The organism is Paenibacillus woosongensis (assembly GCF_009725165.1).
In the GTDB taxonomy this organism is placed as follows: Bacteria; Bacillota; Bacilli; order Paenibacillales; family Paenibacillaceae; genus Fontibacillus; species Fontibacillus woosongensis.
The window spans coordinates 230,686-278,015 of record NZ_WNZW01000005.1; the positions used below are offsets into that span (position 1 = coordinate 230,686).

40 protein-coding genes and 4 pseudogenes (1 of these 44 running past the window's edge) are annotated in these 47,330 nt (G+C 41.7%); 38 read left to right on the forward strand and 6 right to left on the reverse strand.

Features of this window, described 5'->3' with window-relative positions; all coding sequences use genetic code 11:
• From GNP95_RS15100 to GNP95_RS15110, 3 genes are all read left to right on the forward strand, one after another.
• Nucleotides 1-645, forward strand: partial view of a class I SAM-dependent methyltransferase gene (locus GNP95_RS15100; protein ID WP_155611696.1) — the 3' portion only. The gene continues 111 nt to the left of window position 1, outside the view; 645 of the gene's 756 nt are visible here — the last part of the coding sequence; the start codon falls outside the window, past its left edge; the stop codon is at nucleotides 643-645.
• A 257-nt stretch (nucleotides 646-902) separates the two neighbouring features.
• Entirely contained in the window at nucleotides 903-1,604 is a 702-nt protein-coding gene (locus GNP95_RS15105) for a hypothetical protein (protein ID WP_155611697.1), read from the forward strand.
• Nucleotides 1,605-2,041: 437 nt separating this feature from the next.
• Nucleotides 2,042-5,791, forward strand: coding sequence for a YobI family P-loop NTPase (locus GNP95_RS15110; protein WP_155611698.1), 3,750 nt, complete (start codon nucleotides 2,042-2,044; stop codon nucleotides 5,789-5,791).
• 61 nt (nucleotides 5,792-5,852) lie between these two features.
• On the opposite strand, the gene GNP95_RS15115 is transcribed toward GNP95_RS15110, so the two are convergent.
• On the reverse strand, nucleotides 5,853-6,125 hold the full coding sequence (locus GNP95_RS15115; protein ID WP_155611699.1) for a hypothetical protein: 273 nt from the start codon (nucleotides 6,123-6,125) through the stop codon (nucleotides 5,853-5,855).
• A 156-nt stretch (nucleotides 6,126-6,281) separates the two neighbouring features.
• Between GNP95_RS15115 and GNP95_RS15120 the strand changes: the two genes are divergently transcribed.
• From GNP95_RS15120 to GNP95_RS15225, 22 genes and pseudogenes are all read left to right on the forward strand, one after another.
• Nucleotides 6,282-6,494 (forward strand): helix-turn-helix domain-containing protein, encoded by a 213-nt coding sequence (locus GNP95_RS15120; protein ID WP_155611700.1) that lies wholly within the window; start codon nucleotides 6,282-6,284, stop codon nucleotides 6,492-6,494.
• A 214-nt stretch (nucleotides 6,495-6,708) separates the two neighbouring features.
• Nucleotides 6,709-7,527 (forward strand): HNH endonuclease, encoded by an 819-nt coding sequence (locus tag GNP95_RS15125; protein ID WP_155611701.1) that lies wholly within the window; start codon nucleotides 6,709-6,711, stop codon nucleotides 7,525-7,527.
• A gap of 548 nt (nucleotides 7,528-8,075) precedes the next feature.
• Nucleotides 8,076-8,915: a toll/interleukin-1 receptor domain-containing protein gene (locus GNP95_RS15130; protein WP_155611702.1), complete on the forward strand. Its 840-nt coding sequence runs from the start codon at nucleotides 8,076-8,078 to the stop codon at nucleotides 8,913-8,915.
• A gap of 279 nt (nucleotides 8,916-9,194) precedes the next feature.
• On the forward strand, nucleotides 9,195-10,025 hold the full coding sequence (locus GNP95_RS15135) for a hypothetical protein (RefSeq protein ID WP_155611703.1): 831 nt from the start codon (nucleotides 9,195-9,197) through the stop codon (nucleotides 10,023-10,025).
• 360 nt (nucleotides 10,026-10,385) lie between these two features.
• A complete protein-coding gene (locus GNP95_RS15140; protein WP_155611704.1) occupies nucleotides 10,386-10,922 on the forward strand; it encodes a hypothetical protein in 537 nt (178 codons plus the stop codon).
• Nucleotides 10,923-11,252: 330 nt separating this feature from the next.
• Nucleotides 11,253-11,723, forward strand: a pseudogene (locus GNP95_RS15145) (beta-ketoacyl-ACP synthase III); the annotation flags it as partial.
• A 26-nt stretch (nucleotides 11,724-11,749) separates the two neighbouring features.
• Entirely contained in the window at nucleotides 11,750-12,463 is a 714-nt protein-coding gene (locus GNP95_RS15150; RefSeq protein WP_230873832.1) for an MBL fold metallo-hydrolase, read from the forward strand.
• An 11-nt stretch (nucleotides 12,464-12,474) separates the two neighbouring features.
• The gene (locus GNP95_RS15155; protein ID WP_155611705.1) at nucleotides 12,475-13,866 is read left to right on the forward strand and encodes a F390 synthetase-related protein; all 1,392 of its coding nucleotides are present in this window, start codon (nucleotides 12,475-12,477) and stop codon (nucleotides 13,864-13,866) included.
• A complete protein-coding gene (locus GNP95_RS15160) occupies nucleotides 13,838-14,995 on the forward strand; it encodes a GNAT family N-acetyltransferase (protein ID WP_155611706.1) in 1,158 nt (385 codons plus the stop codon). Before GNP95_RS15155 ends, GNP95_RS15160 begins: the two co-directional genes overlap by 29 nt.
• 21 nt (nucleotides 14,996-15,016) lie before the next feature.
• Nucleotides 15,017-15,868, forward strand: coding sequence for an SDR family oxidoreductase (locus tag GNP95_RS15165; RefSeq protein WP_155611707.1), 852 nt, complete (start codon nucleotides 15,017-15,019; stop codon nucleotides 15,866-15,868).
• A gap of 122 nt (nucleotides 15,869-15,990) precedes the next feature.
• On the forward strand, nucleotides 15,991-16,248 hold the full coding sequence (locus GNP95_RS15170) for a hypothetical protein (RefSeq protein WP_155611708.1): 258 nt from the start codon (nucleotides 15,991-15,993) through the stop codon (nucleotides 16,246-16,248).
• The gene (locus GNP95_RS15175; RefSeq protein ID WP_155611709.1) at nucleotides 16,238-16,609 is read left to right on the forward strand and encodes a retropepsin-like aspartic protease; all 372 of its coding nucleotides are present in this window, start codon (nucleotides 16,238-16,240) and stop codon (nucleotides 16,607-16,609) included. The genes GNP95_RS15170 and GNP95_RS15175 overlap by 11 nt, the downstream gene beginning before the upstream one ends.
• Before the next feature lie 406 nt (nucleotides 16,610-17,015).
• Nucleotides 17,016-20,153 carry an Ig-like domain-containing protein gene (locus tag GNP95_RS15180; protein WP_155611710.1) on the forward strand — a complete coding sequence of 1,046 codons (3,138 nt, stop codon included), beginning with the start codon at nucleotides 17,016-17,018 and terminating at the stop codon, nucleotides 20,151-20,153.
• Between the two features lie 223 nt (nucleotides 20,154-20,376).
• Nucleotides 20,377-20,991, forward strand: coding sequence for a bis(5'-nucleosyl)-tetraphosphatase (symmetrical) YqeK (gene yqeK / locus GNP95_RS15185; RefSeq protein ID WP_155611711.1), 615 nt, complete (start codon nucleotides 20,377-20,379; stop codon nucleotides 20,989-20,991).
• Nucleotides 20,992-21,127: 136 nt separating this feature from the next.
• A complete protein-coding gene (locus GNP95_RS15190; protein ID WP_155611712.1) occupies nucleotides 21,128-21,823 on the forward strand; it encodes a hypothetical protein in 696 nt (231 codons plus the stop codon).
• Nucleotides 21,824-22,280: 457 nt separating this feature from the next.
• A complete protein-coding gene (locus GNP95_RS15195; RefSeq protein ID WP_230873833.1) occupies nucleotides 22,281-22,448 on the forward strand; it encodes a hypothetical protein in 168 nt (55 codons plus the stop codon).
• Between the two features lie 197 nt (nucleotides 22,449-22,645).
• Nucleotides 22,646-23,695 carry a hypothetical protein gene (locus tag GNP95_RS15200; RefSeq protein ID WP_155611714.1) on the forward strand — a complete coding sequence of 350 codons (1,050 nt, stop codon included), beginning with the start codon at nucleotides 22,646-22,648 and terminating at the stop codon, nucleotides 23,693-23,695.
• A 275-nt stretch (nucleotides 23,696-23,970) separates the two neighbouring features.
• Nucleotides 23,971-24,651: a hypothetical protein gene (locus GNP95_RS15205; protein ID WP_230873834.1), complete on the forward strand. Its 681-nt coding sequence runs from the start codon at nucleotides 23,971-23,973 to the stop codon at nucleotides 24,649-24,651.
• A gap of 40 nt (nucleotides 24,652-24,691) precedes the next feature.
• Nucleotides 24,692-24,991 (forward strand): NUDIX hydrolase, encoded by a 300-nt coding sequence (locus tag GNP95_RS15210; protein WP_196427197.1) that lies wholly within the window; start codon nucleotides 24,692-24,694, stop codon nucleotides 24,989-24,991.
• 273 nt (nucleotides 24,992-25,264) lie between these two features.
• A pseudogene (locus tag GNP95_RS26840) lies at nucleotides 25,265-25,333 on the forward strand (oxidoreductase); the annotation flags it as partial.
• Nucleotides 25,334-26,366: 1,033 nt separating this feature from the next.
• Nucleotides 26,367-26,957, forward strand: a complete 591-nt coding sequence (locus GNP95_RS15220; protein ID WP_155611717.1) for a TetR/AcrR family transcriptional regulator — start codon at nucleotides 26,367-26,369, stop codon at nucleotides 26,955-26,957.
• 29 nt (nucleotides 26,958-26,986) lie between these two features.
• A complete protein-coding gene (locus tag GNP95_RS15225; protein ID WP_155611718.1) occupies nucleotides 26,987-27,436 on the forward strand; it encodes a DoxX family protein in 450 nt (149 codons plus the stop codon).
• A 140-nt stretch (nucleotides 27,437-27,576) separates the two neighbouring features.
• On the opposite strand, the gene GNP95_RS15230 is transcribed toward GNP95_RS15225, so the two are convergent.
• Nucleotides 27,577-28,374, reverse strand: coding sequence for a hypothetical protein (locus GNP95_RS15230; protein WP_155611719.1), 798 nt, complete (start codon nucleotides 28,372-28,374; stop codon nucleotides 27,577-27,579).
• A gap of 218 nt (nucleotides 28,375-28,592) precedes the next feature.
• Here GNP95_RS15230 and GNP95_RS15235 point away from each other — a divergent pair, with 218 nt between their 5' ends.
• The 3 genes and pseudogenes from GNP95_RS15235 (at nucleotide 28,593) to GNP95_RS15240 (ending at nucleotide 31,217) form a co-directional block, all read left to right on the forward strand.
• Nucleotides 28,593-30,374 (forward strand): Ig-like domain-containing protein, encoded by a 1,782-nt coding sequence (locus tag GNP95_RS15235; RefSeq protein WP_196427198.1) that lies wholly within the window; start codon nucleotides 28,593-28,595, stop codon nucleotides 30,372-30,374.
• A gap of 162 nt (nucleotides 30,375-30,536) precedes the next feature.
• Nucleotides 30,537-30,587: pseudogene (locus GNP95_RS26765) on the forward strand (hypothetical protein); the annotation flags it as partial.
• A gap of 147 nt (nucleotides 30,588-30,734) precedes the next feature.
• The gene (locus GNP95_RS15240; RefSeq protein ID WP_230873836.1) at nucleotides 30,735-31,217 is read left to right on the forward strand and encodes a DUF2628 domain-containing protein; all 483 of its coding nucleotides are present in this window, start codon (nucleotides 30,735-30,737) and stop codon (nucleotides 31,215-31,217) included.
• Nucleotides 31,218-31,259: 42 nt separating this feature from the next.
• On the opposite strand, the gene GNP95_RS15245 is transcribed toward GNP95_RS15240, so the two are convergent.
• A complete protein-coding gene (locus GNP95_RS15245) occupies nucleotides 31,260-32,858 on the reverse strand; it encodes a GMC family oxidoreductase (RefSeq protein WP_155611721.1) in 1,599 nt (532 codons plus the stop codon).
• 666 nt (nucleotides 32,859-33,524) lie between these two features.
• Between GNP95_RS15245 and GNP95_RS15250 the strand changes: the two genes are divergently transcribed.
• Both GNP95_RS15250 and GNP95_RS15255 read left to right on the forward strand, forming a co-directional pair.
• A complete protein-coding gene (locus GNP95_RS15250) occupies nucleotides 33,525-34,073 on the forward strand; it encodes an NUDIX domain-containing protein (protein ID WP_155611722.1) in 549 nt (182 codons plus the stop codon).
• A gap of 1 nt (nucleotide 34,074) precedes the next feature.
• Nucleotides 34,075-35,124: a DUF1835 domain-containing protein gene (locus GNP95_RS15255; protein WP_155611723.1), complete on the forward strand. Its 1,050-nt coding sequence runs from the start codon at nucleotides 34,075-34,077 to the stop codon at nucleotides 35,122-35,124.
• Between the two features lie 229 nt (nucleotides 35,125-35,353).
• Here GNP95_RS15255 and GNP95_RS15260 read toward each other — a convergent pair whose 3' ends face one another.
• Both GNP95_RS15260 and GNP95_RS15265 read right to left on the reverse strand, forming a co-directional pair.
• A complete protein-coding gene (locus tag GNP95_RS15260; protein WP_155611724.1) occupies nucleotides 35,354-36,088 on the reverse strand; it encodes a GTP cyclohydrolase II in 735 nt (244 codons plus the stop codon).
• 56 nt (nucleotides 36,089-36,144) lie between these two features.
• Entirely contained in the window at nucleotides 36,145-37,215 is a 1,071-nt protein-coding gene (locus tag GNP95_RS15265; RefSeq protein ID WP_155611725.1) for an LLM class flavin-dependent oxidoreductase, read from the reverse strand.
• A gap of 308 nt (nucleotides 37,216-37,523) precedes the next feature.
• Between GNP95_RS15265 and GNP95_RS15270 the strand changes: the two genes are divergently transcribed.
• The 6 genes and pseudogenes from GNP95_RS15270 to GNP95_RS15295 all read left to right on the forward strand — a co-directional run bounded on the left by GNP95_RS15270 (nucleotide 37,524) and on the right by GNP95_RS15295 (nucleotide 41,529).
• Entirely contained in the window at nucleotides 37,524-38,834 is a 1,311-nt protein-coding gene (locus tag GNP95_RS15270; RefSeq protein WP_155611726.1) for an ABC transporter substrate-binding protein, read from the forward strand.
• Between the two features lie 74 nt (nucleotides 38,835-38,908).
• Nucleotides 38,909-39,034, forward strand: a pseudogene (locus GNP95_RS15275) (S-layer homology domain-containing protein); the annotation flags it as partial.
• A 246-nt stretch (nucleotides 39,035-39,280) separates the two neighbouring features.
• Nucleotides 39,281-40,273, forward strand: coding sequence for a hypothetical protein (locus tag GNP95_RS15280; RefSeq protein ID WP_155611728.1), 993 nt, complete (start codon nucleotides 39,281-39,283; stop codon nucleotides 40,271-40,273).
• A 14-nt stretch (nucleotides 40,274-40,287) separates the two neighbouring features.
• The gene (locus GNP95_RS15285) at nucleotides 40,288-40,551 is read left to right on the forward strand and encodes a helix-turn-helix domain-containing protein (RefSeq protein ID WP_155611729.1); all 264 of its coding nucleotides are present in this window, start codon (nucleotides 40,288-40,290) and stop codon (nucleotides 40,549-40,551) included.
• Between the two features lie 107 nt (nucleotides 40,552-40,658).
• Nucleotides 40,659-41,180, forward strand: a complete 522-nt coding sequence (locus GNP95_RS15290) for a GNAT family N-acetyltransferase (protein WP_230873837.1) — start codon at nucleotides 40,659-40,661, stop codon at nucleotides 41,178-41,180.
• 22 nt (nucleotides 41,181-41,202) lie between these two features.
• Entirely contained in the window at nucleotides 41,203-41,529 is a 327-nt protein-coding gene (locus GNP95_RS15295) for a hypothetical protein (RefSeq protein WP_155611731.1), read from the forward strand.
• An 81-nt stretch (nucleotides 41,530-41,610) separates the two neighbouring features.
• Here the strand turns inward: GNP95_RS15295 and GNP95_RS15300 are convergent, their stop codons facing one another.
• Complete coding sequence (locus GNP95_RS15300; RefSeq protein WP_155611732.1) at nucleotides 41,611-42,753, reverse strand: glycosyl hydrolase family 8; 1,143 nt, start codon at nucleotides 42,751-42,753, stop codon at nucleotides 41,611-41,613.
• A gap of 329 nt (nucleotides 42,754-43,082) precedes the next feature.
• Here GNP95_RS15300 and GNP95_RS15305 point away from each other — a divergent pair, with 329 nt between their 5' ends.
• Together GNP95_RS15305 and GNP95_RS15310 are read left to right on the forward strand one after the other, a co-directional pair.
• Nucleotides 43,083-45,122, forward strand: a complete 2,040-nt coding sequence (locus GNP95_RS15305) for a beta-xylosidase family glycoside hydrolase (RefSeq protein ID WP_155611733.1) — start codon at nucleotides 43,083-43,085, stop codon at nucleotides 45,120-45,122.
• Nucleotides 45,123-45,182: 60 nt separating this feature from the next.
• Entirely contained in the window at nucleotides 45,183-47,177 is a 1,995-nt protein-coding gene (locus GNP95_RS15310; protein WP_155611734.1) for a carbohydrate-binding protein, read from the forward strand.
• Nucleotides 47,178-47,330 lie beyond the last annotated feature (153 nt).

The window sequence follows — 47,330 nt, forward strand, 5'->3', positions numbered from 1 at the left end:
AAATACATACTTTTACCAGGTATTCTTTCGTTAATTCCCAATAAGAGCTTTACAAATATTATTGATGTGGGATGTGGAAGTGGACATCTCACGCAAAAACTAACATGGAGGGGGAAAAATGTTACTGGTGTTGATCTGAGTGAAAAAAACATAAGTATTGCTCAAAATAAGTATTCTGAAAATAATATTAACTTTATTCATACCTCAATTGAAAGTTATGCAGAAACGATCCCTAACGGACTCTATGATTTAGCTGTAGCTAATATGACATTAATGGATGTACCTTCATTAGAAAATGCGTTAGGAGCAGTATCTAGAATTTTATGTAAGAATGGTGAGTTTGTCTTTTCTATTACGCATCCTTGTTTTTGGCCATTCTATTGGAATTATTGGGATGAAGAATGGTTTGATTATAATAATGAGATTTTTATTGAATCCTCTTTTAAAATATCTTTGAACTCAAATGAAGATATTGCAACAACGCATATACATAGACCGCTGGAGTACTATATTAGGACTTTAAAAAAATATAATTTTCAAATTAATAAATTTGTAGAACCGTTGCCCACTCCTGACATTGAATCCTTATATCCAGAAAAGTGGAGATTCCCTCGTTTTTTATTAGTTCATTGTACTACTTTATAATGAATTTATACGAAGTATAATTAGTTACGTTCAAAGTGATTAAAAAGTTTTTCTTAGAAATTGCTGCTATCCTATACCACTGTATCTAGGCTGCGGGCTATGCTCTTGGTTTGCAAGAAGCAGAAGACAGAGAAGTGGGCTCAGCTCACACCCTGCAAGGCTAAGTCCGTCGGATACGGCGCGATTCGCCTTAAGCCTCTCGGGCTCATAGATACAAAACGTTAGACAAAATAAACACAAAAGCAAGGTGAAGATTTATGAACCAAAGATTGAAAGATAAGATTATAGAATCTATACAACGCTTAGAAGATTTTAAACCTTGTGGGCCTAGTAGTGATCCTGATGAGATCTCAAACGTAATATATGTTTTTTCCATTTTCATTAAGGAATTTAAGTATTATGCTAGTAGAATTGATGATGAATTTTTAAGAAAAAACGTGGAGGAAATAGATACAAGAGTTTCTACTATCTATGAAGTGTATGAAACTTTTTCTGATGTAAGACCAATAATACAAGATATAAAGGATTATATTTGGGAACCATCTTATGAAATCCAAATTAGCAATGATTTGTATGTATCTAAAACAATCATTACTTCTATGTTGGAAATTCAAAATGCGAACTTTGATCTCAAAAAATTAGTACAGATATGTAACGAAATTAATTCGAATTATCAGAAAGGAAATTATATATCAGTTTCACTACTAATTAGAGCATTGATTAATTATATCCCTCCTATATTTGAAAGTAAGAATTTTCAGCAAGTAGTTGCAAATAGTTCAAGAAGTGTTAAAGAAATATTAAAACAGCTAGATGAAAATTTACGAGATATTGCTGATTTTCATACCCATCAAATTATTAGGAGAAGAGAAGAATTACCGACAAAAAATCAATTGGAGCCATATAAAGGGAATCTGGAAATATTATTACACGAAATATTGATTAAGCTTAATCAATGAGGCTATCGTCCTTGGTTATTTGATGAATAATCATGGAAGACGATCTGACAACAAGCGCTCCAACCTAAGATAAAAGCTATTTAGGTTTGAAACGTTTCGTAAATACAAGAACGTTATCAAAATGCATTATGCGAACCATTCTGTGACCCCCCTAAAAAATGCCGGAGTCCTTTGTCCCATAGGGCTTTTCACACCCCACTACTTTGCTTTTCTCGCTTCGGTTTCGCATAACTTTAATTTTCTTAGCCAAGATAGCAAATGGGTTATATGCAGAAAGAGATATACAGGCCTGATTTTTACGTGATATACGAAGCTGACAATACAAGCAAATTTTAGTCAAATTTATATTAGTAACCTCGAACCGAAAGAGATCGCATGTTCGTAGGAAGTGGTATAATACTACTATCTATTAATCTCAAATAAGTGAGGATGTAAATATGGAATCAAGCAAATATATTTTTAAAAAGCTTACTCCTATTAATGATGCCGATCTGAAAATATACGAAGATGCCCTTAATTTTGTATTCCAAGAAAATGACTTGAAAAATGTAGCAATAACTGGTCCATATAGTGCTGGGAAAAGTAGTGTTTTGGAGACTTATAAAGCCAGGCAACCTGATAAAAGATTTTTAAATATATCCCTGGCTCATTTTGATTCAGGTAGTCATGAATTGGATAGTCAAGAGGATAGAGATAATAATGGAACTGTTAAAGGGATACAAAATCATGATGCAGTATTGGAGGGGAAGATACTAAATCAATTAATTCATCAGATAAATCCTAATGATATTCCCCAGACTCATTTTAAGGTGAAAAAGAAATTATCTAAGTTCAAAATGTTCTTAACTACGGTTCTATTTGCTTTTGTTATTATACTATTACTGTACATGGTTAGATTTACTGATTGGCGTCATTTTGTATTGAACTCATCCGATACATGGTTGAAAAATTTTTTAACATTTACTACTAATGATACAACAGTGGTAATCGGGGGGATTATTTGCGTTTCTATCTTTATGTATCTCTTATTCATGACAATTCAGATGATTCGATATAACAAGTTTTTGTTTAAAAAGCTGAAGATACAGGGAAATGAGATTGAAATATTTGAGGAAGCGAATGAATCTTACTTTGATAAATATCTCAATGAGGTTTTATATCTTTTTGAAAATGCTAATGCGGAAGTTATCGTATTTGAAGACATGGATCGATTCGATAGTAATCAAATCTTTCAAAAGTTACGAGAGATTAACTGGCTTATAAATAAGAAATCGAACCAGGTAATACGTTTTTTTTACCTACTTCGTGATGATACATTTTCTTCTAAAGATCGAACCAAATTTTTCGATTTTATTATTCCCATCGTACCAATTGTCGATGGTTCAAACTCGTATGATCAATTTATCAGTCATTTCAAAGAAGGCAGGATATTGGACAAATTTGATCGGCAGTTTTTGCAAGGACTGTCGTTATATATTGACGATATGCGTATTCTAAAAAATATATACAATGAGTATCTTATTTATCATGACCGTATCCAAACTACAGAATTAAACAATGATAAGCTACTTGCCATTATTGCATATAAGAATATTTTCCCAAGGGACTTTAGTCAATTACAGCTTGGTGCAGGATTTGTTCACAATCTATTTTTCAATAAATCAACTTTCATTAGTTCTGAAGTACAAAAACATGAGTTGAAAATACAAGAAAAAAAGACAAGAATTAAAGATGCGGAAAATGAACTGTGTAATGAAATAGATGAATTAGATGCAATTTACTTTACACATTCACAAGCCCTAGAAGTAAATAACAAAAGGGAAAGTCAGTTTAACTCTAGAGCAGATTTTATACGAGAAATGAAAAATAATCCTGAAAATGTATACTACAGAAACTATCATGGGCAACAATATGATCTTGATTTTCAAAAAGAATATGAAAAGTTGTCCCAAAGTCCTGATTACGCTCGTAGAAAATCAAACATTGAAAATAAATCTTCAACCGTAATTGAAGAATTGAAAAGTGAGATTAGCCGATTAATAGAGATAAAATCTAAATTAGAAAGTAAAAAGTTGCATGAGATAATCAACAAAAGAAACATAGATGAAATTTTTAGTATAACTTTCACTAATGAAATCGGAGAAAAGTTTTTATTTAACGATGTGAAATCAAGCCCATACTTCTTTTTAATTAAGTTTTTAATTAGAAATGGGTATATCGACGAAACCTATTCGGATTACATGACATATTTCTATGAACATAGTCTAAGTAGGGTGGATAAGATATTTCTTCGTAGTGTTACTGATGAGGACGCCAAAGAATTTTCATATAAATTAAAGGATCATGCTCTAGTCGTTTCGCGATTAAGGGAAATTGACTATGATCGCGAGGAAATACTAAATTTTGGGTTATTGGGCTATTTGTTAAAAACTCAAAATCCCCACCTAACCAGAATATTAACTCAGCTTAAAAAGAAAAAACGATTAGATTTTATTTCACAGTTTTGGGCTACAAGTGAAGAAAAACGCTCATTTGTAGTTGAATTAAATAAAACTTGGCCAGGTATTTTCAAGGAAATACTAAATAGTGATTACTTTTCTGAATATCAAAAACAGCAGTACGCGCTCGACACAATACATTATTCCTCAATGGAAATTATAGACGAATTGAATAATGAGGAATGTATGACGAGGTATATATCGAATAATAAAGAGTTTCTTAACGTTCCGGAACCTGAAATAGATAAAATAATTTCAAGTCTACAACTACTAAATGTCAAATTTAACCAGATCAATTTTTCAAAAGCAAATTCATTACTATTTATGGAAGCTTATAAAGCTGATCTATATGAAATAAACATATTTATGGTCTCGCTCATTCTAAACAAAGTGTATGCGCTCCAAGAAAATGATGACTATATACATAAAAATTATACTCTATTAGTATCACGACCACAGGAGAGCATTGTGAAATATGTGAAAGCCAATATCAGTGATTATTTGGAGTTGATTCTTAAAAACTGCAATTTAAAAATAACAGATGAACTTTTTGCAGCACTTGAAATTATTAATAACCCAGAAATTAATATAGAATATCGAATCACGTACATTAAGTATCTCCAAACAGAAATTGAAAAACTTGATAGCATAAATGATGAGGAATTATGGCCTGCACTATTACAATTTGGAAATCTTAGATATTCAGAGTTTAATATTCTGCAATACTATTATAAATCAGGTAATGGATTGGATGATATTTTAATCAATTTTATCAATTCCAATCCAACTGATTTACGCATTAATTATGAGATCTTGTGTGAGGACTTTGGTCAAGAAAAGGCCGATGCTTTCATAGATGATATTATACAATGTGACAAACTAATAAACGAAAAATATGAGTCATTAGTCAAAGAATTTGGCACATATTACGAATCATTCACATTTGAAAGTATTCCAGATAACATGATCAGGCTTTTAATAATGCATGGATTAATTATGATGAATGAAACGAACTTACAATTCTTTAGAGAGAACTACATAGGTTCGCAGGTTGAGCACTTTATACTTATTAACATTGAAACGTATACTAATGAAGTAATCAATCAAGACAACTTTATAGTATCAGAAATTATTAGTTTGATAGATAAAGAAATTTCTGATACACATAAGATTAAATTAATTGAATTGATATCTGATCCGATATCAATAAGTGGAAAACGGTATTCAGAAGCAGTTAAGTCACATATTTTAAAGCACAATTTTAATATCGAAGATCTAAATGATTTGATAATGAATTATGATATAAGTAGTCCTAGCTTGAAAAGACTAATTATCTCTATATTTTCAGATCATGTTGATCAAATCACAACAAAAGGATTTGATGTTTCATTTAGTCTTTTAAAAGAGCTTCTCCAAATGGACGAAATGGTTCGAGGGGACAAGTCCAAATTATTTATTTCCCTTCTTAGCAAGCTCAATGAGAGACAAGTTTATGACTGTTTAGAAATTTTGGAAAGGGCAGACCTTTTAGGATTGTTCTCCGGTAAGAGACCTAAACTAGAACAAACAGAGGAAAATTATAAGATTCTAACAATTTTCCAAAATAAAAAGTGGATATCGGGGTTTGATGTTGAAAAGACTGATCCAAACTATTACCGAGCTATTGGTCGAAAAACCGCAATTAAGTAATAGACAGTTTTTATGATCCGATTTTATATTTTTAAGATACAAAGAAGAGGGCCACTGGCCCTTATTTCATTTGAATATGTAATTCATTAAAAAGATATAGTGCATCTTTAAAACCTTGTAGATATATTTTACTTTCCAAAACAGTTTGCAATGAAGTTAGGGTATCTTCATAAAGAAATAGGGTATGTCGAAGGTTATCGGGAAGCGATTCTCGAATTAATTCTAGATACTGTTCACAATCAGAAGAAAATTGTTTAATATCCGAATTTGAGTATAGCGTCTCTATACGGTTTCGAATTAAAGGATCAGCTAAAACTTCTAAGGATTCAATCAATGATTTACCTCCTCTCATTAACTCTATGAGGTTATTATATATCTTTATATGGTTAATTACAAGGGCGATTATTAACTCTGTAAGGTGAAAATAATGAATCTTAATTGAAAAAAATGATTGTGAAAGATAATATATTTAGTATAGGAGGGATTCCTTTTGATAAAGTGTAATATTAGAGTCCTAATGGCAGAGCACCGGATCGATGATATAACAGAGTTGATGGAAAGATCAGGACTGAGTAGAAATTCGATTAACAAACTATATAAAGAAATAAATATTGAGACGACAAAATTAGAAACATTATTCAAACTGTGCGATACATTTGGTTGCAAACTATCAGATTTAATTGAATACACACCTGATAATTAAGAACATTAAACGATGTGGGGGATACTCATAGAAGAACATCGTTGTATAACAATGCATCTACACAGTGGAGCGTTCGTCCCTTGGTTGTCAGGACAAAGTAGAATATTCAGACATCACACGACCCGGCCTAAGATAACTGTCTAAGGCCGGGTCGTGTCGTAGATGTGGGAAAGTTATGCGGAATATCGATGAGAATAAAAGAGGGATGATAATCATGGAGACTGTAACGACTTGGGAGGAAATAGTAGATAATATTTTTCGATTGGAATCATATAGACATTCGAGTGAGTATTCTGAATATTATCTCGATAGATTAAAGAGAGGTATATGCTTTGTTGTATTTGAACGTGGGGGACGACTATTTTTTGGTCCAAGTCGTTTTATTGGATATAAAAATAATAATATTGATGTTCACACAAATAATGAGGATAAGCACGGAGGAATAACTAATAAGGCCATTACAAAAATTATCGGATATAGCCCTCGTTATGATAACGATATAGAAAATGAATACTTAAAATTTTGTTTGTCCAATGGAGTAACACCAACAGGATCCTTTGGGGGTAAGCGTAAATACTGGTTCTATGGAAATAGAGAAATCAAAAACTCACTCGAATCAGATATTCAGAATATTCTAGGTTTCAATATTAAAACTGAAGAAGAGCGTCAAATACTAATCCGAATAGGCCAGGGAAATTTTCGTGCATCTTTGATTAATTTATGGAATGGTTGCTCCGTTACTTCGTGTAAGCTAATTGATATATTACGTGCTTCTCATATTAAGCCATGGAGCGTTTCAAATGATCAAGAGAGAATGGATAAATATAATGGTTTGTTATTAGTGCCGAATTTGGATATCGTATTCGATAAAGGAATAATATCTTTTGATAATAATGGTGAAATTCTTATTTCAAATAGATACAATCACTCTGAACTTAAACAATTGGGGATTCATAAAAACATGAAGATAGATATTAAAAATGAGAATAGAATATACCTGGATTATCATCGAAATAATATATTTGTAGGATAATTCGTGTGTCGGTAACTTCACTGTTAAATGGACGAAAATACGACCTAAAGACATGGAAAATTAACAACAGACTTAGTCGCAGTTTCTCCACACAAGATTCAAATTGAAAATATGAATATTTTATCCGTATGGGGAGGCTCTCAAAGAGTTCCCTAGAACTTTTGGGGACTTTAACTTATAAAACGGTTGGGTACGATGGTAACAGGCTCTACTTACTATTCCATTGCAAGGTAATGGCGCTGAGCTGGATAGTATCCAGTAAGAAGTTTTTAATGTATTAACATTAATTAGAGACTCTGTGGAGTCTCTTTTTTGTCGTTTCCTCTATTTTACAAATGGGCTATAATCTTGGGTAAAGAAAGTATATGGTAGTAGGAAAATAGTTGTGCCTGTGTCGTTTTGGAAAATGGAGGGAGAGGTTCGCGAATCCCACGCAAATATGGGAATAGGTGAAGTTCGACAAATATACATCGTGAAAAGGAGCTCATGAAGTTCGCAAAAAAGAAGTTAGGTAAAATTGTTTATAAATTTCAAGAAGGAGAATCAAGATGACAAAACAACTTGAAAGAAATTATGTATGGGAATGTGATTTTGGTGAGAGAACACATTTGAAACCTATTATTAAAAAATTGTTGGATGAGCAAGACGCTTCTTCACTTCAAATGGTCAGTTTAATGGTTAATCATAATGTTTATAATCTAGAGTTTTTTATAGTATTTAGTTATGATAATCCAATAATTGGACAAATAGACCGAATGAAAGATATGATGATCGGCTCAGGAGTTCGATATAGACCAGATATTACATATGATGAGTTATTTTCAGAATTAGAGCATAGTCGCTTTAATCTCATGACACTAATTGATTCTCAACAAGTTGATGTTATGTACGATCAAAACTTTCAATATATAGAAAGAAGAGAGGTTGCAAAGATTATTTCAATGAGACCACTTGGTAAGAAGCTGCCGGTTTTTATTAGCCACACGTCTAAGAATAAACCATTTGTTGAAGAGATTATAGCTTACTTAAATGCTGCAAACTTACCAGTTTGGTATGACGATATTAATATCGATTTTGGTGAATCTATCGTAAATAAAGTGCAAGAAGGTATTAAAGATTCTGGTGCGGTGATTTTTTGGGTTACTAACGATTTCCTTAAATCTAATTGGTGTCAGATCGAAATGGAATCATTTTTGGCAAGATTAGCAGGGAAAAACGATATATTGATCTTAACTATTGTATTTGAAGATGTAAACATAGATGAATTGCCTTTGTTTATCGTAGGGAGAAAGTTTTTGAAAGTTTCTTCTACTGATACAATTAATCAAATTGCCATGAAGTTAATTCCAACGCTACAGAAATATTTTAAAGAAAAAATGATAAATTGAAGTAAATTGAGGGTGAGGCATCTATATATAACACCGTATCTACATTGCGGGCTACGACCTTGATTCGCAAGAAGCAGTAAGCAGAAGCTCACAACCCTAAGAGGCTAGTCTGTCGGATCCGGTTGCTATCGCTCTTTAAGCATCTCGGGTTCGTGAATACAAGACATTAGATAAAATCGCCAATATTTTCAGGAATGTTCAAGGAGGTAATTAATAATAATCAGGTGAATTTTTATTTACAACAAAATAAAAGTCGATCAGGAGGACAAGTGAATTACTATGAGATTTGATTTGAGAACTATTGATGGAACAAAAAAATTCTTAATAGATTGGCTTGGCGTTGATGAAAATATATTGATGAATTATGTAATATGTAATTGTAATGAAATTGATGTGAATGATTTTTGTGAAGTGCATGGTATAAATCTAAATGAGGTAGAGACAGATCACTTAACATATGTCGCATCTCACGTTACAACTTGTACAGACGAACTGGAATCAATTAAGAAACATGGTTTGATGAACTTACAGTTAGCTTTAACATTATCAACACCTCTAAATATCTATTTAAGGAGTCATGGAATTGAATTCGACATAGGAAACCAAATTATGAGGGTAGGAAGCGAAAGCTATGATGTTAGTTATAATAGCGACTCATACAATGGTTTTCTAGATAGTGAATCTTTTAAAAGCAAGCTAAAAGATATTGGGCATAAGCTATTCTATGATAATCAAATATCGGCTTTCCTAGCAATGGAAGGTGATAAAGAATATGGTGGGTACGTTCATCAACGACCAGAGTTCCTATTTAATGTTTCTAAAGTAAGTAAAAGAAATTTGGAATATGATTGGACGAAAAAATCTAAAGCTTTTGTTTTAGAGTATGAAGAGAAGTTTGAGAATTTTGAATGGTTTACATTCTATGAAAATGAGGATGAATATCACGATGACTATTTTAGAAATGAACATAAAAAGTGGCTTATTTCAAAATCATTATACAGATTATGGAATGACTTTTTCTATAATGATGTGAAAGAAGAGTATGCATATATGAAATCTTCATATGTAATACCTTGGAAGAACATAATTAATATAAGAGAGATTGTTTAAAATATCCGTAATACATACTTTAAGCATGATCAATGAACTGAAAAGATATTTTGGGCTAAATCGAGAGAAGCAGTAACATCATCTAGCACCGTATTCTGGCATCAAATCTACCACTCCTTGGTTGTCAAATGTATAATCATGGAAGAAGCTGAGAGAACAAATGACCTTGCCTAAGATAAGATCTATCTAAGGCCGGGTTGCGTCGTAAATATGGGAGAGTGTTTCAGAATTTATGGACTTGGTATATAACTGAAAGAGCTTCGATGGCAGATACATTCCCTAAGATAAAGCTATCCAAAGGAAATGGACATCTCTGAGTACATTGAGGTTAGGCGAAAGTCCTTAATAAGGAGTTATTCAATGAAGATAGAACCTAACAAAGAATTTGCTTGTAAATTAAGTATCATGCTTGATAGTAAATTAATCTGGTATAAGCACTTCCAGTTGTTTTGTGATGATATAATTCTTGAATATACAAAACCACCGTATTGGATAATTGAATTAGCAACAGTGCGCTTTCAAGGAAGTGCTATCGAAATAGTCAACAAATATATCAATTCAGAACCATTTATTGATTTTTATAATAGTAATTTGTTTGATCAATACATTGCTTGTTTGTACATAAAGTACGATCGAAGAGAAATATCTTGGGCTAGTTTTCTACTTACGTCTGGACAATATGCTGACAATTGCCAAAGTGTGAAAGAACCATGTGAATACTTTTTTGATTTATTAACTGAGTATGAGGACTCTGACTTCAATATTGACCTCGAATATAAACAAAAAGCAGAGATACAAAATAAATTCTCTCAGGAAATCAAAGAAATACAAGCTGTTTATGATGTATTTAGGGGTTATTACAAACAGTTCATTAATAAGGAAAGAAATACACCTTAGTAGGGATTACGAAGAAGAAGGGCCTGCGCCTAACCGAATCTTATTTGGGATGCTACTAAGATAAACAGAGAAGTTGTTTCAGCTATTCTTTTAAAAGCTTCTAATAAATAACTTAAATCCGAGACTCCACTTTCGTGGAGTCTCCTTTTTTGGTTTCCGCTATTTTACAAATAGGCTATAATCTTGGGGAAAGGTGTAGAAAGTTGTAGAAAATAGTAGGAATATAGCTGCGCCTGAGTCTCAGCCATTTGTTTATGAATTGTTTCTAATTAAAGAAGGTCTAGTTTGAATTACATAACTTACAAGTTCTAGCAACAGGAGGTTGATGTGATGCAGGTTCGGAAGATTAAGATAGTAGGAACGGGTAAATGTTTGCCGGAGCAAGTGATCACAGCAGAAGACTTAGATAAGAAACTAGGGGTACCCAGTGGATGGGTGCTGAAGAAAACAGACGTTAGAGTTAGACTTGTTGTAAAAGACGAAACCGCTTCCTTCATGGGGGCAAGGGCAGCGGAAGCTGCGTTAGAGGATGCGGGGCTTACTTTTTCGGATATCGACTGTATTGTATCTACGAGCGGCACGGTGGAGCAGTCCATTCCATGTACGGCTTCTTTAATCCAAAAGGCATTGGGGCAAGAGTATTCTGGGGTTCCTGCGTTTGATATCAATTCGACTTGTTTAAGTTTTTTAACTGGATTGGATGTTATGTCTTATATGGTAGCGGCAGGGCGTTATCGTCGTGTTTTGCTCGTAGCGACGGAAGTGGCTTCGGTTGGGTTGGATTGGTCTCATAAAGAAAGTGGCAAATTCCTGCTCTGTTTGCCTGCATGGAGCATCCGAGGTTAGGCCCGATCTTATTTGATACGGGGTATTCGGAACGATTCTTCCAAGCAGCAAGTCGTTTTCCTTATTCGCTCTATCGAAAGGCGACCCCTGTTTCTATCCCAGAAAGGGAGACGGCGGTCTATCAATTAAAAGAGGCAGGGATTAAATTAAGCGACATTAAATATGTCGTTCTATCCCACCTTCATGCAGATCATATTGCCGGGGTTTGTGATTTTCCTGAAGCTTCGTTTATTTATTTAAAAGCAGCTTACGATAAAATGAAGCACCGCAGAGGGCTAGCGGCGGTTCGAGCAGGCTTCCTGCCGGACTTATTACCGAGTGATTTTGAGGAGCGTTCTCTACCAATAGATGAACAACAAGGGATCTCGCTGCCCTCTAGTTATCCATTTGAGCGGGGCTTGGATCTTTTTGGCGATGGAAGTGTGATTGCCGTGGACTTGCCAGGACACGCTGTCGGTCAAATTGGCGTTCTACTTCATACTGAGGATCAGCCGTATTTTTTATGTGCGGATGCTGTATGGTCCAGTCGAGCGTATCGGGAATCCCGGCCTCCCCATTGGCTTGCTGGCCTGATTATGGATGATCGTCGGCAGTATCAAGAAAGCTTCCAGCGCATATGCGAATTTCACAAGCAGCATCCGGAATATCGAATTATTCCATCCCATTGCAGCGAAGTTGGGGAGTCTCTTAAATAGGGGAGGAAGTCATGTTGATTGACAAAGGAGCTATTGTATACCACTATTTGCGGACAAAGCTTCATCAAAGGCTAGCCAATCGTCAAGAGGTTGAACAGTGGCAGGAGGAGAGAGTACGAAGCCATGTTCGTTTTGTCCGCAAGCATTCTGCTTTTTATCGCGAGCTTTGGAAGGATTATACGGATGCCCAGTGGCGGCAATTTCCGATCATGGATAAAGAGCTGATGATGGAGCATTTCGACCAATTAAATACGGTTGGAATCACGAAAGAAGAAGCTTTTGCCGTGGCGTATCAAGCGGAGAACAGCCGGGATTTTGCCCCTACCATCGGTCCGATTACGTTCGGACTCTCATCGGGGACATCTGGAAATCGCGGTATTTTCCTCGTCAGTCCTCAAGAAAGAAGGGCATGGTCGGGAACAGTCATCGCTAAAATGCTGCCTCATTCATTGCTGCAAAAGGAGAGTATTGCTTTTTTCCTTCGGGCGAATAGCAATTTATATGGCAGTGTCGGCAGCCATCGGCTTCAATTTCATTATTATGATTTGCTGAATCCGGTTAAGGAGCATATTGAACGATTGAACGAGCAGCGTCCTGGATTATTAGTCGCTCCGCCATCGATGCTCCGGATTTTGGCTCAAGCTAAACAACAGGGGCATTTGCAAATCCATCCCCATAAAATCATTTCTGTTGCTGAAGTGCTGGATCCGTTGGTTCGGAAGGCCATAGAGACACAGTTCGAACAAAGGGTTCATCAAGTCTATCAATGCACGGAAGGCTTTCTGGCTTGTACTTGCTCCCATGGCACCCTTCACCTGAACGAAGATATTGTTATCATTGAAAAAGAATATTTAGATCAGAAGCTTGGCCGATTTGTTCCGATTATTACGGACTTTTCGAGAAGGACTCAACCGATTGTGCGATACCGTCTGAATGATATCCTAACCGAACGTGCTGAGCCATGTCCGTGCGGTTCTCCTTATCTAGCAATAGAATCCATAGAAGGGCGCTGTGATGATATATTTTATGGCTACAGCTTGCATGACGACAGGCTAAGGCCGATATTTCCTGACTTTATTAGCCGGGCAATTATTCAAGCCTCCGAGAAAGTGGTTGAGTATTTAGCGATTCAACATACGCCTGATCGAATTGAAATTTGCCTGAGGGTAGATGAGGCTGATGAGGCTGGCTCCAGGTCTGCACAAATTGAAGAGCACATCACTCATGCCATGAATGATTTATTTCTTAAAATAAATTGCAAGCCGCCAGCCATTGAATTTAATGTATACGAACAGGATATTTACGCTAGATACGATAAGCAGGGAGAGCTAACCGAACTGAAAAAACTGCGCCGAGTGGAAAGGAGATTTCAGCTTGGAGAGGATACAGATCCGTTTATATGATGCAGATACCATAGACGATCTGCCATGGCCGGACACCCAAGATGGGCAGTACGCTAAACAGTTTCTTTTGCCGTTCGTGAAGCGCCAGCCATCGCATTATATCAACAATGTTCAAGCTAGATATTTGGCGGTATCAGTTGATGGTATCGTGCTTCCTATTTCAATCACTGAAACACAATATGACAATTCCTATGTATGCTCTCCTTATACGCATTATGTAAGCTATGCCAAGCAAGAGCTCGTATTGCTCCAAAATGCACTGCTGCGTAAAGGCTTGTCAGCCCTGCTCGGCGGATTAGGGCAATTTTTTAAAGCGAGCCAGATCAATAAGGCGGTTCATGTAAACAACTGGTTCGTCTCAACGAATTTATATCCCGAATTAACACCTGATCAACTAAGGGCGCTGCACTCTTTTTTAACCAAGCAGTTTCCTGACTATGCGATCATCTATCGATCCCTTAATGAAGCGAACCATGAGAAGCTTATTCAGGAGTTACGCCGATTAAATTATAAAATGGTAGCCTCCCGCCAAATCTATCTCGTGCATTCCAGCCAGTCTGCCTCGTTAAGTTCCAAATCACGCAAGCTGTTAAAGAAGGACTATGCATTAATCGCTCGCCATGGCTATGAGATGTTAGATAATGATCAATTGTCAGATCAAGATATTTCGCGAATATTGGAGCTGTACAGTGCTTTGTATTTGCAAAAATATTCGATGTACAATCCGCAATTTAACGAAGATTTTATCGCTCTCGCGATTAAGAATAAGATTCTTCACCTTAAAGCGCTTCGGAAAAATGGGCGTATTGATGCCGTGATAGGTTATTTTTGCCGCAACGGAGTCATGACGACCCCATTGCTCGGTTACGATCTTTCTTTGCCGAGAGAAGTGGGTTTGTACCGGATGTTGTCTGCGCTTTTATTCTATATAGCGCTGGACAACGGTCATTTATTAAACAGAAGCTCTGGTGCTGCTCATTTCAAAAGGAAGCGGGGTGCTGCGGCTGAGATGGAGTACTCGGCTGTTTACGATAGACACTTACCGTTTCGAAGGCGGCTTTGCTGGTCATTTTTGCAAACCGTCCTTAACAAAATTGGAATTCCTATCATCCGAAAGTATAAGCTCTAACTATAAAGGAGGCTGCAGGGCATGATGCAAAACAGACCGATTGCTTTGGTCACGGGAACATCCAGCGGCTTTGGGTTACTGATCACGCTGGCATTAGCCGGAAGCGGCTATCATGTCATTGCCACGATGCGCAATATCACGAAGCAGGATGCGTTGATGCAAGCTGCGGAGCAAAAGGGTCTAAGCCAGCATATCGAGTGCTGTTCCCTTGATGTGAGCGATCAGCAAGCAATTGGCAAGACCGTGGATGAACTTATGAAGCGTTATGGGCGCATTGATGTGCTTGTGAATAATGCCGGCATCTCACTTGGCGGCTTTGTGGAGGAGATTCCACTAGAGGACTGGATCCACGCCATGGACACGAATTTTTTCGGTCTTGTTGCTCTAACCCAAGAAGTATTGCCACATATGCGATCGAGAAAATACGGGAAAATTATTAACATCAGCAGCATCAGCGGCAGACTTGGCTTTCCCGGGTACGGGCCTTATGCGGCTTCAAAGTTTGCGGTGGAAGGATTCAGTGAATCGCTTCGTTTGGAAATGCTGCCATACGGCGTTTACGTTTCTTTAGTTGAACCAGGCGCATACAAAACCGCGATTTGGTCCAAAGGCTTCGATTATATTTCGATGAGAGCAAGGAAAGAATCACCCTATCAGGAGCCTCTTGCAGCTATTCTGGCCTACAGCAACAACGTAGCTAACAACGCCAGCGATCCGCAGGATGTGGCCAGGACGGTGGTGCGAATCGCTCAAGCTCGCTATCCCAAATTGCGTTACGTGTTAGGAAAGGGAGCATGGACTGCGATATGGGGGAAGGCGCTTCTCCCTTGGAAGTGGTTCGAACAAATTGTATTGCGCCAGCTCCGCAAATAAGAAATTAAGAATATCGGCAGAATAGTTAATATAAATAAAGTATACTGAGAACGTTCGGCTATAAGTATGGTAAAATCAAAATAGAATGAAGAATTAGAGCGAATTTGTAGGAGGTAGAACGAATGAAATGGCAAGAGGTAAGAGAACTGTTTCCTGATCAATTTGTTCTGGTTTCCATACTTAATTATCACGAGGAAGGCAACAAAAAAGTAGTAGATGAAGTTGCACCAATTCGCACGGTACCTGATGAAGATGCTAATAAAGAGTTTTTTCAAGTAAAGCCAGGGAATGTAGTGTACCATACTTCAAATCAAGACTTTGTAATTCATCTCCGACGTGATCCACTAATAAGAGTGAGACGTAATAGCAATGAAAATTAACTATGACGGACAGTTAATTACAACGTCACTTTCCGTGACGTTTAGAGGACGGACATTGAGAATAGAAGATGTAGTTATAGATACCGGATCTTCACATACTATAATCAGTCCCGATATTTTAGAGGAAATTGGTGTGACCTACGAAACAGGGGATTCTATTTATGAAGCATACGGGATTGGCGGAAGCACTCCTTTCTATACAAAAATTATGGACAAGATCGAAATAGGTACACGAAGCATTGAAAATATAGAGATAGATGTAGGCATTCTGCCTAGAGATCATAGAGGGCTGCTTGGGTTGGATATTCTGAAGCAACAAAATTTTATTATTGACTTGAAAACACTAGAATTGCGTATTTGATATTTAAAAGTTGGTTGAATAGGGAGTAAGTAGGCAGGGTCCATTTGGACCCTGCCTATTTTAAATCAATCATGTTATTGGTGGTCGGGAAGCTTCTGTATGATATCAGAATAGATATTCAGTTTTGTATCAATATCCACTCGTTTTTTATTATCATCGGTGTAGCCTGCTCTACCCGGTCTCCGATTTTGAATTCGGTAACGTAAGGGCGAATATCCCCTTTAGTTATTCTCTCCGCAGCTGGGAACAAGCAGTCCTAATAGCGATAGTCCTTTTCCCCTAATTTGTAACTGTAAAATTTATGCAATTGGTTGGATATCTTATCCTTTCAACTTAATAAATAATCAGGGTAGAGCTTACTATCACGACATCCTCATCACCTAAACATTGGAGGGAGTGTCCAAGCTTGTTAAGTTCCATTATTCGTAAAACCAGTTTTGCTCTTCTCAGCCTGACCCTAGTATCGGGAATCGCGTCTAGTCACGGGTATGCATCATCTGAAGCCGGGAAGCCTGTGATTGAATGGTCCCGCCAGTACGGCGTGGATGAAAAGGTAACCGGGCAAAATATTACCTCTACCTCGGATGGAGGCTATGTTGTTACAGGCACTGTCATTGAAAAGGAGTCAGGAATTAGAAAGGCGAACATTTTGAAGCTCAATTCATCCGGGACACTACAATGGGAACAAAAAATTCAGCATAATAACACTAGCAGAACTGAAGTTGATGTGACAATTGAAACGAAAGACGGCGGATATCTTTCCTGTGGAAGCATTCTAAAAGAAAACGGAAAATATGACATCTTACTCATCAAATTAAATGCTCAGGGCGCTGTGGAATGGATGAAGGAATACGACTATGACTTTACTATGTATTCGTTGTCCGTGGCAGAAACCAAGGATAATGGCTTTGTGATTACGGGTAGAAGCTTTGGGGGGTCAGATATTTACTACGCTTATGTATTAAAAATAAATGCTCAGGGACAGGAACTTTGGCTGAAAAAGCTAAAATTTAGTTATGATCAGGACTTTGAGGATATCATTGCAACTCCGGATGGCGGCTCGATCGCGGTAGGCAGCCAGGTTGACCGATTTTTCAACGATCCGAATAGAGGAGCTGTAATCAGTAAATTAAATGCGGACGGGGAGGAAGTTTGGACCCGAAAACTGTCCGCAGCCCCCAAATTAAGGACAGCATATTCAATCGCTCCCTCCGATGATGGGTACGTGATCTTCGGTGTAGATTCGGATTGGGAAGATGCCTATTTTTTAACCAAAATAGATACGAATGGCAAAGTACTATGGGAAAAGAAGTTCAAACTACCAATCGACCGGAGATATTTCAAGAAAGTCGTACGTACTAACGAAGGATATACCCTCTTAGCGGAAATTGATAAAAATTCCCATAATGATAAGGAAAGAAGATATGAATTATCGAAATTTGATAACCATGGAGAGCTCTTGAACCAGAACGAATTTACAGTCAAAGATTTCGATTCTATGACGGGATTAACCGCATCGTCGGATGGTGGTTACGCGTTGCTCGGTCAAGTATCAGACATAAAAAGTTACTGCATGCAGGTGACTAAGCTGGCAGGACCTAACAGCCAGCCTGGAGAACGTACGTTGGAGAGAATCAGCTTTACGGATAACGGGAAAAAGATGGCTGTCGGGGAACATACACCTACTGCAGTAACTGCGTATTATTCGGATGGCTCCAAAGAAACACTCAAGGACTCCTTATCCTTTTCCTCTGATGATGCGGAGATCGCCAACGTTGATTTCAAAGGAATTATTAAAGGAATCAAGGCCGGCAGAACCACCATTCATGCGTTCTACCAAAATCATCAGGCACAGTTAGAAGTCGAGGTATTTGAAGTTCCGAATCTTGGAGATGCTGACCATTGGTCCTACCAATATGGAATAGATCATTCCTACATTTATGTACGAAGCATAGTCCCTGCGTCTGACGGAGGATATATTATAACTGGTGACATGCGGTATGAAATGTACGGGATTAGAGACGCGTATGTTCTAAAGCTGAATGCTTCAGGCATAATCGAATGGCAGCAAGTGATTAGACATGGCTTGTCTGGTCATGCTGAGGCTCATAAGGCTATCGAGACGAAGGATGGCGGAATTCTCATCAGCGGAACCACTAGTAACCATGACTACAGTCGTAATACACGTGATGTCGTCTTCATGGCCAAGCTCAATGCTCAAGGTATTCTAGAATGGGAGAAGGAGTTTCCCGGGGTCGATCGTGCGGGGAACGCTGTTGACGAAACGGATGATGGTGGATTCGTTGTGACAGGTGCTAACCCTGAAGCTGGCCCGGCTTATGTACTGAAGACAGATTCCCAGGGACAAGTCATGTGGAATAGAACGTACAGCTTTGGCTACTATCAGAACTATAATGATATTTTAGCTACACCGGATGGCGGCTCCATTGCTGTCGGTGTCGTCGATACCTACGAAGGCAATAATGACGAGGCTATAGTGACAAAATTGGGTCCTAACGGAGATGTAGTGTGGAACAAGAAATTACTCCCGATTGGACGCATCGCATACTCGATCATTTCAACGGATGAAGGCGATTATTTGATTGCCAGCAATACGAAAGATGGTGTTAACTACCTGACCAGAATTAATGATCGTGGTGAAGTGATTTGGGAAAGAACTTACGAGGCTCAAAAGGATCAAGAATTTTATAAAATCGTTCGGGATAGCCAAGGATACGTATTGTTAGGAAGAAATGCAGCAGGCGGATACGCTAATAGTGAATCCCAGTTCGTAGCGCTACAGCTTGGCAGAGACGGTCAGATTATAGGCAAACACCATTTCAATGAACCGAATTTGACAGGACTATATCATGGAACCGTAACATCGGATGGCAAATTTGTACTTACTGGAACCGTTAAAGTAAACGGGAAGTCCTTCCTGCAAGTCACCAAAACCGCAGGAGCAGAAAACCCTTCGGTAGATCCGGTCTTAGACGGAATCTCGTTCAAGGATTCGAGCGTTAAGATTGCTGCCGGTGAGAAAAAAACAGTTCTTGTTCAGGCACATTACCTCGATGGGACGGAACAAGTACTCACGGACACGGATTCCATATCCTTTACCTCGGAAGATGAGAATACGGCTACTGTGGACTCCAAGGGTTTGATAACCGGTGTTAATCCGGGCATCACCGTCATCCAGGCCGTTTATCAAAATCAATCGGCACAGCTTCAAGTTGAAGTCACGATGCCTGGCAGCGAGAATCCTGATCCAGTTGAAGGCATTTTCTATCTGGATTCCGAGGAATACTCCTTAACAGAGGGAACTTCGATTGACACCGTTGCTTTCTTCAAGGATAAAGACGGGAACATTCATAATGTCACCAAGACGTCCACCTTCAAAAGCGACAACCCGGCGATCGTCGATTATGATCAAGATGGGAACATTAACGGCGTTCGTGCAGGTATAACCTATATCACCGCCGAGTATCAGGGCAAGACCTATAGAGCGTTCGTGCAGGTTGTTCGCGCATCTGTTCCCAAATAACACCCTAGAGGCTCATTCACCACGCGGTAAAAATATGAAAGAACAAATTTGAGTACGGAATTTAGATTGGAGACGACACTACGGTGGAGTCTCCTTTTGTTATTTCCTCTATTTTACAAATGAACTATAATCTTTGATAACGATAGAAGAAATAAAGGTTGAAGGTTTAAAGAGTGAACACGATACCACGTGAACAGAAATTAATGCGAAGGAATGGTGAAACATGAATGATATTTTCAGCTGTTATACAGAGAATCTCATACTGACCGGTAATATAAGGGAGGATATTCATGCCTTCTTTAGTCAGAATAAGGATCTCAGGACATTAAATCATACATTGGAGGTGGCTAACGAAGCTATTCGAATAGCTAAATTATTCGAGCTTGATCCTCAGAAAGTCGAATGTGCGGCTCTATTACATGATATAAGCAATGTAGTTCCAATCTCTAGAATGCTCGAGGTAGCAGAACAGTTATCTATTGAAGTGCTCGAGGAAGAGTACAAATACGATAGAAGTGTCCATCAGAAACTATCCAGATATATGGCTCAAGATATCTTTGGGATACAGGATGAAGAGATACTAAGTGCAATAGAAAGTCATACGACTCATAAACCAAGCTCTAGTATGACGGATAAAATTTTGTTTGTTTCAGATAAGATCTCATGGAATTTACCTGGAGAACATCCTTACTTGCACAAGATGAGAGAAGCAGTAGGCCGTCTTGAAATTGATAAAGCAGTATTCATATATCTTGACCATATTTGGGATCAGCGGGATATTTTAAAGCTTGTACATCCATGGTTAATAAAGGCGCGGGAAGAACTATTGGAAGCTTAATTGGTAAGGCATTAACTTCTGCCAACACTGTATCAACGCTGCGAGCCGTTTGGCTCTTGGTCTGCAAGAGGCGACAGGACCGCCGTTATTTGCTAAGAGTTTAAAAAGCATTCTTATTTAATTTGGAGGGTATTTAATGATTGAAGAGTTCAAGTATAATAATGAATTTATTTCTGGAATTACCTCGCTAACCATGAAAAAAGAGGATATATTAAAACTTCACGATGAAATGATAACCATATTTCGCGCATATAAGCCCAGAGTAAAATACTCTATAATCACAAACTCTACAAGAAACTCGTTTTCTGATCCTCACAATATAGATTTTTTCAAAATCAAGGAGCCGATAAAGGCAATAATAATTGAATACAACATACAAAGAATAATTGATGTTGAAATTTATTTAAGTACATATGAAAAGGGAGAAGGGTTAGGGGGATTTAGATCGGTTTACAGGATAAGTAGTAATAATGAAGAATTGCTTGCTAAAGTCAGAGATTTCATTGAAATATATATTAAAAAAACCAAAAATTTGCATTTTATTTTTCATAAATATGCCGTGTTCGTATCCTTGGCTCTGACGGGGGGGTTCATCTATTTTTTAAACAAGTATATTGAAATTCCCCAAGCTTTGATTTATTTGCTCATTATGGTCATGCCATTTTATGTTTTTACTAAATTTTTCAGATGGCTAATGCCGTATACCTACATAGTAGATGAAAATAAATTGAAATATAACCTGAGATATATTGTTGCTACAGTCATGGTAGGAATGATAACTTCTGGAGCCTATGATTTTATAAAGAATACTATTGGCAATATGTCAAAATAGTTAGCAGCTTCCGAGTAACATCATATTCATGCTTCGGGACTTAGCGGCATGGAATAAGCTAGACAACAAATGCCCGGCCTGAGACAAGAGTTATCTAGGGGATTCCACGGTCAAGGAACAACGGAATGATACGTCGAAAAGCTTCAATAAATTAGGGAAAGCATATACGGAAGGTACGGTTTTTTTTACGAACGGGTTTGTAATCAAAAATTATGATTTTTTATCAGCAGCAGGATCCTTTAAAGTTTATGTAAATAACACCCGGGAGAATATGGAATATGGGAGTCTCGATGAGATGGTCGCCTTTAGTGACCCTAGAGTGAACCTTATTGGTTTTCCTTACGAAACAGATAATTCTCTATCCATAAGTACAAAGAAACCACAAATAGGGGATAGAGTTTATTCCATTTGGAACGAGATGAATGCCTAAAGATTAGAGAAGGAGTCATACTTTCCGTTGATTCGGATGGTTCATTCAATCATAGTGCCGAAACTGATTCCTGGTCAGGCGGCGTGGATTCTTGATGAAGAAGGGGATTTAATTGGGGTTATTGATGGTTGGAGTTTCTATGGCGAAGAAGCCAAAAGCAATAAAGAATACCAGTACAAAAACTTCAAAACTTAATGAAGAACGCTAATTTTCATTAGCTTCACATCGTATCTGAGAGAAAGCCTGGCAAACAACAAAAGCCTCAGCCCTGTCTGGGGCTGAGGCTTGAAGGCAGCATCATCTGGGAGCGAGAAAGCAAGGAGGCTCTATAACATCCAGGCTTCATTTATGCTAAAATTAGGTAAATCAATTTAAAAATGGAGGTTCTCCCCGTGAAGAAAATGAGCCTGCTGGTTTCAATCATGCTTCTTTTTGCATTTCTCTCGACGGACCAGACTACGGAAGCAGCTGCTAAATATTCAGAAACTTTGCTTGCTGAGTCCACGAAAGCTTACGCGTTAACCTCAACACAAACCTTACTCGTCGATCATGTTAATAACCAGCTTCAAGTTATAAATTTGAGTACTCAAACAATAATGTGGAGCAAGAAATTCCCCATAGTGTACGACAGTCAAGTGTTAACCAATCCACTAAAAATTATCGTTATTACATCAGATAATAATAAGTTAAAAAAAGTGACAATTTCCGCTGACGGAACTATTCTTTCGGAGCAAGTATTTCCTAGTATAAAGTTAACGGAAAACATAAAGATTAGCTGGGCGCCTGCAATAAATAAAGAAAAGGAAAAGCTGGCTGTTGTGAATGGCAGCCAGGTACTTTTTTATGAATATCCTTGGAAAAAGCCAATAACGACTCTTCCTTACAGTTCGGCTGAGGATAAGAAATATGAATATACTATTACAAAAGACGTTCAACTGCAAACACCATATGTAGTTATTAAATTGAATGGAGATAATTCAACTCAATCACAGGATTTATACCGAATATTAAATATAACTACCAAAAAGGCGATTACTATCCCTGCTGAGTGGAATGTGAACACTAGTTTTTCGGTTGAAGGAAATGAATTGATTGTAAATTCTACAAGTCAAATCGGCCATCCACTTGGAATTAATGTAGATTCTGATTATACCATTTACGCCAAATATGACCTACAGACAGGGGAAATCATCAACAAGGTTATTCGCAGCTTCCCCGCATGGGATTCAAATTGGAAATCCGAGTATTTTAATCGTAAGCTTGCATTGACGGAATCAGAGGATAATAAAATATTCCTTATAAACCTGTATGGAGAGACGCTCAAAGAGTTCCCCAGAACAATTGAGAACTTTAATTATAAAACAATAGGTTACGATGGTAACCGTCTTTATCTGTTAGTTTCTTCTGAAGACCATGGCATTGAGCTGGTTAGTATCCAGTAAGAAGTTTTTGACGAACTATTGGGGGAGACGACACTTCTTTTTGTCGTTTCCTCTATTTTACAAATGGGCTATAATCATGGGTAAAAGAATGGAGTTAAGAAAAGTACAGCACTTAAGGACAAGGGAAGTTTAATTCAATCTTTCTCGATCGCAATAGCAGTTGGTTATGGCTTGGTATTTTTATCGGAAATCGGTAGTGTTCAGGCATAGATTTTGGAAAAGGAATCGTTTATTCATAACTTCTAGGGGAAGAAGGTCATGTTATGACAAGATTTATGATGTTGTTTATCGCCATTGGACTTGTTTTGGCTGGGTGTAGTCAAGATCAAACCAATGGAAATAACCCAAAAGAGGCCCCTGTAGTCTCGGGAGATCGCAGTGCAGATCGTGCTTTAAATGCGGAAGTAGCGCGTAGTACTGAACAGAAGCTATTACCCGGATATGCAGCTAAAAATGAAGACGAACTATCTGATCAGGATTTTGAAACGGCTTATGAAATGTGTGTGAGGGCGCTGACTGACTATTATAAAGCGGTTTGGAACGGCTCCGATATTGAATTGGATACATTCATTGAAAACGATCACCTTAAACAGTATACGCAACAAAAAATTCAATCCCAATATGATGTGCATATTAAGCACAATCTTACTGATAATCCGGTGCAGAATATTGATATTGACGCTTGGGAAGTGGAGTACAGGGATGATGTGGATGGAGGTTATCTCTATTTGCACTTACCGGTACATATTAATATGACTGTAGGCGGTTATGGTGAAGTTACTGAGTTTCTCGTACGTAATGTAAACGGGAAGTTAGTCATTGTTGATTGGTACACGGGGGCAAAAGATAGTTATGATTTCATGGTGCGTGGAGAAAATCTAACAATTGACGACCCCGATATTTGGAACGATAGTGAATGGGTAAAGAAGTTGGACAGTATGACAGATGAATTTTAGGGTCGGCCCCATAGTAAAGTTCGTGACAAAGGAGTTAGTTATGAAAGACTTAACTGTTTTATCACGCAAGAATGGAAACATAATAGTAGAAGATGAATTCGGAAAGATTTATACCCTTAGCGAGAATAACCAAGCTGTTGTGATGTTAGCGAGACAGTCGGATTCTTTTATATTTGTGCAGCAATTTAGAAGAGCAGTAAATGATTTTGTAATTCAACTTCCCGGAGGGATGGCCGAGTCAGGCGAAGATCTGGAAGCAGCGGTTCGCAGGGAGTTTCTGGAGGAGGTTGGCGGTCAATGCGGGGCGATTACAATATCTCGGCAGCCTGACTCCGGCTAGTTGGATAAGCAATGTAACGACACATGTGTTCTATACGGATGAGATTATAGAAATTGCTGACCAGCAACTTGAGGAATATGAGAATATTAAGGTTCTAGACATAAGTGTTGAAGAGACATTGAATATGATTAAAGATAGCAAGATTAATGATTCGGAAGTAACTTATGCAATTTTGCAAGGAATTCTTAAGGGTCTAATCCAGAGTCTGTAAAATAGTTTGTGTAAACTCCTAAGCCCATTAAAGTGGAAGTAATATAAATTTTGGGAGAACACATGGGACTTTGGTCAAAAGAACAACTGCGGGCTTTCATTAAGGAAAATCAGCTGGCTACTGCCCAGGAGGTTGTAGGTGGAAGTGAGCGTAAATCCTGTTGGTTGTGAGCGACAAATTCTAATGGTTGTGAGCGACGTTATTTTGGCAAAAGTGGGGTTTAACAAAATGTAACGGTTGCCATCGAGCCTATTTACGGTTTTTCGTAGGCAGTGGGGCTATTTCGTCCAAATAAGCGCTCATACAACCGTTAGAAAAGAACCCCCCCTTTCTAGGGAAGATTAAGCGCAATGACAACCGTTAGCATAGCCTCTTCCAGACAGGTCGCTCGTACGAGGGCTAACATGTTGGTCTCTAAGTGTTCTATACCGTCTATATTCGGAGTCCCCTGCGATGATAGGATGTTCCCCGAGACCGAAGGACAGATCATCGGTCGTATTAATAACCGCTTGAATGCCGGGTTTCTCGTCGTACGACAATTACTAGGTCGAGTCCAATACTGGGGACAGATGCTGCTGGAGTTCTCCGTCTTTTTCCCGGAACGCATCGGTAACCATTTACGTTAAGCAGGCTAATCCCCCTCGGGGGATTACTTGAAATGATTTTACAAATCTTGACAGACCCCTAATCCAAGTGTAGGAATTGTCTTAAGCTCCGCCATTAAGAAACACCGAAAGGTGTTTTTTTTTATTTTTATCAATAATTTTTAAACGAAGATGTCGATTTTGCTTTTACGTATTATGCGGCCTGACTACAGACGAAATCGCGAGGTCTTTTCTCTTACCGGAGACAACGATTGCCCAGCGAACTGTTACGATTTTCAATGCAGCTGCGCTGGAGCTGCCTGCTGGAATGTTCGATGGTCCCCCGGAAAGAAAACAGTAAAGCTGAAGAAGGGAAATACGGTGGATTCATCCCTCCTGGTTGCTTTGGTTGCTCAGGCATCTAGCAATCTGTAGACGAAAGATCCCTTGCCTGTAGGCAGGGGGTTATTTTATTCAATAATGATCTTGAAATTCATATTTACAAACCAGCGGTCGGTTTGTATAATGGCAATAAGCACTTTGGTAAAAGGTGGATAATAAATAACCTGGAGGATTTACCATGAAAAATGAAGATAGAAGGAAACAAACCATCCGGCAAATCCTTGATTCAACCAAAGAGTTGCTACGGGAGAAAAACTGCCACACGATTACGATGAAGGATATTATGGAGAAATCGGAATTATCCAAGGGAGCTATTTTCCATTATGTGAAGAACAAAGATGAAATTTTTGCTTGGGTATTGCAGGATCGGCTCGAAGAAATCAACGAACAATTCATGAAGGAAGTGGAGCAAGGAGAGAAAACGTTTGACGGACCGATGCTGACAATAACGAGTAATCTAGCAGCATTGGAGAATGCAAATGAAGTAACCAATAAAGTTCTGATGTATTTGCTTGGCAGGGAAGATGAACCTGCTGTGGCGGAAGTACTCCACCATTTTTATCAGAGGTCTGTTCATTTAGCGAAACAATGGATTGTAATCGGCCAGCAGCACGGGGTAATTCAAGAATCGGTTGATTCGGAGAGAACGGCTGAAATGTTTGTTCTGTTATCGTTTGGTCTACGCGTCCGTTCTTCATTCCTAAAGGTTCCGGTTTCTTACACTGCTCAAGATTTATCATCATTTATGGCCGCCACTTTGAAAAATTAGTCCTCATTATTATCTAAGGAGGGATTATTATGGCTCCATTCATTGCCCTTGTTGTATCTTTTTTGTTGTTCCGGATCATCGGTTTGTTTGGTTGGTCCTATTTCGACGATTGGCATACCTCGTTGAGAATAGCCGTGGCTATTATGCTGCTGCTTACGGCTTCCGCTCACTGGGGAAAAAGGCGGCCTGACCTGATTCGGATGGTCCCTCCTGCTTTTCCAAGGAAAGAATGGATTGTCTCCATAACCGGGTGGCTTGAAATCGCAGGAGCTATCGGTATTTTGCTGCCCAAATTCTCACTAGCCGCTTCAATATGTTTGGTTGTGCTCTTAATCGCGATGTTCCCTGCCAATGTATATGCGGCTCGAGAACAATTGACGATTGGCGGCAAGCCTGTTCCAAAACTGTTTGTCCGAGTACTGCTTCAGATTGTATTTATCACGGCAATCCTGTTGGCGTCTCCGTTGTTCGGGAAGTGAAGTTTCACCGTAAAATAGCACCGTTGGAGACAGTCAACGGTAACTGCTCTGCCGGTGCTATTCATATTAATGTTAAACTTTGTCCCGACGGATTCTAGAGCTATGATAAATACTATGTATATTCTGAAGCAAGATTCTCTTTACACGCGAATATCAATTCCAATATTGTTCTTGCCAGTATCCTGATTTTGCCTTAGCGTATCAGCCGCATTTACAGGTTGGGCAGATACAGACGCCTCTTTCTGACCATTCGCCTCTTCGGTGACAACTTTCACTTGCTTATCATCCTTCTGGATACCCTCTATAGTGTCTTCGATCTTTTCACTTATTTTACGATCCAATTCATAAATTTTCTTATCTATGTCCAGTGCTTGTTCGTTTTTGAATTTATTCACTGTGATCTCGAGATTTTTTCTCATTTCTGATTTACCTTCGTCGCCGGCTTCATTGTCGATTTCAAGAATAGCTCTATTCTTTTTTACTTCAAGTCTAAGATCGTCCGCTTCTACTTTCAGTGATCTGCGTACACTTGCCATTTTAGTTAATTGGTCATGTAGATTGCTAGCCTGTAAAAGCTTTTCCATCGCTGGGCCTGATATTTCTTGGTTATTTATGTCTGCTTCGCTTTTTTTATTGGAATTCTCTTTTTGGGGTGAAGCATTTTTGTCATTTTTATTGTTCTCAGCTTTCTCCATTCGTTTCTGCATAATTTGAGATTCGAGCAGTTGCAAATCCATGTTTAATAGTTTGATTCTTTCATCTTTTTGTTTAGAGTCTAATTTTTCATCTGATCTAATACTAGCGATTTTTTCGTTAATAATTCCTTTTTGCTTCATTAGCTGCTCAATTTCCCGATCAATGGGTGACATTATGTTCGTTCTAGACTTTGCAGGCGCTGTAGATTGCGAGCTGCTTGAAAGGCTTGAGATTTGTGCCATTTGAACACTTCCCCTATATTATGGTAAATATCTTTATGATTATATTATTATCGGCTGTTAACCATATAAATATTAATGATTACAAGGGGTTCATACCCGTTTCATGAAGTTTGGCCTAGAAAAATAAGCGTTTCGGGGGATTTTCATTAACTTACTCCTTTTCAATAATGGAATTGGAATACATTTTCCAAATATTTCATATTGGAGGAGTGCTGCAATTGATCAAGCAATGGTACAAGCCCTTTGTCGTATCCCTTGCCTTTGTTTTATTGTGGTCGGGATGGGCTGGAAATGGTTACGCAGAGATGTCGGAGGAAGAAGCTATTGTCGAATGGTCGCATTTGTTAAAAGGAAGCGACCCGGAATCTCCCCGCTTGGGTGGAGAGGCGGTTACGAAGACCTCGGATGGAGGTTACGTTGCCGTCGGTAAACAAGGCTCCTCGCTTTCTGACGGCATGAGCGCTGTTGTGCTTAAGGTGAGCGGCAGCGGTGAAATGGTGTGGAGAGAAGAAATCAACTTCCTTCACGAAAAGACAGGATTTTATGCCAGCAATAGTGGGCTTTCCGTTCTGGAGGCTTCCGATGGAAGCATTCTGGTCGGTGGGGATGTTCGCGATATTGATTACGGAAGGCCACGCTATGATCCTTTTGTTGCCAAGTTCAGTCCTGACGGTGAGCTCCTGTGGAAGAAGGAATATCGCTTATTGTCCATCTATACGCATTCAGCGGATGTAATCATGGAAACTTCGGATGGGAACTTTGTGATCACGGGGAGCGTGTCCTCGAACTTTGATAGAACCCCTGGTTATATGATCAAAATCAACGGGGAAGGTGAAGTGCTGTGGTCGAATACTTATCTTATCGGGACATGGGCCGCATTCCGTGACATAGTTGCTCTACCTGATGGTTCGGTCATCGTTGCCGGGAGGATGAGCAGTTCTGAGATCAGTGGCTCTTTAGCGGTCATTGCGAAAATAAACCGAGGCGGAGAACTAGTATGGGTGAAAAGGAATGAGCACGATCAAATCCACTCGATGATTCCTTCCCGAGATGGGAACATGATTTTGACTCGCTATAACAAAGGTGAGAATCGCTACTATCTGCAAACTATAAGTTCCGCGGGAACTGTATTGTCGGACCTGACGCTGGATTCGTTAACCGGAGAAGCGATTCAGGATCTCATTCATACCCAGCTTCACGATAGCGGCTACCTGTTCGTTGCCAAGCTGAAGACGGGTGGCAGCAAGGAAAACTCCTTCGGGTACCAAATCATAGTGACGGACGAGAACGGGAGGCCGGTCCAAAAGCACTTTTTCGGAGAACCCTTCTTGTCGCTTGGACGGTACGGGATTTCTGGGTATGATCAAGGTCTTGTCGTTGCGGGAAGTCTAGATTCAGAAGTTGGACCCAGAATGATGCAGCTGACGAAAATTGCTCTATCCAGTCAGACACCTGCGGATCCGGAACTGTCACGGATCGAATTTCAACCGAATCAGCTTAAGCTAGCCGCAGGGCAAACGGCACCCAGCGTCGTTAATGCCGTATATAAGGACGCTACGGTGACGGATGTGACGTATTCTGCGGTATACGAATCGCTGGATCCAAATATCGCGAGCATCGACCAGTTCGGAAATATTACAGGCATTAGCCCCGGAACGACGCGGATTACGGCTACCTATGAGGGGATGCAGGCAAGCATGTCCGTTGAAGTGACGGGTGAGCAGCCAGGCCCCGGTTACTTTTTCCTCGATTCGGACGAGTATTCCTTGTCGGTGGGAACTGAGCTTGACGTGGCCGCCTATTTTACGGATGAATCGGGCCTAACTTCCCTGGTTACAAAGGAGACCGTATTTACCGTGGATGACCCCAATATCGTCTCTTTGGATGAGGCTGGAAACATCCGCGGAATAAGTCCAGGAATAACCTATATCACGGCAGTTTATAACGGAATGACGTACAGAGCCAGCGTGTGGGTGGTTCGTCCTTATCAAGCGATTTAGTGTGGGATAATCCTTCTTAAGGATGTCTTGAAGCAGAAGCTTCAGACATCCTTATTTGTCTTGCGCCGGTTCCATCCTCTCAGCCAATTTGGTATGATTTTACTATATACATAGTAGGTTTGATGTTCTCTTCATTAATACATAAAGGAAGGACTGAACGGATTGAATTACAAATTTTGTTCATCATGCGGGAGGCGGCTAAATGCATCGGCTCAATTTTGTGAGCACTGTGGAATGAAGCTTGTTCCGCAGGCTGTAGGGCAGGTACCACCGCCGCCGCCACGAGTGCCAGCATCAGGGCCACCGCCAGTACCACGAATGCCAGGGGCACCTCCCGTACCGTCATCAACACGATCCTACATGCCACCGCCGCCACCCTATGGTACATACCAGCAATCCAGCGAGGATGAGCTGACTCATCTTTTACGATTACATATAAAAAAAGATAAATATTTTGAAAAAGTGATGAGGAAATCGAAATGGAACTGGCCTATGTTCCTGTTCGGTCCCATTTGGTTGGGTTATCGAAAAATGTATGCGGAATGTGCAATTTATATTGGAGTATTATCCCTGATGTCCATATTTTTAATGCTGCTAGGTTCAGAGTCGAGTGGTGGATTTGCAGGAATGGGTATTGGGATGGCGATTTTGGCTAATCAAATGTATTATAAAAAATCTAAAAAAACGATTGATAAGATCATGCAATATCATAGTGACCCTGAAGTACGTCGTAATCTAGCTATCCAAAAAGGCGGGACCTCAGGATGGGGAATTGTGTATGCCATTGTAATTTTTATTGTAACCGCTGCTATTGAATTCATTATTGAGGACGCATTATTGTAGGATCTCGATATGGAAGGTAGATTTTATATACCTAGCCTATAATTACTCTTCGTCCCGATCCGCAATTCTAGAACGATTGCGCAGCCGATTAGCAATCGTATATCCGATAAGGAACGCAGCGGCAGAAGTATTGCCGTCCACCGTAAATGGATTGAGGGAGGCGTCGGCGACGATTAGATCTTTCACCCCGTACACATTTCCTAGACGATCAACGACTCCGCCCTTGTTTCTTGGGGCCATCCGAAGGAAGCTTTGCTGGTGATGATTATGATCGAAGTTTTCCTTAATAAACTGTTCTAGCTGCAAATCATCATCTATAACATTCAAACTCGGTGTTACGAGACGGATAGAAGGATCGATGCTTGCCAGTTCGGCTGCAATTTTTTTGATATATATTTTATAAATATTTTTAACTGCTTCCATGTCTCTTGGATCTGACAGAAATCCTTCATCAGCCAACACAATGTTTAGCGGATCCTTATTTTGAATGGTAATGGATCCCCGGCTCTTGGGCCGCAAATATAGAATCGCGATGGTTAACATGCCATCCGAACCGATTCCAATCAGTTGTACGGCTCTACGGTCAGGTTTTGTTCCAGTGGGGTCAGGCAAGAAGGCTCCTCCTGTGTATAGCGCATCCGGATCATTGGAAGGCAGTGCAGCATCATCGGGGTTCGTTGTAAACACAGCGGAGTTTAATGTGTGATTTTTTAATCTTTGGCCTACGTTCGGATTATGAACAATGACAGGTATTCCCGCTGCTTTTAGAGATTTGGCCGGTCCTATTCCCGATAGCATTAACAATTGGGCACTATTGATTCCTGCTGAAATGATCACTTTTTTTCGCGAAAATACTTTAATGAACTTCCCTTCTTTTAATAACTCTACGCCTATAGCCCGTTTGCGGTCAAAAAGCACGCGAAGGGCTGTTGTCTTATAGTAAACGGTTAGTTTGCGTCCATTCTTGCCTCGGCCAGAGGATGTCACGATATCGGAGGACAGAAAAGCGGTTGACGAGCTTTCCCGGTCTCCATTTGGCTTTTGATACAATTGCCAGCGGGTGAATGGACCGAGTGGAGTATCAGGATCATTGTAGTCAAGAATGCTAGGAAATCCGGTGGCTTGCTCAATGGCGAGGGCGAGCTTATCCGCCAGGGGCGTTGGTTCCGAAGGCGCTTGCCTGATGTCTATTCTTCCGTGAAACCCGCGCGCCCTAACGTTATCGGTTTCACCATTATAATTTTCTAGTCGTTTAAATCGACGAATGGCTTTATCCGGGGACCAAATGGGGCCGAGTAACTGTTCCCACTCTCTAAGCACCGCTGTGGTTGGACGCACATACTGCTCACCGTTAATGGAAGATCCGCCGCCGGAGAGGCGGCCGGTTGTCCATTCAAAAGATCGATCATCCAGGTTCTCTTGCGGGACGCCTTCTCCTTGCCAGAAGTAATTGGGGAAAAAGTTCTCCTCCAGTTCCAGGGCAAAGCTTGAGTCCATAATGGGTTTGTCTTTATCATGATTTTCGCCCGCCTCGATGACGAGTACTGAAGTTTTCTTATCATCTGTCAGCGTTTTGGCAATGACTGCGCCTGCTGGTCCCGTACCTATAACGATATAATCAAAAGATGATTTCCCTTTCATCGGAGCACTCCTTTTTATAATAGACTACTGTAGAGTATTGCGTTGTTCGATGCTGTGTGCCAGTCTATTCCGGAAATGCCTTAGATGCATCATGAATTATCGTGAAGGTTAAACGACCGGCTCATGGGTGGTCTCAAAGTTTTATAAAAAACACAAGTAGGAGAGTAGAATGGATAAAGCGATTTTTCTTACTATTATTTTCGTTATAGTTTATATTGTGGTAGCTTCGATTCTGAATGCATTAGCTGGTGGAAGCATGCTTAAGTTATTTAATTGGTCTATAAGAATGTTTTACTTTTTAATACCAATAAGTTTTTTTCTCACTCTATACATTCTATTGAATTCAGATAGATCATTTAATTTTTTGTTGGTGCTCGTTAATTTAGCAATTTTATTGGTTTTGTTATTAGGTCGGGGGAGATTAAAGAAAATGGAACCGATGAAATCATATATAGAAAAAAGAATTATGATGCTTATTGTAATATGTCTAGTTGGTTTTCCATTTTTACATATTTACTTGTTTATAGAAGTGTTCAAAGGGCTATGAAGTTGGGTATACTCGGGTATTCGATGTATAATAATGGAATATATTTAGAAAAAAATGACCTGGATTAAAGTAGAAACTATCTAAGGCTGGGTCATTTTGTGAAAGGTGCCTGCACTGATATGAATGATATCGCTAATTACTTGGACAACGTACCTGCATTGAAAAAGCCTATCCACTGGAAACAAGTGTCTAGCCAATTCAAGCTTGGCAAGGATTTCAATGAGGCTTTGGTGAGCAATATAAGCATGATTCCGTTTATAGGATCAAAGTGTGTGGTCATGCAATTGGATGATGGCCGATGGGAGCTGCCGGGCGGAACGATGGAACCTGGGGAGAGCTATTTCGAGTGTTTAAGAAGGGAAATGCTTGAGGAGTTAGGTGCGGAGATAAGCAACTTTGAAGTGTTTGGGCACTTCTATTGCTATTCCAGTGCAGAGGAGCCATATCGGCCGCATATCCCTCATCCCAATTTTATTAGATTGATGGTCCTGGGAGAAGTAAGGATCGTCTCGGAGCCGCTGAATCCGGCTGACGGCGAGATGGTTGTCTCCGTGGAAGCGGTTAGTATAGACGATGCGGTTAGAAGGTTCGAATCGATCGGTCGATTCGACATCGCTGATCTGTACAGGCTTGCTTATAGCATAAAAACCGGTTTGGGAGAGAACTGAAATGGAAGATCTACAATCTATTAAGAAGGCAATAGATTCCCTGGGACACGCAGAACTGCGGTCGTATTTGGGTTTTATACTTGTGGAAATCAAGCGGCTGCGGGATCAGGGCGAGCCTGGTGAAGATTCGATCACGAAGCTGCTTGAGCTTTATGATGGATTGATGGGGCTTCAGCAGCAAAGAGGCTTCTGGGATCCTGTTCCGACTTGCACCCATGTTCATATCGTGATCGGTGATTCTTTTGCGGGAAGTATGAAATACGCGCTGAAAGAGCTCGGTTGGGCAGAGACGCATAAGGTAATTACCTTGAGGGAGAATTACGCCATTGGTCCTTTGGGCGAGCTGGACTCCCCGGAAGGCAGGGCGGCCCGCCGTGAATGGTTCCGGGATCATATAACGGACTCTTTTGAGGACGATGTGGAAGTTGAAGAAGAGTACGGCATGCTTGTAGACAAGCTGACGCGTATTCCTGAACCAGCGAAAATCATTGTCTGGACCAGCAGCAACGCCTGCGAGCAGGCAGGAATGCGGCATGTGATTCATCTGCTGCAGAACAAACGCAATACGTTAACGGTGTGCAACGCTTGCGCAATTTGTGAAGAGCTCTATAACCGGCCAGATGCCAGAATGGATTACAGGCACTCGGGGGAAGTCCCGTCTGACAAGCTCCAGGAAGCACTCCGCCGCATCGAAGAATGCAGCCCACTGAGCCACGCTGATCTGATGCGATTAGTGCAGGAATGGCAGGCAATCTCGGAGCAAACCGCGACCCTGCGTATTTGGCGGGGAGGTTCAGTGCTCGGAGTACCTGCGGATTACTATGATTCATATCTGCTGGACAAGCTGGACAAGCTAAAGCCGCCCGCCGGTGATCATGGTTTTGTGAAAGCAGCCCGCCTGATCGGAGAGGCGATAGGTTATTGCGAGCAATATGTGGGGGACTCGTATTTCGAATATCGTTTGAGAGAGCTGATTTATAACGGCACCCTTGAAATTAAAGGGCTCCCTGCAGCGATGAGATTCTATAGCGTCCGGCGCAAACATGGCTAACCCATATAAAGAACGCCAAATCGGCAATTTGATGGGTTAGGGCATGGCTTTTTTAACTATGGGAACTATGATAATCAACCCTATCAAAGAACACTGCTGGATACAGAAGAATTTCTAAGAGAAATTAACTTTTTGTGCTAACTGAGGCAAAGTGAAAAAGACGGCCCGATCCTAGATAAGCAATCTAAGGCCGGGCCTTGTTATATCCGGGCTTATAGGGTTAAAAATCCTATTCCTCCAAATGCCCCGAACGCTGCACCTTGGTCTGCAAATAGAACTCGTTGAAGGCTGATTCGCCGCCCCAAATTGGTTCTCTTCCAGATAAGGCGAGGCCGGCTTTTTGCAGGGCTTCGAGCTTCTTAGGATTGTTGGTCATAAGCGTTACAGGCTTGGTGCGAAGAGTTCGCAGCACGCTTAGCGCATCGGTGTAGTTTCTGGAATCGTCGACGAAGCCGAGGCTTAAATTAGCTTCGACGGTGTCGTATCCGTTCTCTTGCAGCACGTAAGCCATCGCTTTGCTGAATAATCCAATGCCGCGCCCCTCATGGTTGGCCAGGTAGAACAGCGCGCCTGTACCGTGCTCCACAATGTTCTTCATGGATTTCTTCAGCTGGTAACCGCAATCGCATTTTTGGCTGCCGAAGATGTCGCCTGTGTGGCAGATCGAATGCATGCGAATCAAGGCTTCGTCGGCATTTTTGAAGTCGCCGTACACGAGTACGCTTGATTGCTGGTATTCCGCTAAGCTTGCGGAGGACAGCTGGTCGATGATTTCCTGAAAATTATCTGTGACTTGGCAGCGGCTGAGCCAGCAATACCATTGGAAAATGACGGTCTCACCGTCCAGGTCGACGGGCAGTTTGATCGGTCCAACGAGGTAAATGCCGCCTTCCTCGGTCTGGATTAATTGAATTTTATCTTTTAAAATATCCAGTGCTTTAGGTTCTAGCTTCGTATCCGACATCGAATCATTCCTTTATCGCATAATGTTATAGGTCAGGTGCGTGGCTCTGCAACTGCTTAGCTTGTATGTTGGCGAACGACCGGGGCAACCTTTGTTGCCAGCAGTTCTATGCTTCGTGCAACATTAGAAAAGGGAATGCCGCCGACGTCAAGCTGTAACATGAACCGCTGGTGGCCAAATAGCTCGTATTGGTACATCATTTTGTCGATGATTAATTGCGGATCTCCTACAAATAAGGCCGTTTCCGGAGTGGTCATTTGTTCGAACTCCTCGCGCGACAGGGTTGCGCTGGTTTTTCCAAGCTGACGATCTACATATTGCCGATAATTGGCGTAGTATGGGTAATATTCGTCTTTGGCCTGCTGCGTTGTAGCAGAAATGTAACCGTGGCCTGTAATAGCGACCTTTAGATCGAGTGGCTTGTGGCCTGCTGCGTTTCCAGCTGCACGGTATGCTTCCACCAAAGCTTGAAATCGATTAGGAGCACCCCCAAGGATCGCCAGAGCCATGCCGGTTCCGAGCTGTCCAGCCCGTTCCGCACTGACCAGCGACCCGCCTGAACCGATCCACATGGGAATTTGCGTCTGTATGGGGCGTGGTGCAATTTCCGCTTCTTGAAGGGGAGCACGAAACTTGCCCTGCCAAGAAACCCTCTCCTGTTGATTTAATTGCTGGAACAGCTCGAAGTTCTCCATGAACAGTTCATCATAATCATTCAGGTCATAGCCGAACAGAGGAAAAGACTCCAGGAAAGCCCCGCGTCCACCTATGATTTCAGCCCGTCCATTCGATAATAAGTCTAGTGTGGCATACTCCTCGAACAGCCGAACCGGATCCGTAGTCGTCAGAACGGTTGTCGCGCTGGTTAATTTAATTTGCTTTGTAGTTTGTGCGATGGCCGCTAAAATAACCGAGGTGGACGAAGCCGCATAATCTAGACGATGATGTTCGCCAACTCCGAATATATCTAATCCGGCTTCATCAGCCAGCTTAGCCGCTTCAATCATATCCAACAGCCGCTGCCGGCTGCTAATGGTTTGTCCTCGATGCGGATCAGGCACAAGATCGCCGAGAGTGTAGACTCCAATTTCAATTCCTTGATGCTTGTTCTGTATGCTGTCGTTCATTGTTGGAACCCCTTCATTAAGAATTGCCGTGTATTCGAATTGTTTGCAATCCATGGTTGGTTAATGCAATAACTTATAATTATATCATAATACAAAGAGGTTAATAAAGGAACTAACAATTATTAAGTTCCTTTCCGAGTGTATTTTAGGAATAAGATGTATAGTTGTGGAAGGATATTGAATAGGAACAGGGAATATGGAAGATGCAAGCAAGGCAAGAGAATATCCAGACAACTCACGACCCGGCCTAAAATGGAGTAATCGAAGGCCGGGTTTCGTCTATCAAAACAGCAAAATAGGAGAGGAATATGCAAATGAAGAAGCTCTGCTTATTGTTATTATGCCTTCTAATTTTATTAACTGGCTGTCAGGCGCAGCCTGAAAAAAAACAGGAGCCCAAAACCCTAAGAATTCTTGCTTTTAGTGAAAAGGGATTTAATCAGCTTTACGGGAACTTTTTTCTTGCAACGCATCCCAACTACTATCTGGAAGTTATTTCAATTTACGAAAATTTAACGCCTGGAATGCACATGACTGATACCATCGAACAGCTTATAGCGCAGGAAAATATAGATGTCTTATCCATTCCCATGGATTCCTACTCTGTACTTCAGAAGAAAGGCAAATTGCTTTCGTTAGATGAAATGATTACTAAAGATCGCTTCGATCTGGCCAATTATTCGCCGGCGATCCTTGATTTTCTTAGGGACGAGCAGGGCCAAATTCACGGGCTGACTGCAACCTTTGTAGGGGATGCGCTATTTTATAACAAAGACCTTTTCGATCATTATCGTTTATCCTATCCTAGAGATTTTATGACATGGGATGAAGTCTTTGAGCTAGCTCATAAGTTTCCAAACTTTACAGATGATCAGACTCCACAATATGGATTTCACCATAAAAAAACGGCCAATCCTTTTATGATGGCTTTAACCATAGGGGAAGGCAGCGGTTTATCAGTGTATGGAAACGGAAAATTCACTCTAAATTCTCCGTCTTGGGAGAAAGTTTTTGAAGAGGTGACATCGTGTTTTAAATCGCGGGTCTGTTTTGATCCCCATCAGACAAAATCAACGCAATCGTTAAAGTTAGAAGACCTACAGAAAGAAAGCTATCCTTTCTTATCCGGACATATTGCGATGGCGGTTGCCGATTCATCCTTATATCGAATTTTAGATGAAAAAGACAGGGAGTTTGCGTGGGGAATTACAACACTTCCGGTTAGCGCAGAACATCCGGATCTGGGAAATGGGATAGAGATGAATGACATTTTTACGATTCCATCAAACAATCAGGAGAACGAGGGGGCCTGGGAGTTTATGAAGTATGTTTCCGGGAATGATTATGCAAGGCTCCTCCCGCAGATCAATACCGTTGATTTGCCGGCAAGAGTAAGCGAGAATCAGGAGGAATCGATTCAAGCCTTTTATAAATTGGAAAGAGCAAGTAATACTTTAATTAATGAACTAAGGGAGCTGCCTTCAGAAGTGCTCGCCAAGATTGATGAAATCTCACCGAGATATATGTCTGAAATACTGTCTGAGCAGCGGACCGTTCAAGAATCTCTACAGCTTATAGAGGAGGAGCTGCAATTATCGCTTAACTCCGTGAGTAAGTAGAAGTTTTGATTGGCCCATCGTTCCAGTTATAAGCTCAGCAACGTCCAAGCCTTAGGTTTCCGCAGTGGGCTAAAGGCGCGGCAGAAGCGATACGCTCACTTGGCATTATGGAGGGCCGCGGGGGGAATCAATTTGTACCAGCCGACACGGCGACCCGTGCGGAAGCGGCGGTAACTATCCTCAGAATGCTGGAGCTATAATAAAAAGTATTGAGTGGGTTTGCGCGGCTTGCGCAGACTCGCTTTTTTTGTGTTTGTTGTATTGATTCAAAGGGTTAGGATGTGCATTTGACGTAGCAATTGACAAGAAAAACAATTAAAATATAAAGTAGGCAGTAAGTGATAAGTAATAAGTAGTAAGTGACAAACAATGAATTGCGCTAACCGAATGATTCCTCACATCAAGTAAGCATCAGTTGAAGAAATGATGATTAGGAGAGGATTATAATGACGGATTTGCAATTGACACAAAGCTTTTCCATGTTGGCGCTAAATGCGCAGAGAAGTCTTGAGATGATTACAGCCAAGAAGGTGGCTCTCCGCTGCATAGCCGCAGCAGTTATTCTCGAAGTCTATCTAGACCAAGGCTTTACACAAACTAAGAATCAATTAGCTCTGAAGAAGGATGTCCTTGAGCAATCTCATACCATGCTTTTTCAGGAGATTATTTTAAAATCCTTGGCCCGCCAAAATGCTAAGAAATCATGGGATTTGAGGGATTGGCTGAAAAGAGCCTCTATGCTTCCCGGATCAACGTTAAAAAAGCTAGAACAGGCTGTATCCGGCTCTCTTAAGGAATTGGGGCTGCTTGAGGAAATCCCCCATCTATTGGGGTGTGACCTGTATTTTGACTCTGCAGGCGTTAATATCAAGGAATATCGCAGCGATATTCAGGAATATTCCAGCATTTCAGAGAATATCCGGGCAGAAATTCTGGAGGATGGCCCGGTAACGGATGAGACGATTTGCATGCTTTGGCTTCTTCGCGAGAGCGGATGCATGCATGATTTTTTTTCGCGGAATGAGCTGGATATAGTAAGTGCCCGAATGTATAAATTGTATCAAGGTGCTCCGCTGGCTAAAGCCTTGTATCCCATCCGCATTCATCGCGGCATCGAATTAGCAGCGAAACAATTTTTCCGTATGAAAAAAGGGGCAGTAAAGACACAAGTGGGCAGCGGTTTGAATTTTTTGTTCCCCATCCTGGAACGCTCGCAGGCTGTTTTTATCGACCTGGAGGCGATGTTCTCCAATCCAGCTGCAAGATTGCATGATGTAAAGCAGCGGCTGGAATCCAAAGGCCATACTGTTACGGTGCTGCAGGAAGGGCAGATTCCAACAATTAAGATAGATAATATTGTGTATCAAGCGATTCCGCATGCCATTTACGGGAGAGTGCCGATCCATGGTGTGCGTCTAATCCCGAAGCCCCTAATTTAAAGGAGTCTTGAATCATGTCCAGACAGCGTTCTATGGAGGCCATATTGGCCTCTGAGTTCGTAACTATAGGTGAATTAGTACGGCTTACGGATTCTCGCTATAGTACATTGAAATTTTATACAGAAGAGGGAATGCTGCCTTTCACACAGGCGGAGGAAAATCTGACACGCCGATATAAAAGAGAGGAGACCGTCGTGCGCATTCATTTCATTAAGGAACTGAAATCAAGCGGCTTATCGATCCCGCAAATTAAAGAAGCTCTCAATAAGAATCCATAAGCACACTGTAGACCCAGCCTAAATTATAGCAGCTAACAAGGGCTGGGTTATTTCATGAGTGAGCACATATTATATTTCAAGAGGGGTCAAGGAGAATGAATTCTAGTATGTTATTGAAATCCGAAAGGCTGACCTATAGGCCAACTATGGCCTCTGATTTAGAGATGGTGTTAGCAATTGAAAACGAACATGAGAACATAGCCTATATTATACCTTGGCCCAGGGACCAGCATATGGCTGCGTTGTGCGACTCGGATAAGAGGCATATAGTTATAGAGGATCAGGTTGCGAACTTGGTGGGGTATTTGATCTTGGCAGGCCTCGACAGCCCGCATCATAGCATTGAGCTGGTCCGAATTGTGATTGCAGAGAAAAATAAAGGATATGGAAGAGAAGCCATCAAGGCGATTTTACAATATGTATTTGATGGGCTAAGTGCTCATCGAGTATGGCTGGATGTGAAAGAATATAATGAGAGAGCGAAGCAGCTTTATTCAGCTCTAGGGTTCAAGCAGGAGGGCATATTAAGAGAATGCATTAAGAATGGCGATCAGTACGAATCTCTGATTGTAATGTCCCTGTTAAGGCAGGAATTCACGATTCTAAGAGTGGATGATCTAGAGCACTAATTGGATTCTAAAGGGGGATCACATGAGAAAATTTAGATTTAATCAGTCAGCGGAAATAGGAAGCTTCATTATTCTTTTTGGAGCATGTATTAAGCTGGCTGTTCATTTGTATGCGGTATTGGGGATGATAAGATTCACAGAAGCTGTAATCACAGATGTAGAATTCAACATATATCGGTTAAAAATCTTTACAACCCTAGAGCAGTATGAGGTACACATTTTACCAACGTATGGGGTCTCAGTGCTGCTGATCATATATCTTATAAAACTTGTAGTAGATTATATCAAATACCGGAAACAAGAAAATAGGGTGGATGAAGATAAGAGAGGTGAGAGGTATGGATTTTAGGAATTGATCAAGAAGGATAAAAGGCAGGACGACGCTAAGTTGTCCTGCCTTTGTATCTAGGATTGCTGCCAGCTATCGCAATTAGTAAATCCGATAATTCCCGCTCAACGCCAGCAGGCTGAAGAAGTACAGGCAGTTGTCATAATAGCGGCGGTCGCCGGTACGAAGCGGCGTGTTCCAGAGCAGGCGGACAAAATGCTCCGCGTCCGGGCCGTCGGCGGCGAGGGAAGCCGCCGCATTGGTCGCCAGAAGGCCGATTGGATGCAGCGCTGGCTCATCGAACGGCTTCCCGTCAATGGTGTAGCGGCGATAGTCGGAAACCTCGATGTCCCGGAAAAATGCCTGAATCCGGTTGGACTGCTCGACCTGCCAGGGATCCTGGCGGAACCATACCCAATCCAGGGCGATATTGGCGGCCACCCGGTAGGAATCACTGTAGAAATGACGGAAGTCGCCATGGGGCTGCGGCTCTGCCGGCGTACCGTCATAATTCGCATATTCTGGAGCGAGGCCAGTTTCCGGATGGCATGCCGTATGCAGGTAAGCCCGGCTGGCCTTGGCGGCCTCCCTCCAAAACTTCATATCCCGCTCGTCGGCTAGCAGGGCAAACAACTCGTAGAAATGGGGGAGATGATATGACGGATCGCTAAACTTAGATTCCGGTATGAATTTGATCAGCTTCGTTTCCGGGTCCCACATCGGATCGCCTTCGCCGTTTTCCCCCTGATGCAAGCATGCTCTTAGAATCGTTCGTGCCTGCTCGGAATAGTTATAGGGCTCCGGCCCGTCTCCCCAACGGCTGGCCGCGAAGAACAGGGCCATCGCGAAAAATTCCTCTCCGTCCGGTGCAGGACCGTGGGAGATGCGGGTTCCGTCCGGCTTGCAATGCCAGGCAAAATAATTGGCGTAGGGCCCTTCCTTATGCTGCATAAATGTCTTCGAGAAATTCCACAGCCGGTCAAACTCTTCTTTCTTATTCATTTGCACAGCCATCATCATCCCGTATGACATGCCCTCTGTCCGCACGTCCAAATTGCCGGTATCGAGAATATAGCCTTTATCGTCACCCATCGGATGATAGATCCGTACATCCGGCTCTCCATAGAATAGATCGTTCCATACCTGCTCCAGCTTGGCTTCAATTTCCGTTTCGGAATAGCCGAGCTCCTTGAACATGTTTCTGTATTCTTTCGTATAAAAAGCACCTAATTGGTTCGCAGACATATCGTCAACCTCCGTCTATTCATCATTTGGCTATATCATAGCACAGCAGGAGTTGAGTAAATTAAAGCGCTTTCCCCAGAAATATTAGTATTTCTCTAATAGTAAGATACAGGAGTCTATCGGGTTACTGCAAAAAAGAAAGTGCAATAAACAAACAAAAAATTCCATTTAGATTTCGATGGAATGATCATAAAATTAACTTGAAAAAATGTAATTAATTGCTAGATTTGATCTGGAGGGAGGCAGATCGCGCGAACTTTTGTCGAAAGGGGGGGATTAGGATTCTGCGAATGTCCAGTTAATTGTTTCAAGAAAGGAGATGATCAGAGATGAGGCAAAAATTTTGCTTGGTTTTGGCAACGCTTACATTGATGGCGGTATTCATATCTCCCGGCCTGCATGCTGCAGAGGATCAGAATTCGTTTGAGAATCCTATCCTGTGGGCCGATGTGCCGGACCCGGATGTCATTAGAGTGGGGAATGCCTTCTACATGACAAGTACGACGATGCATATGAACCCCGGCGTGCCGATCATGAAATCCTATGATCTTGTCCATTGGGAAATTGTCAATTATGTATACGATACGCTAGGGGATTCAGACGCACAGGCGCTGAGGAATGGTCAGAATGAGTATGGCAAAGGCTCATGGGCCAGCAGCTTAAGATATCACAACGGCACCTACTATGTGGTTTTTTCCTCCAGCACAGCGGGCAATACATTCATCTACAAGACGCGGGATATTGAAAAAGGGCCATGGACTCGCTCCACGATCGGCTTTTACCATGACATGTCTTTGCTGTTCGATGATGACGGCAGGGTGTACCTTGTTCATGGCGGTGGCGATATTCGCCTTACTGAGCTCACTGCGGATGCCAGCGCCGTAAAGCCGGGCGGGTTAAATCAGGTCATTATTCCCAACGCCAGCCTGGTGGCAGGTCCTAATGTCGGGCTCCCGGCCGAGGGAGCGCATATTCAAAAAATAAACGGCAAGTATTACATCTTCCTGATCACCTGGCCGCAGGGAAAAGGCCGCACGCAATTGGTTTTTAGAGCGGATCGCATTACGGGGCCATATGAAGGGCGGGTTGCTCTGGATTTTGCTGGCGTCGCTCAAGGCGGAATTGTAGATACGCCGGATGGCAAATGGTACGGCATGCTCTTCCAGGATCATGGATCTGTAGGGCGCACCCCCTTCCTTGTTCCAGTTACCTGGCAGAATGCTTGGCCAGTATTCGGCGTGAATGGCCAGATTCCAGCGCAAATGCCAATGCCTGTTCCCGGGGTAAATTCCAATCATAAGATCGTGGCTTCCGATGAATTCGATCAAACCCGGCTTCCGCTCGTATGGCAGTGGAATCACAATCCCGACAACAATCTTTGGTCTCTAACCGAGCGCCCGGGATTTATGCGGCTGAAGACCGGACGGACCAGCACGGGCATTTTGGACGCGCGCAACTCACTGACACAAAGAAGCATCGGGCCGGAAAGCTCTGGGCGAATTGCCCTCGATGTAAGCCGGATGAAAAGCGGGGACTATGCAGGGCTTGCCGCTTTACAGAAAAATTACGGATTCGTCGGCGTAAAAATGTCCGGGAATTCCAAATCGATCATCATGGTCAATGGAAGCGGGACAGCTCCGGTAGAAGTCGCGAGTGTGCCTCTTGCACAGAACAATGTCTACTTCAAAGTGGAAATGGATTTTAAAAATAATACCGACAAAGCCTACTTCTATTACAGCCTGGACGGCAACCGGTGGACAGCCATTGGCAACACGCTGCAGATGAGCTACACTCTGCCGCATTTTATGGGATACCGGTTTGCCTTATTTAACTACGCAACACAATCGGCTGGCGGGTATGTAGATTTCGATTATTTTAGAATCGAGAACCGGATGACAGGGACAGGGGGATCAGGAGAGTCCCCGCAGTCACCTGTACAAAGCGGATCGGTGTACAAGCTGAGGAATGCGCACAGCAGTATGGTTATCGGTATTTCCGGCATGTCCACAGTAAATGGAGGGCAGGCCGTCCAATGGAACGATAATGGCAGCACGGATCATCAGTGGCGGTTTGACCGCTTAAGCAGCGGTTACTACAAGCTGACGAATATCCATAGCGGCAAGGTGCTGGGGGTTGAGAACATGTCCACGGCGAATGGCGCTTCCGTCATACAATGGGATGACAATGGCACGGCGGATCATGAATGGCAGCTCGCTCCCGTAGGGGACGGCAGCTATAAATTGGTGAACCGTCATAGCGGCAAGGTGCTCGGCGTGGACGGCATGTCCAAGACGGCAGGCGCAAAAATCTTGCAGTGGGACGATAACGGCACGGCGGATCACAACTGGACATTCTCGTTCGTACGATGACGAAAATATGAAATGCTAACGCACACACGTTTTATTTTGAACAATGGGGAGGATATGGTAATGAAAACAAATAAGAGAGTTATAGTTTTACTATTAACCTTTGTGCTGATAGGAATGGGGATGTTCCAAGGACAGGCCGCGCACGCTGAAACGCCGGCGATCGCCAAAACCCCTGGCAACGGCAATCCGCTGATGGATCATAAGCTTGGGGCTGATCCGTTTGCGATGACCTATAACGGCAGGGTCTATCTATACATGTCCAGCGATGCTTATGAATACGATAGCAGCGGAAAAATCAAATCGAATTCGTTCAGCAATTTGAACAAAGTCCATGTCATTTCTTCAGACGATATGGTGAACTGGACGGATCACGGCGCTATTCCTGTCGCGGGACCAAACGGGATTGCCAAGTGGGCCAGCGGTTCGTGGGCACCGGCGGCTGCTCATAAGAAGATCAACGGACAGGATAAATTCTTCCTCTACTTCTCCAATAGTGCAGGAGGGCTTGGCGTGCTTACCGCAGACAGCCCGATAGGGCCGTGGACAGATCCGCTTGGACGAGCGCTGGTGACCTTGAACACACCTGGCGTTGCGGGCGTTGTATGGCTGTTTGATCCGGCCGTCTTAGTCGATGATAATGGCACCGGCTATCTGTATTTTGGCGGGGGAATTCCTGGCGGCAACAGTCCGACGCAGCAGCAATGGGCGAGTCCCAAGACTGCCCGCGTCATCAAACTAAGCGATGATATGATTCATACAGAAGGCAGCGCGCAGGTCATTGACGCTCCGTTCTTTTTTGAAGACTCGGGAATCCACAAATATAACGGCAAATATTATTATTCCTACTGCTCCAACTTTGGCGGAAATCATCCGCCGGGAACCCCTCCTCCTGGAGAAATTGCCTACATGGTGAGCGATAACCCGATGGGGCCGTTTACTTATGTAAAATCGATCTTAAAAAATCCGTATGAGTTTTTCGGCGTCGGGGGCAATAACCACCATTCTATCTTCTCATTCAACAATAAGTGGTATATAGCCTACCATGCCCAGACTGTGAGCAAAGCTATCCTTGGCGATGGATTGGGGTATCGTTCCCCTCATATCAATGAGCTGACGTATGCCGGCAATGGAGAAATCAACCCGATTCAGGGAACGATGAAAGGCGTTTCGCAGATTAAAAATCTAAATCCGTATGTGCGGACGGAAGCCGAGACGATCGCCTGGCAGGGCGGCATTTTGACAGAGGCTGCTCAGGCGCCTGGCGGCATGGTGCCAAGCGTAAACATGAACGTAACCGACATTCATAACGGTGACTGGATTGCCGTCGCCAACGCCGACTTTGGATCGAATGGCGCGACGAGCTTCAAAGCAAATGTGGCCTCGACGGTAGGAGGACAAATCGAAATTCGGCTTGACAGTCCGACAGGCCAGGTCATCGGAACGCTTCAGGTTAATCCGACAGGGGGCAATCAAACTTGGAGCCTCAGAGAAACTACGGTAAACCGTGTGACTGGCGTTCATCATGTGTATTTTATGTTTAAAGGTGCAAATAATCAGCGTCTGTTCAACTTGGATTATTGGCAGTTCGGCACTTCTACAGGCGGGGGGCAGCCATCTGATATTGAGAGCGGCCGCGTGTACACGCTGAAGAACGAGCATAGCGGACTGATGATCGGCATAGCAGGCGCATCTATAGCCGATGGCGCACAGGCCCTGCAATCGAACAATTTTGGTGCGACAGATCACGAATGGCGGGTGGACAGTTTGAATAATGGCTATTATAAGCTGACGAATATGCGCAGCGGCAAAGTGCTCGGGATTGAGAACATGTCCACAGCAAACGGGGCCAAGGCCGTACAATGGAATGATAACGGCACGGCAGACCATGATTGGCAATTCGTCCCTGTGGGCAATGGCAGTTACAAGATCGTCAATCGCCACAGCGGCAAGGTGCTCGGCGTGAATGGCATGTCCACGACATCAGGCGCGAACATCGTACAATGGGACGATAACGGCACGGCAGACCACAACTGGAGATTTGTGTTTGTAAGGTAACAATAAATAAGAACCCACCCTAAGGTTGAACTGCACCCCTAATGTTAGACACCATCTAACATATTGGGGGTGCAGTTTTTGTATGGCTAAATTTAATGCCGATGAAAAATTAAAAGCGGTCTTACGTTATTGTGAAAGTTCAGAAAGCTTGAA

What these genes read in the sequence shown, in the direction of transcription:
- GNP95_RS15225 (WP_155611718.1), top strand. Translation starts at nt 26,987, where the DNA reads ATGGCTCCATTCATTGCCCTTGTTGTATCTTTTTTGTTGTTCCGGATC.
- GNP95_RS15105 (WP_155611697.1), top strand. Translation starts at nt 903, where the DNA reads ATGAACCAAAGATTGAAAGATAAGATTATAGAATCTATACAACGCTTA.
- GNP95_RS15270 (WP_155611726.1), top strand. Translation starts at nt 37,524, where the DNA reads ATGCAAATGAAGAAGCTCTGCTTATTGTTATTATGCCTTCTAATTTTA.
- GNP95_RS15190 (WP_155611712.1), top strand. Translation starts at nt 21,128, where the DNA reads ATGATTGAAGAGTTCAAGTATAATAATGAATTTATTTCTGGAATTACC.
- GNP95_RS15305 (WP_155611733.1), top strand. Translation starts at nt 43,083, where the DNA reads ATGAGGCAAAAATTTTGCTTGGTTTTGGCAACGCTTACATTGATGGCG.
- GNP95_RS15240 (WP_230873836.1), top strand. Translation starts at nt 30,735, where the DNA reads ATGCCACCGCCGCCACCCTATGGTACATACCAGCAATCCAGCGAGGAT.
- GNP95_RS15165 (WP_155611707.1), top strand. Translation starts at nt 15,017, where the DNA reads ATGATGCAAAACAGACCGATTGCTTTGGTCACGGGAACATCCAGCGGC.
- GNP95_RS15140 (WP_155611704.1), top strand. Translation starts at nt 10,386, where the DNA reads ATGAAGATAGAACCTAACAAAGAATTTGCTTGTAAATTAAGTATCATG.
- GNP95_RS15150 (WP_230873832.1), top strand. Translation starts at nt 11,750, where the DNA reads ATGGAGCATCCGAGGTTAGGCCCGATCTTATTTGATACGGGGTATTCG.
- GNP95_RS15170 (WP_155611708.1), top strand. Translation starts at nt 15,991, where the DNA reads ATGAAATGGCAAGAGGTAAGAGAACTGTTTCCTGATCAATTTGTTCTG.
- GNP95_RS15250 (WP_155611722.1), top strand. Translation starts at nt 33,525, where the DNA reads ATGAATGATATCGCTAATTACTTGGACAACGTACCTGCATTGAAAAAG.
- yqeK (WP_155611711.1), top strand. Translation starts at nt 20,377, where the DNA reads ATGAATGATATTTTCAGCTGTTATACAGAGAATCTCATACTGACCGGT.
- GNP95_RS15205 (WP_230873834.1), top strand. Translation starts at nt 23,971, where the DNA reads ATGATGTTGTTTATCGCCATTGGACTTGTTTTGGCTGGGTGTAGTCAA.
- GNP95_RS15175 (WP_155611709.1), top strand. Translation starts at nt 16,238, where the DNA reads ATGAAAATTAACTATGACGGACAGTTAATTACAACGTCACTTTCCGTG.
- GNP95_RS15295 (WP_155611731.1), top strand. Translation starts at nt 41,203, where the DNA reads ATGAGAAAATTTAGATTTAATCAGTCAGCGGAAATAGGAAGCTTCATT.
- GNP95_RS15245 (WP_155611721.1), bottom strand. Translation starts at nt 32,858, where the DNA reads ATGAAAGGGAAATCATCTTTTGATTATATCGTTATAGGTACGGGACCA.
- GNP95_RS15290 (WP_230873837.1), top strand. Translation starts at nt 40,659, where the DNA reads ATGTTATTGAAATCCGAAAGGCTGACCTATAGGCCAACTATGGCCTCT.
- GNP95_RS15220 (WP_155611717.1), top strand. Translation starts at nt 26,367, where the DNA reads ATGAAAAATGAAGATAGAAGGAAACAAACCATCCGGCAAATCCTTGAT.
- GNP95_RS15155 (WP_155611705.1), top strand. Translation starts at nt 12,475, where the DNA reads ATGTTGATTGACAAAGGAGCTATTGTATACCACTATTTGCGGACAAAG.
- GNP95_RS15260 (WP_155611724.1), bottom strand. Translation starts at nt 36,088, where the DNA reads ATGTCGGATACGAAGCTAGAACCTAAAGCACTGGATATTTTAAAAGAT.
- GNP95_RS15285 (WP_155611729.1), top strand. Translation starts at nt 40,288, where the DNA reads ATGTCCAGACAGCGTTCTATGGAGGCCATATTGGCCTCTGAGTTCGTA.
- GNP95_RS15125 (WP_155611701.1), top strand. Translation starts at nt 6,709, where the DNA reads ATGGAGACTGTAACGACTTGGGAGGAAATAGTAGATAATATTTTTCGA.
- GNP95_RS15110 (WP_155611698.1), top strand. Translation starts at nt 2,042, where the DNA reads ATGGAATCAAGCAAATATATTTTTAAAAAGCTTACTCCTATTAATGAT.
- GNP95_RS15255 (WP_155611723.1), top strand. Translation starts at nt 34,075, where the DNA reads ATGGAAGATCTACAATCTATTAAGAAGGCAATAGATTCCCTGGGACAC.
- GNP95_RS15210 (WP_196427197.1), top strand. Translation starts at nt 24,692, where the DNA reads ATGAAAGACTTAACTGTTTTATCACGCAAGAATGGAAACATAATAGTA.
- GNP95_RS15135 (WP_155611703.1), top strand. Translation starts at nt 9,195, where the DNA reads ATGAGATTTGATTTGAGAACTATTGATGGAACAAAAAAATTCTTAATA.
- GNP95_RS15310 (WP_155611734.1), top strand. Translation starts at nt 45,183, where the DNA reads ATGAAAACAAATAAGAGAGTTATAGTTTTACTATTAACCTTTGTGCTG.
- GNP95_RS15280 (WP_155611728.1), top strand. Translation starts at nt 39,281, where the DNA reads ATGACGGATTTGCAATTGACACAAAGCTTTTCCATGTTGGCGCTAAAT.
- GNP95_RS15130 (WP_155611702.1), top strand. Translation starts at nt 8,076, where the DNA reads ATGACAAAACAACTTGAAAGAAATTATGTATGGGAATGTGATTTTGGT.
- GNP95_RS15265 (WP_155611725.1), bottom strand. Translation starts at nt 37,215, where the DNA reads ATGAACGACAGCATACAGAACAAGCATCAAGGAATTGAAATTGGAGTC.
- GNP95_RS15230 (WP_155611719.1), bottom strand. Translation starts at nt 28,374, where the DNA reads ATGGCACAAATCTCAAGCCTTTCAAGCAGCTCGCAATCTACAGCGCCT.
- GNP95_RS15300 (WP_155611732.1), bottom strand. Translation starts at nt 42,753, where the DNA reads ATGTCTGCGAACCAATTAGGTGCTTTTTATACGAAAGAATACAGAAAC.